Source organism: Salinimicrobium flavum (genome assembly GCF_042684505.1).
GTDB lineage: Bacteria > Bacteroidota > Bacteroidia > Flavobacteriales > Flavobacteriaceae > Salinimicrobium > Salinimicrobium flavum.
Genome location: NZ_JBHULT010000010.1, coordinates 1 through 57,671 on the forward strand (window position 1 = coordinate 1; position 57,671 = coordinate 57,671).

Here is a 57,671-nt window from a genome sequence, read left to right on the forward strand (position 1 = left end):
GAATGTCATTGGCGACAGCTTTAGAGGAGCTACCTGGGTGAGCATTCACAACGGCGGGGGTGTAGGCTGGGGAGAGGTGATCAACGGCGGATTCGGTATGGTTCTGGAAGGAGACCGGAAGTCGGAGAGACGGCTCACATCTATGCTGCATTGGGATGTAAACAACGGAATTGCCAGGAGATCCTGGGCACGAAACGAAGGTGCTGTGTATGCGATCAAACGTGCTATGGAAACAGAATCTAAATTAAAAGTCACGCTTCCTAATATGGTAGATGATAATCTTTTCCAATAGGGAAGGGTTAATTTAATTCAGAAATCCGAAAATTCAAAAATCCCGCTCTAACTAAAGTTTGGCGGGATTTCAATTTAATGGAGTAAAGATTTTTCCTAAAGATACTGCTGTTGCGTAACTAAAGCTGTCAATTCTCTACTGCGGTTTTAGATCGTATTTGACCCGGGAAGATCACTTTAATAGGCTTATTGGTTCAAACCCAGAGGTTGGGATCCAAGGATTTCTGTCACCAGTCTAAAGCGGTTTGCAGAGAGAGCATAGTGATAATAATTGTTGTCATGAAGGGTTCCCGACTATTCGCTGACAGTTGGGAGGTCATTAAACTACTAAACAGGAATTATAAAAATGTTATAATTCCCATTTATTAAATACACTTATCTTGCTGCTCCTAAACTAAAATCAATTATGGCCTCAGGAATTTTTGCACTACTCGATGATATTGCAGCTTTAATGGATGATGTGGCGGTGATGGGAAAAGTCGCCGGAAAGAAAACAGCAGGTTTATTAGGCGACGATTTGGCGGTAAATGCAGAGAAGGCTTCTGGCTTCATGTCTGCCAGGGAGCTACCGGTGCTTTGGGCAATTACAAAAGGATCATTTCTAAACAAATTGATCATTCTACCCCTTGCGTTTTTATTAAGTGCTTTTTTTCCCTCTGCCATTACCGTTATCCTGATCATTGGCGGACTTTATCTGGCCTATGAGGGTGCCGAAAAAATATATGAATATATTTTTCCACATGCCCATAAAACTGAGTCCCCTAAACTTGAAAAACTTTCTAAAGAAGAAGTGTTAAGCAGGGAAAAGGAAAAAATTAAATCGGCGATCCTGACCGACTTCATACTTTCTGTAGAGATCGTTATCATAGCCCTGGGGGCCGTGGGTAATGAACCCCTGCTAAATCAAATTCTGGTAGTTACTCTTATTGCTCTGGTTGCCACTGTTGGGGTGTATGGCCTCGTTGGGCTTATTGTAAGGATGGATGAATTTGGCGCTAAACTTATAGATCTCAACGATAGGGAAAACAGCTTTTCTGATAAAATAGGTGGGTTTCTTGTAAATGCGCTGCCAGTGGTCATTAAAAGCCTGTCCATCATTGGGACCATAGCCTTACTTCTGGTTTCGGGAGGCATTTTCAGACATAACATTCATTTTCTCCACGGACTTGCTGAGAGTCTACCCGGCATTCTTGTTGATTTCATATTAGGTCTTATTGTTGGATTCATCGTTTTGATGTTCATAAAAATGATCGTCAAAATCTGGAAGAAATTTAGCAGGTAGAGGAAGGACAGGAGAAAAGAATTTTTCTTTCTTAGTTTGGTTTTTGCCGGGTCACTTCTAAAGACCTTGTAAGTTTCTAACACCCTGAAAACTTTCCCTGAACGACAATCGTTATATCAAATCTTCTGTCGCTGCCCGAGGATTCAGACTTTCATGCATTCCTTATAAAATCAAATCTTCATTTCTTCTGTTCTTGAAAAATAAGGAAAAGGATTTTTAAAAATGCAAAGTACAGCAGCTATTTATTTTTACCTTAACAGGATTCATTCTATAAAACATTAACTTTAAAAAAACCTTTTTTCATGGAATTATTAATCCTGTATGCCTTTATTTCCATCTTTTTTTCTTTTTTATGCTCTATTCTTGAAGCGGCACTTTTGAGTTTCACCCCTTCATTTATCAAGGTAAAAAGACAGGAAGGAAAAAAATATGCAGATACTCTCGCTGAATTTAAAAAAGATATAGACAGGCCTTTAATAGCCATACTTACGGTGAATACCATTGCTCACACGGTAGGAGCCATATTAGTGGGGGTACAGGCAGAAAAGGCATTTGGCGACGGGACCAACGCTGTGGGGATCGTTTCAGCCATAATGACCTTAGCTATTCTTGTTCTTTCAGAAATCATTCCGAAGACAATTGGTGCGACCTACTGGCAAAGTTTAGGTGCTTTCACGGCAAAAACGTTAAACATATTGATTTTCCCCTTAAAATATACAGGCATCCTTTGGCTAATGATGCTAACCACTAAAGTAATTGGTAAATCTGCTCATGTGAGTACCATGAGCAGGGAGGAATTTCTTGCTATAACTGATGCAGCCGGCGAAGAAGGGGTATTCGAAAAAAGTGAAACCACCATTATCAAAAATCTACTTCTTTTTAAGTCTGTTGAAGCCAAAGATGTGATGACCCCTTTCTCTGTAGCAATGATAGAAGATGAAGAAGTCTCGATCGAAGATTTTTTTCACGCGAACAGGAATTTAAAATTTTCCCGGATCCCTATATATAATAAATCGCCAAATAATATTACCGGCTTTATTTTGAAGGATGATCTTTTAGAGGAAATGGTGGACGACAAAGGACCGGAACCATTAAGTTCCCTTAGAAGGGAACTTCCGGCTATTGCAGGTGATATTCCTATTCCGGTATTGTTTGATAATTTTATAAAAACAAGAATTCACATGGCGATGGTGGTTGACGAATTTGGAAATACAATAGGCCTGGTCACTATGGAAGATATTATTGAAACGCTGTTGGGATTGGAAATAATGGATGAAAGTGACAATGTGGAGGACATGCAGAAACTGGCACGTAAAAAATGGGAAGAACGAGCAAAGAAGATGGGGATTTTGTCCTTAGATCAGGATGAACCAAATAACACCTGATCTACCCCAGAATAAGGTAGGCAGCTACCCCTCCTATAATCAGACCAGCGAGAAGTCCCCATAAAAAGTCTCTCCAGGAAATGTTTATCCCAAATGTTCTAACGGACCATAATCGAAAATTTATTTTTCTGTTCTCTAAAAATTTTCGGATACCGGTTGACCGTGCTATCTCATAATTTTCTCCGGGATACCAATACTGAGAACCATCTCTTCTACTTTGGATAATTACCTGTTGTTCTTTTAACAGATTTAAAGCTCTGGGGTAAACCGCACTTCCAATTCTGTTCCTGAACCTGCCGAAGGTTTCCATTTCCTGCAGGATCTCTTTAATAGCCCGGTATATTTTAATCTGTTTTCGCATACCATATTATTTCAGTTCAGAAAAATCAAATCCGGAAATTTCCTTTTGGAGATTAGCTCTGGTCACAGTCTGGAAATTCTAAATCTGCAAGGATTCAATTTACGGCTTACTCCTTCTTAAGGTTCAGTTCTTTGAAAATCACCTTGTCTTCTAACTAAATTAAATTACGTTTAAAAATTAAATAATTCCAAGTGCTTCGAATAGTTTAGGTATATTTATATTCTGTGAAAGTTGTAAGACGCATCTTTTGCAATAAAAGATGTCTTAAAGTTAACAGGGCCAACATTTATAAAGGTTTAGATACCTCTTTATTTTATTTAGTCAAGTCATCGTGTTATGAAACATGTGCCAGTAATCCTGGTTGCTTTACTTGCAGCAACAACCGCCTTCTCTCAGCAAGTTCATTTAGATAATTTAGAAAAAAAAGTTGATTCTATTACAGGAATTTCCGGACAGGAAAATGAGCCCGGATTATCTGTTGGGGTAGTTTACCGTGGTCGGCCCGTTCTAAATTCCCATTCCGGCCTAATGAACCTGGAAAATCAAGTAAAGACTTCGGGCAGCACAATGTATAACCTGGCCTCGGTATCCAAGCATATCACAGCCTTTGGAATTCTATTACTGGAAGCCGAAGGGAAACTTGAGCTTCAGGATAGGGTTGGAGACTATTTACCCGACCTTCCAAAGGAATTTAAGGAGGTTACCATAGATCAGCTTTTACATCATACCTCAGGGATTCCTTCAACAGATAATTTAAGGCTTTTTGCCGGCATTCCCCTGGATGTTCCCTGGACGATGGCCGATGAAATGGACCTCTTAAAAAAATACTCACATTTAAATTTTGAACCGGGAACAGATTTTATGTACTCCAATGGAGGATACAGCTTGTTGGCTGCTATTATTGAGATGGCAGGCGATCAGGAGTTTGATGATTATTTTCGTCAAAAGGTTTTTGATCCAAATGATCTGCAGGCTGTAGCTTATAGTAATCCGGAGAAATCAATCAGTAATCGGGCAACCGGTTACAGACTGGCAGGAGATACTTTGGTGGATGCAAGGACAGAGACTGAAAGTGTACCGGGTGGATCTAATTTTTATTTTAATATGAATGATATGCTGGTATGGATGGACCTGCTTCTTAAGGAAAATCCACCCTATAGCCAACAGATCTCGAAAATGATGAAAGCCTCCTTCACCTTACCCACAGGAGATACTATCCCATATTCCCACGGTTTGAATGTGAAACCTTATAAAGGGGTGAAAGCGGTTTATCACAGCGGCGGCACCCCGGGATTTGCTTCCTATATGATGTTGTTCCCTGAACAGGAACTGGGAATCGCTGTTCTTACCAACAATGAAAAGATAAATGTTTCACGAATAATCAGAAAGCTTGCTGATGGGATACTTTCCGAATTTATAAAAGAGGAAAAACCATTAGAAAGGGTCGCGATTTCACTTACAGAGGATAAATTGAAGAAGTGGGAGGGAGGCTACCGAATGGAAGATGGTCTTATTCTTAAGATCCTGCCTGAAAACGAAGCCTTATTCCTGGTACTGCCTGAAGCACAACGATTTCAGTTACACGCCGAATCTGAAACAAATTATTTTATTTCAGAATTTGATGCCCGGGTAGTTTTTTCTACCACTCCTGAGGGAAAGCCTTTTCAATTTAAGCTCATTCAGGGAACAAATGTGCAGACCGGAACTTTCACTGAACCTGCGGAATTTTCTCAGGTGCCACCCGATCCTCAAGCCCTTATTGGTTCCTATTACCAACCTGAGTTAGATGTTACCTATAGGCTGGAAGCAATAGATGGAGTCCTCATGTTGCAACTTCCCGAAACCTTTGAAAAATATCTGAATTTCTACCAAGTGACCCTCAAACCTGTTTTAGGGAATGTATTTAATACAGATCGACTTGGAGTCGTAGAATTTCTGCAAAATGAACAGGATGAAATCACAGGTTTGAGGTTTAATGATGTGGGGAGATTGCGACATATAAGCTTCACCAAAATTAATTAACCCTCCTCTTTAATTCCCTTCTGCTCATGAACTCGGATAGAATAAACTTCTATAGGTTATACAGGTCTTTTCTTCAATGTGGTGGCGCTTTCTCATAGAATTTCCTTCCTTTGGCCTGGTATGTTAACATAACTCAATCATAAATTTTCTTAATTTAAAGTTAATTAAGTCGTTGAAAGACTTTATATTCGCCATGAAATACATCTTAATTTTACATTTTATAGGATTTTTCCTACAAAATAAACAAGTAGAAAAAGCTACGGATGGAGGAATATTTTAAGGACGAGAAACGCCGAAAGGAAATTCAGCGACTTTCAGAAGGGACAATGAGGATCACCAATATTCTGTTTCTTCTGCTTAGTTTTTTAATATTATTTTCTTTCCTAATGCTTTTATTTGACAAGGGTGCAGTCATGGTAGCAGAAGAAGTGGTTCAGGCCGGTACTTCGCCACCTCGTTAGAAGGATTTTATGAACTTCACAATTCTTTTTTTAGTTTCATTATTTTAGAAGCCTAATGCTATTGCAGCTTATTCCTGGCAGGAATCCTCTTCAGCAATTTCTCATGTCCTGTTTAAAAGTTTAACGCGGCATCATTTGCAGTTTCTCTCCCTCCAATGTTTCCAGTTCCCCCATCATAAAGGCAGTCGCACAGGCATGTACGGGAAGTATGCCCAATACGTCACCCACTTTTACTTGATCTGTCATTTCCTGCGGAAGGCTGATCACTCCGTGTTCCTGGGAGAGTTTTATTACCCGCCCTCCCGGAATGGGAGCCGACCAACTATCCTCTGTAAGGCTTACTACCAGTCCGAAATAGGTATTTCCTTCGGAATCTGTAAGGGAGTCTTTTCCCTGGTGAACCCAGCCACTGTGTACCACTACCTCCTGCCTTTCGGGATGTACCGAGACAACAGGAACAGCGAGACAGATGGCTATTTCTTCGAGGGTATTGGCTCCTATGCTATTCTGAACAAGATCGTAATACACGAAATTGCCGGGGTGAATGCTGTCGATTCCTTCAAAATCTTCTATGATGCTGCAGGAAGGGGTGTCGCCAAAAGCAAGTTTAAGATTGGGATAGGTTTGTCTAAAATGACTTTTTAAGGCACGAAGTTTTTTCAGAAATAACCCGGAAATTTCTTCGACTTCCCGTGGTGACGCCGCGCTGTAGGTATGTCCGGCATGCGTATAAAAGCCATCAAATTTCAAGTAAGATCCTTTGGTGAGCTCAAGGATTCCTGCAATTGCCGAAAGATTCGCAGGATCAATCCCCGAACGGTGATCCCCCACATCAATTTCTATGTAAAATTTTACAGGGGTACGTAACTGCTCCTTCAGAACCTTCGCCGCCTCCTTAGAATTTAGAAAGATCCTGAGATCAACCTTTTCTGCAAGTGCATTGATCTGCTCTGTTTCCAGAACATTGACCGGAAATGCAATCGTGATATCAACCCACCCGCGACCGGCAAAATATTCAGCCATCTTCACAGAGGTTACGGTAATTGCTTTCACCCCCTCTTCTCTGAACCATTTCCCTATGCTGGCAGATTGGTGAGTTTTAAAATGTGGGATTAGCTGCACGTGATGTCTTTCTGCCTTATTGAACATTTTCCTGATGTTGGCCTTACAGGTAGTTCGGTCCAATAGCAAAGTGGGTCGGGTTATTTGTAGCATGATCATAAATTCTCACGACCAATTTACTAAGAATAGCCTGCACTGGAAAATGAATTAAACAGGAGAATTTAATGAATTGAAATGATATTTTGACTGATTGCCCCTTGATCATACTTTCTTTCATTCCAAAAAAAAATCCCGAATTAAGTCAGTTGCAGATCAACTTTTGGCCTCAGGACATCGGGAATCCACGGGATCAATTTCCGCCTGAACATTTATATCCTGTGCGTGGGTATCAACTTTATTTTTTTCATCAGAGGTGCTGAAAACACAACAAAATATAAGCGCTATAATAGTAGTCAAAAGATTTTGCATTCGAACAGGTTTATTTTTTCGTTAGATGGAATTGAATCCAATTCGAGCCTTAAGACTCATTTAACCTGTAGGGAAGGTTGGTAAACGGGTGTAAATCTAAAAATTTTCTTAAAAACCTGAAAGTTTTTTCGTGTTAAGTATTCTTCCGCAGACAGACAGCGGCTCATAAAATCCCTCTTTAATTAAGGGGTGCTAAGATCAAGCCGGGAATATTTATCCATTAAACCTCCTTCAATGAAAGCTGTTTTTGTGACCAGTAAAGTTCTTTGATCTACATCAACCTCTACAAAGAACCGGTCAACAGCATAAAGCAGGTACTTATGTTCACCACTTTCGACGGCTTGTAATTTCACCCCGCATAAAAGAAGGATCTCATCCTGCTCCTGGGGGGGTAAACTCTGGAACTCTTTATAGGTGATTCTTTCCAATTTTATTTGGGATGCTGATTCTCAAAGCTAAATTATTGGTTTAGTGACAGCTTCTTCTTAAAAGAGATTAAAATAAACCTTCTGAAATATTAAATTTTTGCAACTTTTTCCATGGCTATAAAAATAAAGATCAATCCTTGATATTGATCCAAACCGGGGCATGATCACTGGTCTTTTCCCAGCCGCGTACAGATTTATCCACTCCGGCGTCAAGGAGTCGGTCGTTAAGATGCTCGTTTAACAGAAAATGATCTATACGCAGGCCTGCATTACGGCTATAGGCATTCCGGAAATAATCCCAGAAAGTATAAATGGTTTCTTCGGGATATAACTTCCTTATGGCGTCTGTCCAACCCTGGGCAAGCAATTTTTCATAAGCAGCACGAGTTTCTGGTCTAAAGAGGGCATCGTCTATCCATCTTTCCGGCTTATAAACATCTTTTTCTGTAGGTATGACATTATAATCTCCGGTAAGGATCACGGGCCTGTCTATTTCCAATAACTCTTTTGCTCTTCCTGTAAGGCGTTTGAACCAGTCGAGCTTATAGTCAAATTTAGGACCGGGAGCCGGATTGCCATTTGGGAGATAAAGACAGCCAATATGCAGGTCATTGATATCGGCTTCAATGTAGCGGCTTTGCACATCTTCAGGATCCCCCGGGAGGGTACGACCCAGTTCTTTGATCTCCATGTCCCTGGCAAGTATAGCCACCCCGTTCCACCTTTTTTGACCGTGCCAAATGGCATTATACCCGGCATCTGCGATTTCCTGCTTCGGAATTTTCTCATCGGGGGATTTTAATTCCTGAAGACAAACCACGTCAGGTTTTGTTTCCTTCAGCCAGCGTAACAAAACAGGAAGACGGGCATTGATCCCATTGACATTGTAAGTAGCTATTTTCATTTTTCACATGTTCAGCAGAGAGGTTATATTTTCCGGCAGCATCAGTTTTTTTGGATTTTAAAAATCAAACATACCGTTCAACTTTTTGTATCCCTGATGAAGGGGGTACTAATTAAATTACAAAAAGCACCTTCCGGAGAAAAGTATTTAACGCAACTTTAAAAACGGAAGTTTCTTCTTCTCTAATGTTTATTTTCTGCGGAAGACTAAATTAAAAGTAACCCGGTTACATAAACAAGAATTCCAACCAGCATCATTACCAGGGTATACGGAAGTATCTCCCGGGCCTTTAACCTTGTGATTGCAAGCAGGGGAAGTGCCCAGAAGGGTTGTAACATATTGGTGATCTGATCACCATAAGCGAAAGCCATGATGGCCTTATTTAAAGGAACTCCAAGTTGTAGTGCACTTTCAAGAACTATGGGGCCCTGGATAGCCCACTGGCCACCCCCGCTGGGTACGAAGATGTTAACCAGGCCTGCACTAATAAAGGTATATACAGGAAGGCTCACCTCTGTGGCGATGCCTGAAAAGAACATGGCTATATCATTTACCATTCCTGTTTCTCTCATGATGCCCATGATCCCAAAATAAAGCGGGAACTGTATTAAAATTGCAGCAGCACCCAATATTGCTTCATCCAGTGCTTTAAGGAATGAAACAAAAGAGCCGTGCAAAAGGATACAAAGACCGAGCATCAGGAAATTCAACATATTTGGGGTAAGCCTGCCGGCCAGGAGATCCTGCCGGTAGGAAGCGAAAAAAGCTGCCAGTAAAAGTATTCCGAAAATATGGTTCAGCCATTTGGAATGATCCAGCCTTTCAGCTCCCTTAATGATGCCTTCAGAGATAGAATTCCTTTCTTCAGGAAGCTCCACCGCGGCAGTAGGAGTAACTTTGGAAATGAGAAATAACAGGATTGGGATCGCAACCAGGATTATTCCGAAGAGCAGCAGGTTCCAGGAAGAAAAGATGGTCGTGTCCGTTGAAATAAAGGAGGGAATTTGTTCCAGTACCCCAACTGTATCCTGTCCCGGAAAAAGACTTGCCAGGTGCCCTTCTTCCGCAGCCTTTAAAGGGGCACTACCACTTATGCCGCCATGCCAAACCATGAGTCCGGCATAACCTGCAGCCCCCACCAATGGATAATTTATTTCGAAGCCACGCTCCCGGGCTGATTCTGCTACCTTCCTGGCCATAATGGCTCCAAAGATCAATCCCAGCCCCCAGTTAAAAAATGCCACGAGCATGGTGGAAACCGAGACTATCACTACAGCACTCGTGTTACTGCTCACCCCGGCGGTAAGTTTTCCCGTAAGCCTTGCCATAGGTTTACTCAGGACCAGTACGTGACCCAGTACCAGAATGAGCATCATTTGAACCATAAAGACCAGGAGAGTTGGCTCCCACATCCCTTCTTGCCAGTAATGCAGAATATTAAGGGCACCATCAAAGCTATTGTTCCCGGTAAAGACCAGGGCAAGCAGCATGGTGAACAGCGTTAAAAGAACGGCGAGGGTAAATGGAGCCGGAATGAGTTTTTTAAAACCTTTCTCAATTAACTGGGCAGCGTTCATGGCTCAAAGATGTAGAAATATTTTTATTCCTGAACGTTCCCCAAAAAAAATATGCTCCAAAAAAGCATTTTCAGGAGCAGATCTATAAAATTTAATTTTTCAAAATTCAGCTAAGCGGCATTTCAAAAGTGAAGTTTATTTCTTTTTTTGAAGAGCTAACCTTCAGGGTTCCATTATGGGCCTTTGCGATCTCAGAAGCAATATAAAGACCCAGTCCCAAACCTTGTTTTCCGGGTTTATGGTCCTGTCTGTAAAAAGGCTGGAACAGATTTTTCAAAGCGGTCTCGGGGATCTCATCTCCGGAGTTGGTTACCGAAAGTGAGAAGATTCCATCCCTGGTCCCTGCTTCTACAAAAATTGGTGTATCCTCATCTCCGTGCGAGAAAGCATTGCTTAAAAGATTAGAAAACAGTTGGCCTACCCTGTTCTTGTCACAATGAACGGGTTGTTCCAGGACGAGATTTACGGAGAGTTCCCTTTCCGGGGAGTTGGTTTGCAGTTCTTTTATTATTTGCTCCAGTGTTTTAAGCAAGGAAGGATTATCTGTTTTAGGGCTTATAAGAATGCCTTCACCCAGACGGCCTCGTGCAAAATCGAGCATATTCTCTATGAGCTTTTCCATCCTGAAGGAAGTGGACTTAATGATCCCTGCCTGTCTTTTGGTCATTTCGTCTTTTGCTACCTTCAGCAATATCTCTGCGCTCATCCTTGTAGTCGCAAGGGGATTACGAAGATCGTGTCCCAAAATCGCAATGAATTCCTCCCTCAGAACTGCGGTTTGCTTTTCTTCCTTCAATTCTTCAATTACCAAATTCTTTTCGTCAAGGGCTTGAAGATGAAAGGCAATAAGATCTGCGAAAAGTTTGAACATTCCCAGGATCTCAGGTGTTTTAATCCTTGCCGGTTTGGGGTCTATAGCACAGAGAGTACCAAAAAAACTTCCATCTTTACGGTAAATGGGCACTGAAATATAACTCTGGATCCCATAAATGACAGGGGTATGATGATCGAAGTATTGAGGATCTTTTTGAACGTCGTCAATGAGGATTGCCTCATTTTTTTGCCTAACTTCATGACATATGGTGGTCTCTACCTTTAGTTCATCACCCGGTTTGAGACCAAATGAAATACTGTCTTTTACAGAACAGGTAACCCACTGGTCTTCTGTGACCCTTGCAATGGCTGCAAAACCCATCCCGGTGGTTCGGCAAACCACATCCAGGAGTTGTGAGACAATAGGTATCCTGTTGATCGCCAGAACATCTACATGGATATCTGACGAAAGTTGAGTTGTAGGATTTTTAATAAGAGAAAGTATTTAGTGAATCGGTAAAAGTAATAAAAATAAGTAATACTGATTATCAGAAGGTTATGTTAAATAAATCCTGAGGTATTAATCCACTCATCCTTCTATAAAATCCTTTATTATTATTCAGTTTTTTTTAAATTTTTTAATGGGTAGTAGCCTAAGGATCTTTCCGTTATCCTCATCAGTAAGCACATGTAGAGAACCGTCCTTGGCCTGTATTCTGTATGACCGTTCTGCGTAGATTTTCGTCTGGAGCTATTAGTATTTGATCCTTCATCATAATTAGGTTTTGTTCATATCTCACTAATATACAAACATATGAGAGGTATTTTAAGGTGCTAGCCAAATGGTTGACATTTAAAACAAGGGATGAAAGTCTGCTCCAGTTGGAAGAGGATCTGTCGCTTTTATTACCTTAGATCAAAATTTTGAAAAAATGGAGAGGACTACCGCATTATTTTCACATTTAAATCTACGCTCGGTAGAACTGAAGAACCGCATTGTAGTATCGCCTATGTGCATGTACAGCAGCGAGGATGGATTTTCCAATGACTGGCACCTGGTGCATCTGGGAACCAGGGCAGTAGGCGGGGCGGGGCTTGTTATAACCGAAGCCACCGCTGTTTCTCCTGAAGGACGTATTTCACCTGACGACCTGGGACTCTGGAAGGACGAACAAATAGAAGGATTAAAGAGGATCACGAAATTTCTGAAAGAGCAGGGGAGTGTGCCGGGCATTCAGTTAGCCCATGCCGGAAGAAAAGCTTCTACAACAAGTCCCTGGAAAGGTTATGATGAACTCCGGGAAGAGGAAGGAGGCTGGAAACCTGTGGCCCCAAGCGCCGTGTCATTTAAAGAGGGAGGGTGTGTGCCTGAAGCTCTTAATGGTGCCGGTATACAAAAGGTGATCTCAGATTTTAAGATGAGTGCAGAAAGAGCCTTGAAAGCCGGTTTCCAGGTGGTGGAAATACATGCTGCACATGGATACCTGTTACACGAATTCCTGTCTCCCCTAAGCAATCTGAGAAATGATGAGTACGGAGAAACCCTGGAGAACCGTTGCCGGTTATTGCTGGAGGTGGTAAAGGCTGTGAGAGAGGTATGGCCAACAGAATTCCCCCTTTTTGTAAGGATCTCTGCAACAGATTGGGTGGAGGGAGGATGGAATGAAACCGAAGCTGTCTACCTTGCCGGACTCCTTAAAAAATATGAAGTAGATCTGGTAGATTGTTCCTCTGGGGGGCTGGTGCCTTACGCAGAAATCCCGGTAGAAAAAGGGTATCAGGTAGGTTTTGCAGAAAAGATAAAGAGGGAGGCCGGAATAAAAACCGGCGCGGTTGGTCTTATAACCGAATCACAGCAGGCAGAGGAAATTCTACAGCAGGGAAAGGCAGACCTTATTTTCATGGCAAGGGAATTGCTAAGGAACCCATACTTTCCTATGGAAGCTGCGGAAGCTCTGGGAGCAGACTTTTCCTGGCCACCTCAATACGAAAGGGCGAAAAAGATCAGGTAAGTATAATGGCATCTACTATCCCTCCCACGACGGCTAGAAGTATAGCCAGCCAAAGGGACGGGGCAAAGCCCCGGGTGTTGAAATCCTTACTCATTTTGTCGGCCAGTTCGATGATGATGGCATAGGCGATGATTCGGGTAACAAAACCCAAACCCAAAAAATAAAAGATTCCCAGGGTGGCCAGATTCAGGATCACGGTAAGTATCCAGCTGAGAAAGAAACTCAGGATCCCTATCATTAAGGCTACCACCAATGCTGTTTTATATCCTTTTAATTCAACTTTAGGGAAAAACCTTGCTGCTACCAGCAATACCAGGGAGTCAATGACAATGTGTATAAGCCAGTCTATCATGATTTGTGGGTTCGTTAGAGAATTAATTGATTAGTCATTAAATCAATCTTGTGTTTCACTGATCTTTTTTGCTTTCTCTTTGAGTTCCTTGATATTCACCGGATAAGGATTCTTCTTTAACACTCCGGCCAGGTGCACCAGGTTATGGACCATAAGGTATAACGTCCTGTTGGTAAAGAAATGTTTGTCTCCCCCTGCCTCGATATATGCAGGACCTGGACCGGCAGGCCCTACCCAGTAGCTAAAGGCATTCACCGGCACGGTAAAACCGTGTTCAGAAAGGTCGAAGCAAATGCTGGAGATCGCCTTTTTGGCCCCGTCTTCATTACCGTCTACCATTACCCCCGCCACTTTATTGAAAGTAGGATACTGGCCATTGTCCTCACGAGCCTCTGCCCATATTCCATCAAAACGTTCTGCCACTATTTTTGCTACAGAGCTACGGTCTCCTCTCCAAATTGGTGTGGCAATGATCATAATATCACTTTGCTTTACTTTGTCAAGGATCTCAGGCCAGTCATCACCTTCGCCTTCATCTGAGGAATTCCCTATGATGACATTGTGATCCACCACCCGAATACTCTCGGTTTCTACCTCAAGTTCGTGAAAGATGTTTTCAGCATTTTTAATAAAAGCTTCGGTGTTAGAAGTCTCTGGGGATTTTTTTAAGGTGCAATTCAGGAAAAGTGCTTTTAAAGCCATATTTTTTATTTGAATTAAAAATTTGATGAAGTTATACCGTCCATAATAAGATGAGATCTACCTTCCTTCTCTTCATCAAGTTACTTGCTTTTACAGCCCTATCAAAAAGGCTTAAGAAAGCATTAGGTGTTTTTTAAAAAAAATTAACTCTTCCAAGAAGGCTAATCTGAAGATAGTTAACAGTTTGCTAATCCGGGAGAATTAGAAGCTCATTTCTTTTATCTTGTAAGGTAGCAACTGCAAAAACCCTCATGTTATGAGATCGATTTGGAACGGGTCAATTAGTTTTGGATTAGTGACCATCCCTATAAAAATGTATTCAGGAAGCCAGGACAGACAGCTTGACCTGGATATGCTCGATAAACGTGACCATGCCAGGATCAGGTATAAAAGAGTGAATGAGGTAACCGGAAAGGAAGTGGAGTGGAAGGATATTGTAAAAGGCTATAAAGAAGATGATAGTTACATTATTTTGGAAAAGGAAGATTTCGACCAGGCCAATATGAAAAAATCTAAAACTATTGATATTGAAGAGTTTATCAAAGAGGAGGATGTAGCGGATGTTTTGTTCAAGAAACCTTATTTTCTGGAACCTCAAAAAAACGGGGAGAAATCTTATAACCTGCTGAAAAATGCTTTAAAGGATACCGGAAAGCTCGGAGTGGCAACTTTTGTTATGAGGGCTAAAGAGAATCTTAGCCTGGTGGGGGTTTATAAAGATGCACTTGTATTGCACGTAATTCGTTTTGCAGATGAAATCCGCGATCCTTCAGAATTAAAGATTCCAGATACGAAAGTTTCAAAAAAGGAGGTAGACATGGCGAAATCCCTGATTGAAGAGTATACCGAAAAATTCGATTTTGAAAAATATAAAGACGTCTATAACGATCAATTGTTGAAGATCATCAAATCCAAGACTGCCGGTAAAAAGGTTAAGGTTGAGAAATTCGAGAGCAAAGCTACTCCTGCAAAAGACCTTATGGCCCAGTTAAAAGCGAGTCTGGACAAAAAGAAGAAAAAAAGCAAAGCTTCATAAATGGGACTGGACGAGTACAAACGAAAAAGAAATTTTTCAAAAACTCCCGAACCCAAAGGTGCTTATGGCAAAAAACAACCACATTTAAGGTTTGTGATCCAGCGGCATCGTGCCACCCGGCTGCACTATGACCTGCGCCTGGAGATGGAGGGAGTGCTGAAAAGCTGGGCGGTACCAAAAGGACCTTCAATGAATCCCGCTGATAAACGCCTTGCCATCCAAACAGAAGACCACCCCATTAAATATCTGACCTTTCACGGTACAATTCCCAAAGGTAATTACGGGGCCGGGGAAATGAGTATCTGGGATGAAGGAACCTATAAGCTTACAGGCGGAGGAAGCGAGGAAGAGCTTTTAGAGCAGCTTGAAAAAGGAGACCTGAAACTTGAATTTTTTGGAGCCAGACTGCAGGGAACTTTCGCACTGGTGCATACCCGGCGTGGGGGTGAAAAAGATAACCAGTGGTTGCTAATCAAAAAGAAAGATGAATTTTCGACCGAGCTTGATTATGATGCTGAAGATCTTAGTGAACATGCAGCCGGAGAAAAGGTAAAAAAGCTACAGGTCACCCAACTGGTAAAGCCCATGCTGGCTACAAAAGCTTCAGGTATCTTCAATAAAGCAAACTGGATCTATGAACTAAAATGGGATGGCTACCGTGCCCTTGCAAATATTTACGAAGGGAAGGTGGACCTGTATTCCCGTAACGGCATTTCTTTTAAAAGTAAATTCACTTCGGTATACAATAACCTGAAGGCAATCCCACATGACGTCATTCTTGACGGGGAAATCGTTGCTCTGGATGAGAACGGATTGCCGCAATTTCAGAATCTCCAGAACTACCAGACGAACCCTTCGGGGGAACTGCGGTATTATGTGTTCGATATACTTTACCTGAACGGACACAACATTATGCACCTGCCGCTGTTGGAGCGAAAAAGCCTTATTTCTGATGTGATCGAAGATATTCCCCAGGTCTATTACTGTGATCATATCGAAAGCATGGGAAAAACTTTTTTTGAACAAGCGATAAAATCCGGGATGGAGGGTGTAATTGCGAAAAAAGCGGACTCTCAATATATTCCGGGAAGCAGGAGCGATAATTGGCTCAAGATAAAGGCTTTTGAGAGTCAGGAAGCCTTGATTTGCGGATATACCGAATCTGACAGTGCAGCTCCTTTCGGATCTCTTATTCTGGGAATGCACCGTGATGGGGAATTGGTGTATATTGGTAACTGCGGAACAGGATTCAGTGACCAGGATCGTAAAGAACTCTTTGAAAAATTCCAACCACTGGTAACCGGGGAACGGCCATTTGGGAAGAAGGTGAACCTGAAAGGGCGGAAGCCGGTATGGCTTCTCCCGGAACTTATATGCGAGGTTAGATTCACCGAATGGACTTCCTCAGGTCACATGAGGCATCCGTCTTTTAAAGGATTGCGGTTTGACAAACTCCCGTCTGAAATTGATAAGGAGAAAGTGGCCAAAGTGCCCAAACAGGGAAGAGCTTCTAAAAAAGCCGGTGATTTTCTGGAGATAGGAGGGATCCAGGTTCCCATTAGCAACCTTGATAAGATCTACTGGCCCGAATCAGGGCTTCGGAAGTTTGACCTCATTGAATATTACCTGCAGATAGCCGATTATATCCTACCTTTCTTAAAGGACCGTCCCCAGAACCTGCACCGGCATCCCAATGGAATTAATGAGCCCGGTTTCTATCAAAAAGATACTGCCGGGATTTTTCCACACTGGCTGGAAACCTTGAAAGTTCACTCCCGTTCCAGTCAAAAAGAAATAGAATATATTCTCTGCCAGAATGAGGCAAGCCTTATTTACCTTGCCAATCTTGGCTGTATAGAGCTAAATCCCTGGAGTTCCCGTAAAGACAGCCTGGAGTATCCTGATTTTACCGTAATCGATATTGATCCATCAGAAAAAACCACTTTTGAGGAGGTGGTAAAAGTTGCGCTTGTAGCCAAACAGGTTTTAGAAAAGGCGCAGATAAAAGGTTATATAAAAACTTCAGGTTCCAGCGGACTTCATATCTACATTCCCCTTGGAGGCAAATACGATTATGATGAAGCCCGTGACTTCACAAAGATCCTTTGTTATTTCGTACAGGAAGAATTACCCGACCTTACCAGTATGGAACGAAATGTGAAAAAACGTAAAGGGAAAATATATCTCGATTTCCTTCAGAACAGAAAAGGACAAACGCTCGCGGCTCCGTATTGTGCAAGACCTAAACCTGGAGCTACTGTTTCTGCCCCTCTTGAATGGGAAGAAGTGGGACCGGGGTTGGACATGAGGGATTTTACCATAAAAACAATGCCCGATAGAATTGCGGAAAAGCCTGATCTTTTCCTCCCGGTTCTGGATAAAGGGATCAGCATTGAGAAGGCTCTGGAAGCCCTTGCAGGCTAACGGGTGCCGGCTGTGATTCAGTATCTTACGAAAAAAATTAGGATTTATTTAAGGTTTATGTATCTTTAGGGAAATTTCTAAAATACCAGGGAAATGATGTATCCAGATACTGTGAATCCGGAGATGATGGAGGAGGAAAGATTAGCGGTTCTACAAAAATATGAGATCCTCGATACTCCTCCTGACGGAAGTTTTGATCGCATCACCAGGCTGGCTGCACAACTCTTTGATGTTCCCGTTTCTATCGTCTCACTGGTGGATAGTGACAGGATCTGGTTCAAAAGCAAACAGGGGCTGGAAATTTCTGAGATACCCAGGGATCCCGGGTTATGTTCTTCTGCCATTATCAGTAATGAGATTTACATCGTGGAAGATGCACGCAAAGATCCGCGCACACTTGCCAATCCTCTGGTTGCAGGAGAATTTGGTCTTCAATTTTATTCCGGCGTACCTTTACGAACCAGGGAAGGATTTAACCTTGGCACATTATGCATTATTGACAGGGAGCCTCGGGAAATATCTGCTTCAGAAAAAGATATCCTGAAGACCTTGGGAGAGTTGGTAATGAACCAGATCGAACTGCAGATCGAAGCACGAAAGGCGGTGCGACATCATCATAAGATCCTCAACACAACTGCCCATGATCTTAAAAATCCGGTGGCTATCATGCCTTTATTGGCAGATCTTATAATGGATAACAAGCATAACCCTGCAGCAATAGACGATATTTCCAAACAGATAAAGGATGCAGGCCGCAGAATGGCAAAAACCATTAATGATCTTTTGGAAACAGCAATGGAGGAGTCGGGCGAAATCCATCTTCGGCTTAAAGCCTTTGACCTTTCAAAACTCTTGAAGGGGGTAGTGGAATCCAACCGTGCCCTTGCCCGAAAAAAGGACCAGAAGATCAGGTTCGAAACTAAAACAACTTGTAAGGTATATGCAGATCACCGTCGGCTTACTGAGGTGTTTTATAACATAGTTAATAACGCGGTGAAGTTTTCCCTTCCCCAAACCGAAGTGAGGGTGAGTTTATTTGAAAAAGAAGGAATGGCCGTTGTGAGAATCGAAGATGAAGGACCCGGTTTGACAAAAGATGATCTAAATAACCTGTTTCGCAGGTTCACCTCCTTAAGTGCCCGGCCTACAGGTGGGGAAACCTCATCAGGCCTCGGCCTTTCTATTGCCAGGGAAATAGTAGAGGCACATGACGGGCAGATATATGCTGAAAGTGAAGGTTCTGAAAAAGGTACCTGTTTCACCATTCAACTACCACTGGCACGGGAGCAGGATTGATAGTGGGGTCTAATCCTTTTCTTCCTGTTCGAATTCCTTTTTGTTCTGAAGAAAATATTTGGGGCTTACCCCGTATTTTTCCTTGAAGATCTTCGAGAAATAACTCCGGTTATTCAAACCTATCATACTTACGATCTGAGAAATATTATGGTCTGATGAGGTAAGCATTTCTTTGGCTGCTTCCAGTTTCACCTGCTGCACATATTTATTTACCGTTAGGTCGAATAAGTATTTGAATCCTTCCTGCAGTTTATTTACATTGGTGCCCACTTCCTTGGCCAGATGATCTACAGAAAAATTCTGGTTAAGGTTCTCATTAATGATTTCCACCGCACGTTTTACTTTTTCAACATCGGTACGACGTAACAAGACAGGTCTTTTTTCTTCATTCTGGTCATCATGGTACTGGTTGATCTGTTTTGAGAGCATTTCAAAAGCTTTTCCTTCAAGGAAGACAGAGCGAAGAAAACCGTGAAATTCTTTGTGAGTGATCTCCTCCACGATATCTGCTGCCTGTATACTGTAATTCCCCTGGTAGAAAAAGAGGTTTTTCGCTTCGGTATCCATGAACAATTTTTTAAGTTCAGGATCCAGCCCGTCGAATTTATAGTTGTTCCTTTTATTGAATTCTTCCCTTATGATCTCGAGACTGGAAACATGAGAAGTTTCATTCGCCTTGAAGAAAAGGACATGTCCATTAAACCCACTACTGGAAACGATCACATTTTGAAAGGTTTCAATAGTATGTATTTCATTGTTCTCCTCAAAGGCATGGTCAACTTTTCCTTCTGAACAAAAAATGAATTTCAGGGGATGAGTTTTATTAACCGTGAAATGAATTTCCATATCCTTATAAAAAGTGCAATAATATTCTATAATACCTACCCCTGAAGGAAAACTGGCCCCCCTAATGAATCCCTTTCCTATGTCCTCGGGCAGGTCAATGGTAAATTCCCCGCCATCTCTGTCAATAGGGGCATTGAATTTATCTGCGATATCAATTATGATGTCCTGAACCGGAAGTGCTTTTACAAAAATTTTCATCGGGAGTATTTAGCTGTTTTTAGGATTGCCCAAAATTAAACTTTGAAAAATTGATTTATTTACTCGTGTTAGAGTTCATGGGATTACCGGCAACAATTGTTTTATTACTGTTAATAATTTTAAAATCTCAAAGCTTTGAGATTAAACTTAACAGAATTCCTTTTAAGTTTATTTTAAAGTTGTGTTATAAAACGTAATGATAATTTGATTTACGGTATTCTTTAACGTTTCATTAAGGTACTTTTGGCTTTCGCGGAATATTTCTGTTTCGTGAAATTTTGACGGTATGACGATTTTTTACCTATTGATGGGATTGGAGGTTTTGGTGGTGTTGTTTGTGAGCGGGTGGCTGTTCAGAAAGATCTATCATATGTATATCGAAAGAAGGAGACGTAAATAATAAACTTCACTTTTTCACCTATACTACTTTCCCTTTCCGGCTTTTCCTTTATTGTCTTCGGAAGAAAGCTGTACCTCAGAATTCTTATCTTTGCCCAAACTTATTTAAATGAAGAGCGTTAAAGCACTTAAGTGGCGCTATGCTACAAAGAAATTTGATCCTAATTCAATACTGCCTGCAGAAAAGGTAGAGATCCTGAAAAAAGCCTTTAACCTTACCGCGACCTCCTATGGTCTGCAGCCACTAAAGTTGGTGGTTATTCAGGATAAAGAATTGCAGGGAGAACTGGAACAAGCTTCCTTTGGTCAAAAACAAATAAGTACGGCCTCTCATGTCATGGTCATTTGTATTGAAAAGGAAGTGGGAGAAAACTTTATAGAGAACTATTTTAAGTACGTGAAGGAAATCCGAAATACCCCCGATTCTATTCTACATCCCTTTAAAGAATCACTAATAGGGGATTTTGGAAAAAAGACGTTAGATGAGGTGAGGATCTGGGCTACCCACCAGGCCTATCTGGTTCTGGGGACCTTGCTCACGGTTTGTGCGGTAGAAGAGATCGATTCCTGTCCCATGGAAGGTTTTGAACCTGAAAAGTATGATTCGATCCTGGAGCTGGACAAATACAATTTAAGGTCGGTATTGGTTTTACCAGTAGGATACCGGGCAAAGGATGATTTTTTTGCTGAACTTAAAAAGGTAAGAAGGCCCCTGGAAGAGACCGTTATTGAAATCTAGTAATTAACGTACTCGATTATTTCAAGGCCGTAACCTATCATTCCAACCCGCTTCTTCTGCCGGGAATTAGACAATAACCTTAGCTTGTGGATCTCCAGATCATGGAGGATCTGTGCGCCAATTCCAAAATCTTTGGTATCCATTACGATGGGAGGAGCTTTCATCTCTCCCGTCTTTTGAATTTCTTTCAGACCTTTCAGACGATTAAGTAAATTCAGGGATTGACTTTCCTGATTGATAAAGACGATAGCTCCCTTTCCTTCCTCATTGACCGCCTGGAACATGTTGTCCAGCTTTTTGTCTGCATCACTTGTAAGGGTACCCAGAATGTCATTATTTACTAAAGTAGAATTAACCCGAACAAGTACCGGTTCATCAGACTTCCATGCGCCTTTTGACAGGGCTATGTGAACCTGTTTATTGGTGGTTTGTTGATAAGCTCTCAAACGGAAATTCCCGAATTTTGTCTGTATATCAAAATCCTCTTTCTTAACGATAAGAGAATCGTGTTGCATTCGGTAAGCGACCAGGTCTTCTATAGAAACAAGTTTCAGGTCAAATTTGCGGGCTACTTCAACCAAATGGGGTAAACGTGCCATGCTGCCGTCTTCGTTCATGATCTCCACGATCACCCCGGCAGGGGAAAATCCTGCAAGGCGGGCGAAGTCTATAGCAGCTTCAGTGTGCCCGGTTCTTCTCAGAACCCCGCCTTCTTTCGCTTTAAGTGGAAAAATATGTCCAGGACGTCCAAGATCCTGCGGACGGGTGTTGGGATCGATCAAAGAACGTATGGTCTTTGCCCTGTCAGCTGCCGAAATCCCTGTGGTTACCCCATTTCCTTTAAGGTCGACAGAAATGGTGAACGCAGTTTCCATCGGGTCAGTATTGTTACCCACCATCATTTCCAGGCTCAGCTCTTTACATCGTTTTTCAGTGAGAGGTGCACAAATTAATCCGCGGCCATGGGTGGCCATAAAATTGATCATTTCGGGAGTGACTTTTTCGGCTGCTGCCAGAAAATCACCTTCATTTTCACGATCTTCATCGTCCACGACAATGATCACCTTCCCGGCTCTAATGTCATCAATAGCTTCTTTAATGCTGTGTAATTTAAAGGAAGTCTCGGTAGCCATGGCTCTTGTTTCTAATTGGGCGCAAAGATATTTAATCCTTTTCGTTTCGACCCATGATCTGTGCTTTTTTCAGTAACTTTTTGATGGGTTCGTATATTATGCTGAAACCAAACAAACCCTGATCTGTAGTAGCCCTGTAAGTTAAAAGAATACCCAGGGGCAGCATGATAAGGGTTGAGAGCCATGTGGCTAGGAAAGGACTTATTGTACCTTCTTCTGCACTATTTTTTGCAAAGATCCCAATGAAGTGATAAGTAAGGAATATAAGAATGGCTATTACCATAGGAAGCCCCATTCCACCTTTTCTAATGATGGCACCCAGTGGGGCACCAACAAAGAATAGTACAATACAGGCAAAGGCAAGTACATATTTTTCATGAAGGGCGATCTCAAATTTATTGAGGCGTTTGGATGCCTGTACCAGTTCTGCTCTTTTAGAATCTATGGTAGTAACAGCACCGTTGACATTGCCCAAAGCCAGATTAATGATCTGTGAGGCCCTGTAAGGTTCATATAGGGGTAAAATTCCTTTATTAACGTCATGAACGGTGTCTATTCGCGGCTTTACCTCTGTACTCATGGTACTTAACCCTGTGCGGTTGTACATGTTTCGGGTAAGACCATCAACCTCCTGGTTATAAGAGGTCGAAAAGGAATCAATGGTTTGTTTCAATTCAGAGATCTTAAGCATGTTATGGGAATTGCTGTAGCGCTCCTCGTTAAGATCAACATCGTTGAATCCTGAAAGATCCATATTGATCATGTATTCTTCAAAATGACTTTTTGCGAAGGGCTTTTTGAGCCTGCCTGCCGGGGAGCTGGACTGGATCTCGTCGTAGTAGTTCCCGTCTCTTAAAATAAGGCTTAGTATGTTGGACCCTTCACTACCTACGAGCTCTCCTGAAGTGGCTTTGATCACCGTAAAGTTTCCGGACCGCCTTTCGTTTTTTTTGTGAATGATCACGTTATCGAGATACTGATCCTTATTGCCGCTTTTTTTGTCAACCTTGATATTAATCTCTCCAAGTTCATTAAAAACCCCTTCAGAAATTACCATTGCCGGTTTAAGCTGGGCAATATTTTTACGGAGGTTGATAGATTTATATTCTGCAGCGGGAATCACATTATTGGCGAACAGAAAAGCTATAGCGCTCACCAGCAGAATAAAAAAGGTGAGGGAGCGCATGGCACGCTGCAGTGAAATTCCGGCAGATTTCATCGCGGCAAACTCATAATTCTCAGCAAAGTTACCAAAGGTCATGATAGAGGTGAGCAGAATTGTAAGGGGAATCACCAGGGGTACGAGCTTCGGACTAAAATAAAGAAGGAACTTTAGGATAATAAACACGTCGAGATCCTTCCCGGCCAATTCCCCAATGTAGAGCCAAATGGTCTGCAATACAAAAATGAACATGAGTATTATAAAGACCGTAAAAAAGGTTTTCAGGTAACTGGTAAGTATGTACCGGTCAAGGATCTTCAATTGGTCTAGTCTAACCTGTTTATATAATAATCTTTATATCTGTCTTCTTTGAATTGGAATAAAGATTCCGGAAGAGGCTGATTTGTCTTAAAACTGCTCACCGTAATAGTGATCGTGGAACCGTTTTCCTGCGTTTGAACCAGGTTGTAAATATGCTTTGTTTGCTTGTCAATTCCCAGTAAAATGTCCTTTATTTCAGCATTGGAATCAATTGGAGTGAGTTTTACGTACTGTATTTTTCTGCCTTTGATATCCTGGGTCTTTCCTAATTTAGATTTGTATCCCTCGTTGTAGAAAGTAAGCATTTTGGACGGAGTAATTTCCTGGTCATCTTCCGGGTTATAAGTAGAAATATTAATTTCTTCGTCTTCGGGAATAATAGTATACAGTTTCTTTCCGTCGAACATGCGGGTAGTCCCCATAATGTTCAATACATATTTTTCCCCTTTCAGACTCACATCTCCTCGGGTTTCATGCTTCACATTTTCTGCAGGGTTCTCCAGGGAATATTTGAAATCAATTATGATATTATCATAACTATCTACCTTGGCAGAAACCTCATCCAGCAATACATTTGCATCGTTGGGGGACTGCGCCATGGCTCCCGTCATCATTAAAATTCCAATAATGATCAATCCTAATTTTTTCATTCTATTTTTCTTTTTTCTCATTTACTCATCCAATAACTGGCTAAGACCTTCCATATCCTGTACCAGGACCTGTCTTGCCTTACTGCCTTCAAAAGGGCCAACTATCCCGGCAGCCTCCAGTTGATCGATGATCCTTCCGGCGCGATTGTAACCTAATTTAAGTTTCCGCTGAAGTAAAGAAGCTGATCCTTGCTGGGCCAACACTATTACTTCGGCCGCTTCCCTGAAGAGCTGATCCCGATCTCCTACGTCAATATCAAGACCTGTGCCACTTTCCTCCCCGCTGTATTCGGGAAGGTGGTATGCATCGGGATATGCTTTTTGCGAACCAATGAAATCGGTGATCTTTTCAACCTCCGGAGTGTCTACAAAAGCACACTGTAAGCGCAGTAAAGTGTTGCCCTGGGTGAATAACATATCTCCCTTCCCAATGAGCTGGTCTGCACCCTGACTATCAAGTATGGTGCGTGAGTCGATCTTGGAAGTAACCCTGAAGGCGATACGGGCGGGGAAATTGGCTTTTATGATCCCCGTGATCACGTTTACCGAAGGTCTTTGTGTGGCAATGATCAAATGTATCCCAATGGCCCGGGCAAGTTGAGCCAGCCTGGCAATAGGAGCTTCCACCTCTTTCCCGGCGGTCATGATAAGGTCTGCAAATTCATCTACCACCAGGACGATGTAGGGCAGAAACTTATGACCATTTTCGGGGTTGAGTTTTCGGGCTTTGAATTTAGTGTTGTATTCCTTGATATTACGAACCATTGCATCCTTTAATAGTTCGTAACGGTTATCCATTTCAATACATAAAGAATTGAGGGTATTGATCACCTTGGTATTGTCTGTAATGATCGCTTCTTCAGTATCGGGTAATTTGGCGAGGTAATGTCGTTCTATTTTGTTGAAAAGGGTAAGTTCCACCTTTTTTGGATCAACCAGGATGAATTTGACCTCAGCGGGATGTTTGCTGTAAAGCAGGGACGTTAGAATGGCATTGAGCCCCACAGATTTACCCTGTCCCGTGGCTCCCGCCATAAGCAGGTGAGGCATTTTAGCCAGGTCTACCACAAAGGTCTCGTTTGAAATGGTCTTCCCTAAAGCCATAGGCAGTTCCATTTCAGCATTTTGAAATTTCGGAGAGGCGATCACGCTGCGCATGGAAACAATGGTAGATTTTTTGTTGGGAACCTCGATCCCAATAGTCCCTTTTCCGGGAATAGGTGCAATGATCCTTATACCCAGTGCTGAAAGGGAAAGGGCAATGTCATCTTCAAGGCTTTTGATCTTCGAAATACGAATCCCGGCTTCGGGAATGATCTCGTAAAGGGTAACGGTTGGCCCTACAGTTGCCTTGATCTGGGCGATATCGATCTTATAGTTCTTAAGGGTATCAACAATCCGGTTTTTGTTCTCCTCGAGCTCTTCCTGGTTAATGGTGATCCCTCCGCCGTTGGCATTATAATCTTTAAGGAGTTCTATGGTTGGGAACTGGAATTTTTTGAGTTCCAGGGTTGGGTCAAATTCACCGTAGTCTTCTACCGCTTTTTTGCTCAGGTTGTCCAACTCTTCCTCAACAGCAGTTTCCACTTCCATTTCCACATCATCGGGATTTTCTTCAGAGCGTATCACTACTTTATCGGGTGCCGGTCTCCCCGGTTCTACTTTCTTTTCTTCTTCGGAAGGTTCTTCGGAAGCAGTATCAATTACAGAAGATTTTTGTTTATCAGGTGTAGTCTGGGTGGTTTTTTCGGAAGAAGGTGTAGCAGAACGAAAATCTTCAGAAATATCATTTTTGGTCCTACGGAAATAGGTCACAACTTTTTCCGGAGTAACCTTTAACCTCACCGTCAGGTAAACTACTAAAAGGAAGGTGAGGAGCAGAATCGTACCGGTAAAACCCAGGAAATCCTGAAGGTAATCATTGATCTCATATCCTACAGTACCTCCCAAAAGTGAATTTTTGTGAGCAAAAAATCCGAAGAAAACAGACAGCCATATCATAACCGGGATACCCCAGAACCAGAATTTCTTCAGCCCCTTTTTATTGAGATTGAAGAAAAAATAAATGCCCGTAATCAGCGTAAGAAAAGCAAGAGCGAATGCGGCTATCCCAAAGCCTTTGTAAATGATAAAATGACTAATCCCGGCACCAAATTTACTCAGCAGGTTTTGAGTCATTACCTCGCGTTCCCCTAATCTGGAAAGGGTGCTTTGATCTGCCTGCCAGTTGAATAAAAAGGATACAAAAGCTATCAACAAAGCCAGCCCGAACAAAAAAAGGAAACTTCCAAGAATTACCTTGTTCTTTGGGGAGAGGGTAAGGGAAGGTTTTTTGATCCGGGGTTTAGGGGACTTATTAGCAGCTTTCTTTTTAGCCATATTACAGCAAGGAGTTTGGGGCAAAAATACAAATTAGCATCAGCTAATATAAACAAAAGGAAAAATCTATTCATAAAGTTGTCCACCAAAGCCATCAAAGAAGAAATAGGCCTGAAGGAGATATTTAAATAAGACTGTGAAGAAAGCTTATAGGGTGTAGAAAATATAAGGAAAGTAAATGATCGCCCCAATGATGACTGCGATCACTGCGGCAAAGAAAACAGCGCCGGCAGCTACGTCTTTAATCACCCCTATCTTCACATGAAAATCTGGATGCACAAAATCTGCAATGTTCTCTACAGCTGTATTGAGTCCTTCAGAACACATCACAAGACCAATAGCCAGCAGCTGGAACATCCATTCTGTAGCGGTAATGTCAAAATAAAATCCGGCGATGGTGACCAGGATGGCCAGGACAAGCTGCACCTGGATACTGGGCTCATGTTTGATCAACAGCCACGCACCTTTTATAGCATAACCACCTCCACGAATACGGCCGGTGATAAAATCATACATTTATAACAGCGTTTTTAGGGCTTCGAGATAATCAGGCTCCTGATTGATCTCCTTTACCTGTTCGGTGTACAGGATCTTCCCGGTTTCATCAAGAACGATCACCACTCTGGATAACAGTCCCTCCCAGGGGCCATCAATCATTTCCAGACCATAATCCTTTCCGAAGTTTCGCTCTCTGAAATCTGAGAGGTTGATAATATTGGAAAGTTCGTTCTCTTTCTTGAAACGTTCCTGGGCGAAAGGCAGGTCCCGCGAAATATTAAGTAACACCACGTTATCCATCTCGGTTACCTTCTGGCTGAAATTACGAACAGAGGTCGCACAAAAATTGGTATCAATACTCGGGAAAATATTCATGACAACACGTTTGCCCTTATAATCCTGAAGGGTGGCAACGCTGAGATCAGATTTAAGCAGTTCAAAATGAGGTGCCCTTTCTCCTTTTTCTGGCAGATGTCCATAAGTGGTAACAGGTTTTCCTTTGAACGTAATTTGTGACATATTCTCTATAATTGGTGGTTGAGCTATTAAATTTATAATATTAGAGGCTGGCTTTTACTAAAATTATCATAAAACAACTAAGGCTGCTTTTTCTTTTTAAAAGCAGCCTTAGAACTGGGTTATGTATCAGGGTTTTATTTGTCTATAGACCCCAAAACCTTTTTCATGAAACCGTTTGCCGCGTCACGTTCGGGCACACCGTCTTCGATCATCTTTTGAACTTCAATTGCGCCACAAATGTTGCTGATCAATTCCCCTATAACATCCATTTCCTCATCAGTCACCGTGCGGTGTTCAGAAAAGGATTCTAAAACTTCAAGGGTATTTTCCAGTTTCTGCAGCTCGTTGTTCTTTTGAAGATGTCTAATTACTGGTAACTTCATTCACTAGATCTTTTAAAAGTTCAAACTTATTGGTCTGCACCTGGTTAACTAAAGCTCCGTTCTTGAAGCTGGCAAAAGTGGGTAAATTGTCCACTTTGGCCAGTTTTCTGGATTCAGGAAATTTTTCTGCATCAACCAGGAGAAAGGTCGCATTCTCATTTTCAGCGGCAAGTTTTTTGAACTTGGGTTTCATCACCCTGCAGTTTCCACACCAACCTGCCATGTATTGTACCACAACAGTGTCGTTCTCAGAGACTACTTCCGCTAAATTATCATTTGTCAATTCTCTCATCGTGCTGCTTTTTAATTAGAGCTTAAATATGAAGCAACTCCATTACGGTTGGCATTCATCGCTTCTTTACCTTCTTCCCAGTTTGCAGGACAAACTTCTCCTTTTTCCTGTACGTGAGAATAAGCATCTATTAATCTGATGAATTCCTTCACATTCCTTCCAAGAGGCATGTGGTTCACACTTTCGTGGAATACTGTGCCTTCCTCGTCAATAAGGTAAGTGGCTCGGTAAGTTACATTGTCTCCTTCAACAGTATAAACACCGGTTTCTTCATTATAATTTTCATTGGTAATATCAAGTATACCCAATTGGTTTGCAAGGTTCCTGTTTGAATCTGCAAGGATTGGATAAGTTACTCCTTCAATTCCACCATCATCTTTTGGGGTATTAAGCCATGCAAAGTGAACCTCTGCGGTATCACACGAGGCACCTATTACCATTACATTTCTTTTTTCAAATTCCCCAAGAGCATCCTGAAATGCATGCAACTCAGTTGGGCAAACGAAAGTAAAGTCTTTTGGGTACCAGAAAAGCAAAACTTTTTTACCATTGTTCTTTGCTTCTTCAAACACGTTGATCTTAAAAGTATCACCCATGTCATTCATTGCGTTCACTTCAAGATTCGGGAATTTCTTTCCTACTAATGCCATATTGTTTTTATTTTTAGATTATTGATTATTTTACTGGTGCAAAGATAAAAACTAAGCACAGAGAGACTCTTCTTACAGATTTTTAATTTTTATCTGACAATAGGTTTTGGTGATAGTGTTTTAAATTTTGAATAAAATAAAACTATGCAGTAGCGGTTTTGTTATTCAACTGGCGGATCTTGATATTGAATGCTGCAAAAATGAGGGTCATAAAAGGACTTAGGTAATTAAAGATCGCATACACAAAATAGGAAGCCACAGGCACTCCTAACACCCCGCTGTGATAGGCGCCACAGGTATTCCAGGGAACGAGTACCGATGTTACGGTACCGGAATCTTCAAGGGTACGGCTCAAATTCTCGGGCGCCAGATTTTTGTCCCGGTATGCTTTTGCGAACATTTTACCCGGAACTACGATAGCCAGGTATTGATCTGAAGCCGTGGCGTTAAGTGCAAGACAGCTGACCACTGTGCTCGTAAATAAGCCGAAGGTGGTATGGAAAAGGTTTAGCAAGGCACGGCTAATTGCTGCCAATGCCCCTATAGCATCCATGATCCCTCCAAATACCATCGCACAGATAATTAACCAGATAGTTCCTAACATTCCTGCCATCCCACCTGAAGAGAACAGGTCGTTAAGTTGTTCATTTTCTGTAGTGACAGAGGTATCAATGGTGATGGCATTCATAATGCCTTTATAGGCTGCTTCAAAGTTTAGGGTTTCAGATCCGGCAACTTCTGCAACCACTCCGGGTTGAAAGAAAAGTGCAGCAACGGCTCCAAGTAAAGTTCCCAGTAATAAAGCGATCAACGGAGGGGTCTTTTTAATGATTAGTACGATCACTAGAAGAGGTACTGCAAAAAGCCACCCACTAATATTAAAAGATTTTTCAATGGAATTCAATATGGAAGCGGTATCTGCAGTTCCCGATGGTTCAATAGTGAAACCAAGAATTATAAAAACGATAAGGGTGATTGAGATAGTAGGAACCGTGGTAAGGGTCATGTACCTAATGTGGGTAAAAAGATCTGTGCCGGCCATGGCAGGGGCAAGATTGGTGGTGTCACTAAGGGGGGAAAGTTTGTCCCCGAAATAAGCTCCGGATAGGATCGCACCTGCTGTCATTCCAACAGATATTCCAAGGGCTTCTGCAATACCAATCAGCGCGATCCCTACGGTAGCCGAAGTGGTCCAGCTGCTTCCCGTAGCCACTGAGATCACAGAACAAATGATCACGCAGGCAGCCAAAAATATGGTAGGATTCAGGATCTGGAGACCATAATAGATCATGGTAGGAATGATCCCACTAATTAACCAGGTTCCTGCCAGAGACCCCACCATTAAAAGTATCAGTATAGCACCGGTTGTAGATTTAATATTCAGGGCTACCTCCTCTATCATTTTATCAAATGATACTTTGTTGAAGATCCCAATGATGGCCGCCACTGCACCTCCCATTAGGAGGATAAACTGATTGGAGCCGCTAAGGGCATCGTCTCCATAAACAAAAACATTATAGGCAAGCATGCCGATCAGGGCAAAGACAGGGAACAAAGCTTCCCAAATATTCAGTTCCTTATTCTCAATAATTTCTTCGCTGTCTTTAATGAACTTTTCGTCTTCCATGTAACGGGGGGATGTGGTTTTGAGCCTGTAATGTTACGATTTTTCAGGAAGAGTTAAAAGAGCCGGCAGGAAGTTTGAGACCAAATCGCTATTAATCAGGACAATTCCTGTAAAAAGAAAAAGCGGATAGCTTAAAAACCCATCCGCCAGAATTTGTTATTAGAATTTAATCGCCCAATTCCAGTGCGATCTCTACCATTTCGCTAAAAGTGCTTTCCCTTTCCTTGGTAGTGGTTTTTTCACCTGTTACAAGGGAATCTGAAATGGTTAGCAGGGAGAGAGCATTTACCCCGTGTTTTGCTGCGATAGTATATAAACCCGAAGATTCCATCTCTACGCAAAGGACTCCAAATTTAGACCATTTTTGATAAGATTCGAATTCATCTGCGTAAAATTCATCACTTGTCAATACGTTTCCTGCTTTCACTTCAATTCCTTTTTCCCGGGCCAGTTCAATGGCCCTCTGAAAGAGTGTGAAACTGGCAGTAGGAGCAAAGTCAGCTCCCTGGAATCTTGCCTGGTTGATACCTGATGTAGAAGACGCAGCCATGGCGATCACGATATCACGGATTTTAACGCTCTTCTGATAAGAGCCTGCACTGCCCACCCTGATCAGGTTCTTTACATTATATTCATTGATCAATTCATGGGCGTAGATCGAAATGGAAGGTACTCCCATTCCAGTGCCCTGAACTGATATCCTTTTTCCTTTGTAGGTTCCGGTATACCCAAACATATTACGAACCTTGTTGTAACAGGTAATTTCTTTAAGATAGGTGTCTGCTATCCATTTTGCCCGTAAGGGGTCTCCCGGTAATAAAACTGTTTCTGCTATATCCCCTTTCCGGGCTTCAATGTGAATACTCATCCGTTTAATTCCTTTACTATTGATACTCCTGAAGAAGTTCCTATTCGTTCTACTCCGGCTTCTATATAAGATAAAGCCATATCTAAATTCTTTATTCCCCCCGAGGCTTTTAATTTTGCCTGCCCGTTGACAGCCGATTTCATCAAAGCGATATTTTCCAAACTTGCCCCGTCATTTCCAAATCCTGTGGAGGTCTTTACGTAATCTGCCTTTGCTTTAACTGCGATCTCGCTGGCTATAACAATTTCTTGCCGCGTGAGATAACAGGTTTCAATGATCACTTTTAATACAAGATCTCCTATCGCTTCTTTAATAGCAGTTATCTCCTGTTCAACCTTTTTAAGATTTTTTGATTTTAGTTCCCCAATATTGATCACCATGTCCACTTCTTCAGCACCTTCTTTTACCGCCTGTTTTGCTTCAAAGACCTTGGCCGGGGTTGACATTGCACCTAAAGGAAAACCTACTACGGTACATACTTTGACATTAGAGCCGGCGAGATTTTTTTTCGCCAGGCTAACATAACCACTGTTCACACAAACTGAAAAGAAATTATATTCTTTAGCCTCCTCACAAAGTTTGATAATGTCGGCTTCTGTAGCAGTGGCTTTCAGGATCGTGTGATCTATAAATTTGTTGATTTCTATCATAAAAAAATTATTGATTGCAAAAATGAGATATGATATTTGCCTGTGTTATGACCCTGGTCACTTCAGGCAGGTTTAGAAAAACTTCAATTTGGCAAAACCTCACAAATATAATTAAACCCGCTTTGTTTTCTTGGGAAAAAGCAAAAAAAGGCCGTTCAAAAAGAGGTTTTTTGGTGAAGTGATTATTCAGGAGTTCAGGTTCAATAGTTTAAACCTGAGCTACGAAAAATTAAAAACCTTATTTTTTTGAACAGCCTTGAAAATTCCTTTTTTGACCAGGCTTAAAGGATATTCAACTCCTTCATACAGCTATGCATCATTTCATAAGTGCGTTCAATATCGTTGTCCAACCCTATAGAGAACCTGATGATCCCATCTGTTAAGCCCATTTCTTTCTGTTCATCTTCAGGAATTTCTGAAGAAGTAGAAGTTCCCGGTGCACTGAACAAGGTTTTATAGAACCCAAGGCTTACTGCCAGATATCCAAGGTTCTTCTGCTGCATTAGTTCCATTAACTCATTGGCTTTGTCGAGAGAACCGGCATCTACTACCAGCATTCCTCCAAAGCCGTATTCCTCGTTCATCATGCTCTTATAAAGCTCGTGACTAGGATGGCTTTTTAATCCTGGATAGACCGTTCTAAGTCCGTCAGCTTCAAATTTTTCGGCCAGATAAAGCGCATTTTTGCTGTGTTGTTTGATCCTGATGTGAAGGGTGCGAAGGTTCTTCAGTATAGAAGCCGCGCGTAAACTGTCCATGGTAGGTCCCAGCAGCATATTTGCCCCGTCGTTCACACTTCTTAGAGCGTTGATGAAATCCTGGGTTCCGCAGGTAACACCACCCACTGTATCACTGCTACCGTTAATGAATTTTGTAAGACTGTGGATCACTACGTCTGCACCGAGTTCTTTAGGAGAGATCGCCAGCGGTGAAAAAGTATTATCTACAACCAGTTGTAAGTTATGTTTTTTAGCTATTTCTGAAAGCTTCGCAATATCTGCGACCTCCAGAAGAGGGTTGCTTACCGCTTCACAATACAGCACTTTGGTGCTGGGAGTGATGGCCGCTTCCACTTTGTCAAGATCTGTAATGTCCACAAAGGAAGTTTTAATGTCCAGACGCGGAGCAAAATTTTTAAGAAAGGCATAAGTTCCGCCATAGATGGTACGGCTTGAAACAATATGGTCACCGGCCTGGCATAACTGCAGCAGGGCAGGAGTGATAGCACCCATTCCGCTTGCTGCTACGTTCGCTGCCTCGGTGCCTTCCATTGCTGCGAGTGCTTCTCCTAAATAGAGGTTGGAAGGAGAAGAGTGGCGGGAATATAAGTAACAGCCTTCGGCGTTACCTTCGAAGGTGTCAAACATTGTTTTTGCTGAGAGAAAGGTATAGGTAGAGGAATCAGAAATACTGGGATTCACTCCTCCAAATTCTCCAAAATACTGTAAGTCCTGGATCTTATCTGCCGGTTTAAATTTCATGATGTTTTAATTTTATTCAATTCAAAGTAAAGAAGTATTAGAAAGAAAATCAATGATAATATTCATATACGGAAAAATAACCTGAAAAAAAGATTATTTATAGATATTGTATCCGGAGTTTAGGCGAAAAACTCTATTTTAACGAAAAATTTACAGATGCAACTCGACAGTATAGATAAAAAACTACTTGCACTGCTGCAGGAAGATTCAAAAAAGACAAACAAGGAATTGGCCGGAAAACTCGGTCTCTCGATCACTGCTGTTTATGAAAGAATAAGGAAACTGGAGAGGGCAGATGTTATCTCAAAATATGTAGCGCTCGTAAAACCCGATAAAGTCGAACGCTCCTTTACGGCTTTTTGCCAGATCAAACTTGTGCAGCATACCAAGAAAAACGTCACCGGCTTTGAAAGCCAGGTAACAAAATTAAATGAGGTGCTGGAAGTATTCCACGTTAGTGGGGAATATGATTATATCCTCAAAGTCATGGTGAAGGATATGGAGGCTTACCGGGAGTTCATGCTCAACAAACTCACCGCCCTCGAACACATTGGTAGTACGCAAAGTACTTTTGTGATTAGCCCTGTTAAGAACACGACGCTTCTAAGCGTTTAAATGGTTCCGGGTTTAATGTTTAAGGTTTATGGTGATTGAACCGCAACTCTTACCAGGTAACAGGCTTCCGGCACCTTCTCAAAACTTAATACTACCCTTCTATTTTCATAAAAATCGCCACATCCGATTCCAGATTCAAAAGTTATAACTGTCCTGTTAAAAAATTTTCTTTTAGGAATTTATGGCAGAGTAAAGAGTTGATTTTCAGAGAGATGAAATATTCATAAATGTCTTTGTATATAAGTGAAATATAATCAAAAAGCATAGGAATTAATTGATATTTTCCGAATCATGGATCAAAAAAATTGAATTAAATCGAAATTGTTGTATATTAACGAACCGCTTGACCCGGAGTTGATCATTCGATCCTCATAGGTTAAAGGCCTTTTATTATCTCGAATTATCCCAAAGAACAACTCAAACTTATGACCGAACAGCATACCCGATCTCAGGAACTCCTTAACAGGAGAAAAAACATAGTAGCCAATGGCGTAGGTGTATTTAATACAGCTACTGTAAAAGAGGCCAAAGGAGCCATAATAACCGATGTAGATGGCAATGAATTAATTGATTTTGCAGGAGGAATAGGTGTGGTTAATGCAGGTCATTGCCCCGAACCCGTGGTAGAGGCTATACGTGAGCAGGCAGGAAAATATCTTCATACCAGTTTCAATGTAGTGACTTATGAGCCGTACATTCAACTTTGTGAGGAACTGGCGGAGATACTCCCGCACGGCGATAAAACAAAGGTAATGCTAATTAGCACCGGGGCAGAAGCTGTTGAAAATGCTGTCAAAATAGCAAGACAAGCTACGAAAAGACCCGCTGTTTTATGTTTTACTGAAGCTTATCATGGTCGAACTTTATTGGGCATGAGTCTAACCAGTAAAGTCAACTACAAATTCTCATCGGGACCTTTCGCGCCTGAAGTATACCGGATCCCTTTTCCGAATTTCTATAAATATCATGGCTCCCAGGACATGGAGGAATTTGTGGATACAGAATTGAACCGCCTAAAAGAAAGCGCCCATAGCATGGTAGATGTTAACAGTGTGGCGGCGATTATCATTGAACCTATACAGGGAGAAGGAGGATTTAATCCTGTCCCTAAGCGTTACCTCGAAGGCTTGAGAGCATTTTGTGATGAACATGGAGTTCTCCTTATTATGGACGAGATCCAAAGTGGATTTTGCCGTACAGGGCATTGGGCGAGCTGGCAACATTACAATGTCCAGCCAGACATAAGCACCTATGCAAAATCATTGGGCTCTGGATTACCTATAGCTGCTGTAGTGGGTAGGGCCGAGATCATGGACGCCGCCGGTCCGGGAACTATAGGAGGAACCTATATAGGAAGTCCAATTTGCTGCGTGGCCGCATCTGCAACCATTCAATTCATGAAAGACAATGACCTTAATGAACGGGCCCTTCATATTGGAAAGATCATTACAGACCGAATGGAAAATCTGAAGGAAGAATTACCCGAAATTGGCGATGTAAGAGGAATAGGGGCTATGATAGGGATTGAGCTGGTAAAGGATAACGACCCTGGCCAACCTCACACTGAACTATGTGACAAGGTTGTAAAAGGATGTTCGGCAGAAGGCCTGATACTTTTAAGTGCCGGAACCTTTAAAAATGTCATCAGGATACTTTCACCTCTTGTGATAACCGATGAGCAATTAAATACAAGTTTGGATATTCTGGAAAAGCAGATAAGAGAAAATATCTGATCTCAAAAAAACGAATATCGTCGTCCTAATTTTTCTAACTGAAAAATTTCCGCTGTCGATTAATGGGCAATGTGTACCATGAGGTATTGACTTGTCATGAATTTAAAAAATTAAGAAGATGAAACCATTTGCAATTGCAGGAATACAAATGAAAGTATCAGCAGTCGCTTCCAATGTGGAAATGATGAAGCTGAAGATAGATATAACAATGAGTCTTTACCCCTGGGTAGAAATGATCGTGTTTAGTGAGCTTTGCGCTTATGGTCCTCTTACACATACAGCCAGGGAATTTCCCGGCGAATTTGAACAGGAGATGCAGGCCATGGCCAAAAAACATGGTGTATGGTTGCTTCCCGGTTCTGTATTTGAAAAAAGTGGAGACCAGATATATAACACCGCGAGCGTCATTAATCCCGAAGGAGAAGTGGTCACCCGTTACAGAAAAATGTTTCCGTTTTATCCTTATGAAGTAGGAGTAACACCGGGATCGGAATACTGTGTTTTTGATGTTCCGGGAGTGGCAAAATTTGGTGTCTCGATCTGTTACGACATGTGGTTTCCCGAAACAGTCCGGACTCTTACAGTAATGGGGGCAGAAGTTATTCTGCATCCCACAATGACCGGAACCATTGACAGGGAAATTGAGCTTTCTATTGTACGAGCCATGGCCGCGGTAAACCAATGTTACTTTTTTGATGTTAACGGACTTGAGTCAGGAGGGAACGGACGATCCCTGGTTTGCGGTCCAGACGGCAGGGTGATTTATCAGGCAGAAGGTACTGAGGAGATAATTCCGTTGGAACTCAACATTGACCGTGTAAAAAGAAGCCGAGAACTTGGTGTGCTTAGGTTGGGACAACCCCTGAAAAGTTTTCGGGATCATTTGGGGGATTTTACAATCTATCAGAAAGGAGCTCACCTCCCGTATCTCAATTCCCTTGGTCCATTGATAAAACCGACAAGACTGGATACCCTTGCAAAATTGAAAATGCAGGAAAATGAATATGAACCCCCTACAGATCCTACCGGATATAAAGGGTTTGGAAAGTAATTAAAACAAAAACTATGGGTGGAGGAACTACAAGAAACAAAAAAGGCAAAGGAATCTTCAAAGATTATGTAAGCTGGTTTGAAATTCCCGCTGTAAACTTTCAACAATCTGTCGATTTCTATAACTACATATATGGAATTGAAATGGAGACAAATTTTGATGGGAACTATGCTATGGCATTTTTTCCCGCAAATGAAGGAATTGGAGGGGCTATTGTTTCAGGACCCGGTTCCACTCCCAGTGATACAGGTCCATTGCTTTACCTTAATGGAGGTAAGGACCTGAATATTATTCTTAAAAAAGTGGAGAAAGCCGGCGGCAGAATTATAATGCCCAAGACGCTCATCAATGAGGAAGCCGGATATTTTGCCATTTTTATTGATTCCGAAGGAAACAAACTTGCTTTACACTCAAAAAAATAACCTATGCCAGAAAAGAAAACTGCCAGTTCACATCATTATAATATTGCCCAGCTCCGGGTCGAATCCTGGAATAAGCTTAAGGCGGAATCTACGAAGCTGCAATCGAGCAACAGAGGCTCTGTTGATGAAAAGGACCATAAGCAGAACCTTGAAAAACTCCTTCGGGAAATTGAAGGAGTGGAAAGTTATTTTGCTTTTCCCGGCCTTAATCGTCTTGCAGCACTAAAGGAGATGTTGGGCAGGCAGGAGCATACGGCTATGGCCCATAGAATTGCAGACATAACCAAACACCTGGTTAGTGAAAGTTATAGAGGTAGTGTAGATTTTTCTGATGAAGATGAATCAGGTGGAGAACTATCTGATATGTCTGACTCCAAAAATGGGACGGGAAAAAGCTATTTTGAAGTCCTTGTTCTGGACGATATTTCTGCACAGGAGGAAAGCAAGTTAAGACATGACCTGAAAGATCTTCGGGTTCCCAATGATCAATTCAACTATGAAATAGTTGTGCAGCGTTCTGTACAGGATGCAATGATTGCTTTGTTATTCAATTACAATATCCAGGCAGTGGTAATTCGTTATGCACCACCTTATCAATCAAAAAAGATCACCCCTCTTATAAAGCCTTTTATCCAAAACGTACTCAAGCTTGACCTAAGCTCCATGCCAAGAACCGATCTGGGGCCAATCCTGGGTGGTCTTATCCGAAAATTCCGGCCAGAGCTGGATACCTATTACGTTACCGATACTTCCCTGAGCAACTTAAAGGATAGCACCCTAAAGAGCTTTAGACGGATATTCTACAGAGCTGAGGATCTTCAGGAGTTACACCTTACCATGTTAAGAGGGATTAGTGAAAGATATGAAACCCCTTTCTTTTCTGCTGTAAAAGAGTATAGCAAAAAACCGACAGGAATATTTCATGCCATGCCCATATCCCGGGGAAATTCGGTCTTTAAGTCCAGATGGATCAATGACTTCGGAAATTTTTATGGAAGAAACATGTTCCTGGCAGAGACATCTTCCACTACAGGCGGCATGGATTCTCTTCTTCAACCCACGGGTTCTTTAAAAAAGGCCCAAAAGATGGCCAGCGATGCCTACGGCTCACAAAAAACATTTTTTGTCACCAATGGTACCTCAACAGCTAACAAGATAGTAGTACAGGCATTGGTAAAACCCGGTGATGTAATCCTTATCGACCGCGACTGTCATAAATCTCATCATTACGGACTGGTATTGGCGGGAGCCTATCCTGTGTATCTTGATTCGTACCCAATAGAAGAATATTCGATGTACGGGGCGGTGCCATTGCAGCAGATTAAAGAGAAATTACTCAAGCTAAAAGAGGCAGGAAGACTGGACCTGGTAAAAATGCTATTATTGACCAATTGCACCTTTGATGGTCTGGTTTATAATGTAGAAAAGGTAATGGAGGAGATCCTTGCGATCAAACCCGATATGATCTTCCTGTGGGATGAAGCCTGGTTCGCTTTTGCAGGTTTCACTTATAACTATAAACAACGAACCGGCATGTTTGTAGCTCAAAAACTATATAGTAAATATAGAAGCAGGAGCTATAGAGAAGAATATGAGGTGCACATAAAAGGGCTCAAAAAAGATGAAGTTCCCAAACTTCCTGATCCCGATAAGGTAAAGATCAGGGTGTATTCCACCCAGAGTACGCATAAAACCCTCAGTAGCTTTAGACAGGGCTCAATGATCCATATATGGGATGAAGACTTCCGCAGAAAAAGTGAAAACACCTTCATGGAAGCATATATGACTCACACCTCGACTTCCCCTAATTATCAAATGCTTGCTTCCCTGGATGCCGGCAGGAGACAGGTGCAGTTCGAAGGCTATGAACTTGTGGAGAAAAGTATAGAAATGGCCATGGTTTTACGGGCAAAGATCAATGATCATCCGCGTTTAAATAAATACTTTGATGTACTCACGGTGAGTGATTTCATTCCGAAGAAACACCGGGAATCAGGCTTATCAGAATACTATAGTCAAAAGGATGGCTGGAACAGAATGGAGACTGCCTGGGAGAAGGATGAATTCGTGCTTGACCCTACAAAAATAACCTTGCACATAGGACGTACCGGGGTGGATGGGGATACCTTCAAAAATAAATACCTGATGGATAAATTCAACATCCAGATCAATAAAACTTCGAGGAATACTGTCCTGTTTATGACCAATATCGGAACCACGAGAGGTAGCGTCACTTATCTTACAAATGCACTTTTAAAAATAGCAGATGAATTGGATCATGAATTCCGTTCTCTGAGTGTAAAGGAAAGCAAGATTCGTCAGGATAAAATTTACTCTCTCACTAAAGACTTTCCACCCTTACCGGACTTTAGCTATTTCCACCACTCATTCCAGGCTGTACCAGGTGTGCCAGGTGGGAATATAAGGGAAGCTTTCTTCCTTGCTTACAACGAAGAAAATTATGAATATATCCCCATGAAAGAATGTTTGCCTTCGATGGAAAAAGGCAGGACCCTGGTAGCATCCTCATTCATAATTCCATATCCTCCCGGATTTCCTGTACTGGTGCCCGGGCAGGTGGTGAGTGAAGAGATTATTCGCTTTCTCCTGGCATTAGATGTTAGTGAGATTCATGGTTACCGGGAAGACCTTGGGCTACGAATCTTTAAGGATAAGGTGCTCAACCGGCAAAAGACCGCAACTTCAATAGGCGGAATGGCAAACAGAATGAACAAAAAAGTAATTAACGAATCCTAAAACCACAATTATGTCTAAAAAAACAAATACCACCGATACGAAAAAAGCCTCTGAAAATAAATCACGTCCATCAGAATCCAATAAGGAACAGAGAAAAATAAGTCCTGGTCGAAATGAGGCAGAAAAGACAAAAAATGGGAAAAAGGGAACAGTTAAGAAAAAAGATACTAAACCCCAGGCCAAAAAATCCCAGAAATCAGTTTCTTCTAAAGGAAAAAAAGAGGAGAAAAAATCTGCTCCTATTCGAAGTAATGCAGGAAAAGGACAAAAAGCCCTTTCAGCCGAACTAAAAACAGACCGGAAAAAAACATCTTCTTTGCAAGTTCCGAATAAGAATACTGAGGATTCTAAAGATAAATTGGTGGGAGTTTCAGATATAAGGAGATGGTTTCATACCAATGAAGAGCCTTTATATTTTATCAGCGCCACTAATTTTAACCTCCTTGGGGCCGACGAATGGATTAAAGGCTTCAGGTTTATTTGTCATATTGAATGCTTCGATGGATTGCATCCTAACGTATTTTCACCAAAGAAAGAGATTCCACATGATGATTTTGAAGGAATCGAGGATATCAACAATTATCTGTTGCAGCATCCCGAGGTTCAGGATTATATTAAAACACGATCTGTAAACGGAAAGGCCGGAAAAGCGATGTTCCTCATGTTTGATGAAAAAACAGAAGAACTTGCCGAAAAACTGGGACTGGAGATCATGTTCCCGACGGCAGAAATGCGCACCTTCCTGGATAACAAGGTAAATACTAACCGTATTGCCGAAAAAGCCGGTGTGGCGTGCGTTCCTTATGTGCTTTCCCAGGTAAAGGACTACGAACACCTAACTGAGATCTCAAAAGATCTGGGGAGTGAGCTTGTAATACAAACCCCTTTTGGCGATTCTGGTCATACGACTTTCTTTATCTCAAATGAAGAAGAATTCAACAAGCACGGACGGGAGATAATGGAAGAAGATGAGGTTAAGGTCATGAAACGAATCCGTTGCAGAGGTTCTGCTATTGAAGCTTGTGTCACGAGACATGGAACCATAGTCGCACCGCTTATGACAGAGCTGGTAGGTTTTAAAGAACTTACTCCTTATGAAGGTGGTTGGTGTGGGAATGAGATCTATCCAAATGCCTTCACACCCGAATTAAGAGAGAAAGCGATAGAATACACGCAGCTCTTCGGGAATCAGTTGCGCAAGGAAGGCTATAAAGGCTATTTTGAACTGGATTTTCTAATAGACCAGGACAATGGTGAAATTTACCTTGGCGAACTGAATCCGAGGGTTACCGGTGCAAGTTCTATTACAAACCATGCAGTATTTGCTCTTGCAGATGCTCCTTTATTCGTTTTTCATATTCTTGAATGGATGGGTATCGACTATGAACTGGATGTAGATTCTCTTAACAAACGCTGGTCGAATCAGAACAATATCGACGGCTGGAGCCAGCTTATCGTAAAACATACTGAAGACACAGTCGAGTATGTCACTGATTCTCCAAAATCAGGGATCTGGAGAATGTATGATACAGGCCATATCCAGTTTGACAGAATGGATACACATAGAAGGGCTGTTGAAAATGAAAATGAGGCTTTCTTCTTAAGGATCACCAAAAAAGGAGATTATCTCTATGAAGGGGCCGATATGGGAATCCTGGTTACGCGAGGTCGTATGATGACAGATGATTTCCAATTAAACAATAGGGCGAAACACTGGCTAAAAGCTATTCGTTCTCAGTTTAAATCAGAAATGGTGGAGGATAAAAAGAAGCCGATTCTGAGTGGTTCTTTGACTAAATAAAAAGTTTAACAGTAGAGACTGGATAATTCAGACTACTTTACTCACTCAAAAAAATGCTATAAAAAATAATCTATGAAGTTACATTTTCAGGCGATTTCTGAACCCGGGAAGCCGGGACAGAAATGGCAGAAGTTATTCAATACTCACTGGCCGGCTTATAAAGCCTGGTACAATTCTAAAGAAAAAGCTCATTCTCCAGACCTGAAATCATCTCAGGCCGCACTAAAAAAATATATGCCGGAAATGTGGCCGACATACAAACGGCTTTGCAAACTGGCAGGAGCAGATGCAGTTGCCGCAAGATTTTTAACCGGATTCCAACCACCGGCCTATATCAGTGGTTGTTCTCAGGCTGTTATCACCGGAGACGAAGTTCAACTGGTACGTAATTATGATTATCATCCTGATCTTTCGGAAGGGACACAATTAATGACATCCTGGAACGGGAAGAAAGTGATCGCTACCAGTGATTGCCTTATAGGGGTTTTGGACGGAATGAATGAAGACGGGTTGGCCATTTCCCTCACTTTTGGAGGTCGAAAAGAGGTAGGAGCCGGGTTTGGTATTCCAATGATCCTTAGATACGTGTTGGAATTCTGCAGGAATGTGGAAGAGGCTGTTGAAGCATTAACACGTATTCCGTCTCATATGTCTTACAATGTTACCGTGGTTGATAAAACCGGAGCTTTTAAAACAGTAATGCTCGCACCAGATCGCGAACCCGTAGTTACAGATGCTGTCTTTGTCACCAATCACCAGGGAAAGGTTGATTGGCCTGAAAATGCTGCTTTTAACAAAACGGTGGAACGTTCTGCTTTTTTAAAGAACAAATTAGCAGAGAAAGACATAGATGCAGAGAAACTGGCAAATAGTTTTCTTGAGTCGCCTCTGTATAACACAAAATTTTCGGATAGTTTCGGAACATTGTATACCGCTGTTTACCGACCCATGGAGGGAGTGGTGCAGCTTCGATGGCCGGAGAATTACCTTCTTCAAACCTTTGAAGATTTTGAGGAGACGTCCGTGGTCATAGATTTTGAGCCTGACACTGCGAAGAAAACAATATCACGCATTAAATCAAATAAAGTGGAAATGGATGCTTTTCAGGCACCAATTCGGCATTATAAAGAGCGGAAAAGTCCCACGGATTGGCAGGAAGAACTATGTGGCATTATGTTAGAAGCTATGGCTGCAGCAAACCCTTCGGCAGATAAGAAACAGCTGAATAAGCTGCGGGAAAACCTAATGGATAATGGACAATTATCCTGGCAGGCAATGGCAAATTTCTGGTCAAATTCAGGAATAGATTACCGGGGATCGCAAGATAACTGGTCATAGAACTACAGATTAAGGAAGGGATTAATGACAACAGCAGTTGCTTATTAATCCCTTTTTTAATTCTCAATACTTAATACTCACATCTCAATACTCACATCTCAATACTCACACATGGAATTCCAGAGCATTAATCCGTATAACGGAGAGCAGGTAGGTCGTTACACTGCACATACACCCGAACAAACTGATTCTATCCTGAACAAAGCCGGGGAGGCTTTCAAGTCCTGGAGCCGGGAACCCCTGACCCATCGTACCACGCTTATTCAAAAAGCAGGACAAATTTTGAGGGATAATGTGGAAGAATATGCCCAGATGATCACTCTGGAAATGGGAAAGCCAATCAGCGAATCAAGAGCTGAAATTAACAAATGTGCTTGGGTATGTGATTATTATGCAGAGAATGCCGAATCTTTCCTACGGCAGGAAGAGATCGCAACAGATGCCAGGCAAAGTTTTGTGAGAAATGACCCAATGGGTGCCGTATTTGCCATCATGCCCTGGAATTTCCCTTTTTGGCAGGTCTTCAGATTTGCTGCTCCTACATTAACATCGGGGAACACAGGCTTATTGAAACATGCCCCCAATGTTTTTGGCTGTGCTAAAATGATCGAAGAAGTTTTTACCAAAGCCGGATTTCCTGAAGGAGTTTTTCAGAATCTGATCGTTCACCATGATGAAACCGAAAAGATCATAGCACATGATTCAGTTAAAGCAGTAACGCTTACAGGAAGTGAGATGGCAGGATCTGCTGTAGCAACCCTTGCAGGAAAATACATTAAAAAAAGCTTACTCGAACTGGGCGGAAATAATTCCTTTATAGTTTGGGAGGACGCAGACATAGACCAGGCCGTTAAGACAGCTGTTTCAGCCAGAATGCTAAACTGTGGCCAAAGTTGTATAGCGGCTAAGCGCTTTATTCTTCTGGAAGGGATCTATGATGAATTTGTATCCAAATTTACAGATGCTGTGGAAAAATTGAAGTCAGGGGACACCCTGGATTCTGCTACACAGGTAGGGCCTCTTGCTCGTAAAGACCTTGCAGATCTGCTTAACCGGCAAGTGAAGGAGTCCGTCGCCCAGGGCGCCTCAATTCTCCTTGGAGGAAATCAGGACAAATGCTATCACGAACCTACAATTTTAGGTAATGTCAAACCGGGAATGGCGGCGTTTGACGAAGAGACCTTTGGCCCTCTGGCTGCGGTGATAAAGGCAAAGAGTATCGAAGAAGCTTTTGAGCTCTCAGAGAATTCAAAATACGGTCTGGGAACCTCTGTATTCACAAAGAATACGGCAAAGGCAGTCGAGCTGGCTTATCTGGTCAGCGATGGCGCATATTTTGTGAACGAACTTGTAAAATCCGATCCCCGTTTGCCCTTCGGAGGAACTAAACGTTCAGGCTACGGGCGAGAACTGGCAAAAGAAGGAATGATGGAATTCGTCAACAAAAAGACGGTTTACGTCAAAGGATAAATCGGCAACCTGAACAGTAACCAAAGGCGCAACGCCCAACCGTAAATGTCAAACACAAAATTCCAGGCACAAAAAAAGTCATGGGACCTTTTCACTACTCAATACTAACTTTTCATTTGTCATTAATAGTCGTACTTTTGTTACTCTTATAAAAAATCAACAAAAAAACATATTTATGAGCACATATGATGTTGCTGTTATAGGTTCCGGGCCGGGAGGTTACGTGGCGGCAATTCGCTGCGCCCAGCTGGGGATGAAGACCGCACTTATAGAAAAATATTCAAGCCTTGGAGGTACTTGTTTAAACGTGGGATGTATTCCCAGTAAAGCCTTACTTGATTCATCGCACCACTACGATGATGCCGTAAAGCATTTTGAGGAACATGGTATTGAAGTGCCGGGAGAGGTAAAGGTGAATCTGCAAAAAATGGTAGATCGCAAACAATCTGTGGTAGATCAAACCGTTGACGGGATAAAATTCCTTATGGATAAAAACAAGATCGATGTGTTTGAAGGTGTAGGATCTTTTAAAGATGCGACTCATATTGATATTAAAAAGTCTGATGGCAAATCTGAAACTATTGAAGCAAAGAATATCATTATTGCTACCGGTTCCAAGCCATCAAACTTGCCATTTATTAAATTGGATAAAGAACGTGTTATCACTTCTACTGAGGCGCTTAAAATGAAAGAAGTCCCCAAACACCTCGTAGTGATTGGCGGCGGAGTTATTGGTCTGGAGCTGGGGCAGGTATATATGCGCCTTGGGGCCGAAGTTTCTGTTGTTGAATATATGGACAGGATCATTCCTACCATGGATGCTGCACTTTCCAAAGAGTTAACCAAGACATTAAAGAAACAGGGAATGAAATTCTATGTTTCTCATCAGGTCAATTCGGTGGAACGAAATGGCGACGAAGTTGTGATCAAAGCCAAAGACAAGAAAGATAAGGAAGTGGAATTCAAGGGAGATTACTGCCTTGTTTCAGTAGGGAGAAAACCTTATACTGACGGCTTGAACGCAGATGCCGCAGGAGTAAAGATCGGTGACCGCGGAATGATCGAAGTAAACGATCAACTACAAACCAACGTAAAGAATATTTACGCGATTGGAGATGTTATCAAAGGCCCAATGCTGGCACATAAAGCTTCCGAAGAGGGAACTTTTGTAGCTGAAGTTATCGCCGGACAAAAACCGCACATCAATTACAATCTTATTCCCGGAGTGGTTTACACATGGCCTGAAGTTGCTGCAGTAGGAAAAACTGAAGAGCAGTTGAAGGAAGAGGGGATTAAATACAAGGAGGGAAAATTCCCTATGCGCGCCCTGGGAAGATCAAGAGCCAGCGGTGATATTGAGGGAATGGTAAAGATCCTTGCCGACGAAACAACAGATGAAGTGCTGGGTGTACACATGATAGGAGCCCGGGTGGCCGATGTTATTGCTGAAGCAGTTACCGCCATGGAATTCAGGGCTTCTGCCGAAGATATCTCGCGGATGAGCCACGCACACCCCACTTACGCCGAAGCTGTGAAGGAAGCTGCACTGGCAGCGACAGATAATCGTCCTTTACACATATAAATTACCGGAATAACATGAAAAAATAACCTGGTCAAAAATGTCATTTTCGACCAGGTTATTTTTTAGTATTCATGTCAATTCTTTTATTAATTTTAATGTATAATTTAAATAATTGCATATCATGCCAAAAGAAAAATCCCCTTCGAAGAATTCAGCAAAGAAGGAACCTGTGCTGAGCCTTAAAGAAAAGCGTGCTGCAAAAGCCGCAAAGAAAAAGAACAGAACATAATTCTTATACGTATTAACACAGAAAAGGCTGCCGGCAGGCAGCCTTTGTTTTTCTAATGCTTAATAATTCTATTCGTCACTAATAAACTTAAAGAACCTGCTTTCACTGCCGTCTTTCGTTTCTTCCTGATAAAGGAACTGTAAATTATTCTCATCAAAGATCTGGAAAAATTCTTCCCAGGAAATATTTTTAAGGTTATCCTCTGCATATCCCGGAAAATTTATGCGCAGTAAGCCTCCGCCGCCTTTCCCTTTAGACGTACTTTCAACAACCGCAGGTTTTCCATTTCTTTCTTCTGCCCATTTCTTGATGGTATTGTGGTCACTGGTCGTTTTAGAATCTGATGCTTCCATTTGTCGTTCTTATTTAAGTTAGACTTCTTCTAAATTCTATTTTTTACTTCATAAGAAGAAGATCTTTAACAACATAAATTTTCTTTTGTTAAGTGAATGTGAATCAACCTTCTTAAGAGCAGGTTAGAACGCTTTTCAATGCCTTCCCCTGAAAAGCCTGAGTTTCCAGTACCCCTTTTTGAAGTAAATGAAGGCTACAATCGCCGCTACCGCATTAGAAACAGGGAAGGCCCACCAGATGCCTTCATAACCCAAAAGTGTGTTGTAGGACAGCAGAAAGGCCAACGGAAATCTTATGATCCACAGGTTTAGGATCGAAATTAGCATGGAGGCCTTGGTAAATCCAGCTCCGTTGAAGACTCCGTTGAGAACCTGCTGTACCCCCAGAAGTCCGAAACTGGGTGCCATGACTTTGATAAAGTAAGCGGCATCCTGAATAACATCGGGATCATTGGGAATGAAGAAAGCAGTAAGTGGTTCGGCAAAGTAGAACATGATCATGCCCATTCCGGTTAGTCCGAAAAAAGCGATCTGGCTACTTAGGTTCGCCACCTTTTCAGCCCTTTTTATTTTGATGGCACCAATATTCTGGCCCACCAGGGAGGTGGTCGCAATGGCCAGTCCAAGTGCAGGGATGACAATAAAGCTCAGGATCCTGGCTCCAATTCCGTAAGCAGCAACTACTTCGCTGCCAAAGCTAGTAACCAACACAACCATCATTGTCATTCCCAGGGCTCGTGTAGATTGTTCTATGCTGGCAGGAATACCGAGGTTTACAATTTTGGTAAGGGTAGAAAGATGTGGCCGCATTTCGCTGAAATGGATCTTTATTCCGCTTTTGCCTCTGAAAAGTATCCAGAGCCCAATAGCTGCAGATAATGCCTGGGTGATAATACTGGCAATAGCAGCACCGGCCACCCCATACTCCGGAATTGGTCCATACCCGTAAATAAAAAGCGGATCAAGAACAAGGTTCAGGAATACAGTGAACAACACAATATAAACAGGCAACATTACATTCCCTATTCCTCTCATTAAGGACTGGAAAGCAAAGAACATAAACAGGAATACAAAACCAATCGAAGAAACCTTAAAATAACTTACTGCAGAGTCCAGTATTTCAGGACCGGCACCTATGATTTTCATAAGGGGGTCTGCAACGTGGTAGCTGAGAAGGGACAGCAGGAGGGAAATAAAAAAGATAAGGGAAATGGTCTGCGACGAATTAAAATCTACCATCTTTTGGTTCCCGCCACCCTTATACTGGGAAACCAGTACAGTTCCCGCCAGGGTAAGGCCCGATCCAATTGAAAGAACAAGAAAAAGTAATGGAAAACTTATGCTCACTGCCGCAACGGCATTGGCGCCTAATCGCCCCAGCCAGAACGTATCGATGAGCTGGTAAGCGGTTTGCAAAATGTTAGCCAGAATGATGGGTACTGCAAGGCTGAAAAGGGAATTAAAGATCCTCCCCTCAGTATATTTGTTCTTTTCCTTCATTTCTGCAAAAGTAAGTAGTGGGAGAGGAAAGTGTGCTAAAAAATTAATAATTCCTTCAGCCTTTACCTTATGTTATATCATCCTTTACTGTAGTAAAATTCCTGTTACGATTTTCCTAAAACAGCACTTAATCGAAAAGAATTTAGATATTTTAGTAACTGATTGTCAAATACTTAAATATTTTGTAAATTAACTTTCTTCTGTAAGGTAATTCTTAAAATATTTTTCAGGATCTACAGCAGATGAACAAAAAAATGAAATTACCTCTAAATTTCAATTGTTATGAACGCATTAACTAGCATATGGAAAAACTATACTCTTGAGTTCTCTACTGCACAAAAAGTTATTATTGCTATCGTTTTAGGAATCATATTCCTTATTGCTTTAATGGCTATTGTGTTGGTAATTTTGGAATTCACTAAGTAAGATCAATCCCGCTGAACCTCATTTTTGAAATCTTTTTCAAACCTGAGTTCATCTTTGTCCCTCATTTTTTCAACTCGTATTCTACGGGTCTGATGTCCTCTTGCCTGTATCTGGTGCAGCTTGTTCCAAAAATTTTTAGTATCTTGAATGGGAACCGCCTAATTGCTAAACTTTTATAACTTGAGTTATGGATGCGAGAACAATTTACAGCCTCATGAAACCTCACCTTGATAATCTGGACCTTTCAGAGAAAGAAGTTCTTTCCAGATTGATCATTGGTCGTCCCCCTCAGAAAATTTCCTGCCAACACAAAAAAATCATTTCTCTCGATAAGGCAAAAGAAAAGCTACGATTAGTCTGTCGTCGTGAGATGGAACGGGAACGCAGGCAACAACAAGCCTGATGTTTTTAAAGTTGTGTTAATCGTACACCCTCTCAAGCCTTTGTTCCTGATATTATAGTATTTTAAAGGAAAAGAAAACTATGAGCGGGAAAATTTTAGTAGCAGGTGCTTCTGGTGCCCTGGGACTTGAAGTAGTCAAAATACTCCACGAAAATGGCCATGATCTCAGGGGCCTGGTTTTTACGGGAGATGGGGCGGAAAAAGTCGCACCCTACACTCAGGACATTTGGCAGGCAGATGCCAGTAAGGGAAATCTAGAGATCAAGGATATAACAAAGGGAATAACCACTGTGATCTCTGCACTGGGTAAAAGTGTAAGTCTCTTCACAGATCGCGGCAATTCATTTTTGGAGACCGACTTTTACGCCAACAGTAATTTACTTGATGATGCTCTTAAAAATGGGGTTGAGAGGTTTGTATACGTTTCCATAAAAGGAGCAGAAGAAGCTACAGAATTTGAGATCCCTAAAGTCCATAGAATGTTTGAAGATGCTCTGGAAGCTTCGGGTATCGACTATACTATAATTAGACCGGTTGGCTTCTTTTCGGGACTCAATGACCTGGCAATTATGGCTAAACGTAAACTTATTCCCATAATAGGAGATGGGAGTGCAAAGACCAATAGTATACATCAAAAAGATCTTGCTGAAGTAGTGGTAAAATATCTTGAGACCGGTCCTCAGGTCATAGAAGTAGGAGGCCCCATGATCCATACCCGAAAGGAGATGGCAGAAATGATCAAAAATAAAATTGGTGGTAAGATTATCGAAGTGCCCGAAAAAGTTGCAGAGTGGGGAATGTTCCTGCCGGAAATGGTCGATGAGGACATGTCAGACAAACTTAAATACTTTAAGCACATCACTACTCAAGATATGATAGGAGAAAAAAACGGAAGTATCACCTTCGAGGAGTACTTGAGAGATCTCGATCTAAAAGAGCTGCCATAATGCCTTCAAAATACGATGCGATTATTATAGGGAGCGGAAGTAACGGAATTGCTGCGGCCATAAGGCTTCAGGAAAAAGGGTTGCAGACTGCCATCTTTGAACAAGCGGCAACACCCGGTGGTGCCACCAGGACCAGCGAATTAACCCTTCCGGGATTCAAACATGATGTGGGTTCTGCCATTTTACCATTAGGACTGGCCTCACCTTTTTTCAGGAAACTTCCCCTGGCCCAATATGGTCTGGAATGGGTCCATCCAGAGGTGGCCTACGCGCATCCTTTTGAGGATGGCACTGCATATGCCTGTTATAAGGATCTTGCCAGAACAGCAGCTCAATTGGGGGAAGATGAACAGGCCTATTTGAAACTGTTTGGTTCCCTTTTGAGCGACTGGTCCAAAATCGACAATGACCTGCTGGGACCCATCGGGATTCCAGACCATCCCCTGGCTTTTATGAAATTTGGATTAAAAGCAATGCCTTCGGCTCAAATGTTGGCAAACCATTACTTTAAAAATGAGAGGACCAAGGTTTTCTTTTATGGTTCTGCGGCACATTCAACCCTGCCTTTGACCAACATTGCCTCGGCTTCTTTTGGTCTTGTACTTACCACCGGCGCACATAAATATAACTGGCCATTTCCAAAAGGAGGAGCCGGAAATTTCACCGCAGCCCTTCTGGAGCATTACCGGTCCCTGGGAGGGGAATTGTTCCTGAATAATCCGGTAATTGACGTCAGAGACCTCCCGAACGCTTACGCATATCTATTTGATCTTACGCCACGCCAGCTGTTAAGAATAAAAGGTCTTAATTTTAATTCCCTATACAGAAACAGGATGGAGAATTACAAGTATGGGGCAGGAGTGTTTAAAATGGACTGGGCCCTGAGCGAACCTATTCCCTTTAGCAGTGAAAAATGCCGGAAAGCAGGAACAATTCATATTGGGTTTTCTAAAGAAGAAATTGAGGAGTCGGAAAAGGAAATACACAAAAACAATATTTCAGGTACGCCTTACGTACTGGTGGCCCAGCATTCTCCTTTTGATATTACCCGTGCACCCGAAGGAAAACATACCGCCTGGGCGTATATTCACGTCCCTAATGGCAGTACCATAGATTACTCTGGGGTTATTGAAAACCAAATAGAACGCGCAGCGCCCGGTTTTAAGGATACTATTCTCGCGAGATCTAAAATGAACACTTTTGATCTTCAGGAATTTGATCCTAATTTAATTGGTGGAGATATAAATGGTGGTAAACAGGATATTACTCAATTGTTCACCCGACCTATTGTGAAGTTATCACCCTATTCAACACCTGATCCTCGTGCTTATATCTGCTCATCTTCTACTCCTCCGGGTGGAGGAGTTCATGGGATGTGTGGTTTCCACGCGGCAGAAAAAGCCTTACACGATCATTTTAAAGAACTCATGTGATTCTAAAATTTCAGCAAGCTTAAAACAAAAAAAAGCCAGATCCTGTAAAAGATCTGGCTTTTAAAATTCAGATTTACTCTTAGTTCTTTTTATCTTCAGTAGGTACGGGGAAACCACGATCCCTCATAAGAGCATCAATTTTAGCATCCCGGCCTCTGAATTCCCGGTAAGCATCAGCGGGGTCCATCGCATTGCGGGGAGCAAAAAGATACTGCACCAGTTTTGCAGCCACATTCTTGTCATAGAAACCTCCCGGAGCTTCTCTGAAGGCTTCAGCTGCATCAGATGTCAAAACATCTGCCCATAAATAACCGTAGTAGCCGGTCGCATATCCTTCTCCTGAAAAAACATGTCCAAAATGCGGGGTCCTGTGTCTCATGACGATCTGCTTTGGCATGTTTAGTTCGGCAAGAGTTTCTTCCTCAAAAGTATCCATGTTTATTTCCTCAGGATCTGTAGTATGCAATTTCATATCCATTAAAGCCGAAGCCAGGAATTCAGTAGTGGCAAATCCCTGATTGAAAGTGGAAGCTTTTTTGATCTTGGCCACAAGTTCCTGCGGAATGGGTTCTCCGGTTTCATGATGTACCAGGAATCTGTTGATCACTTCATCCGTTGACAACCATCTCTCAAGCAATTGTGATTGGAACTCGGTGTAATCCCTTACGCCGCTGTTCAATACAGGATACCTCACTTCAGAAGTAAAGAAATGAAGGGCGTGGCCAAATTCATGGAAGAAGGTGGTCGCGTCATCCCAGGAGATCAGGGTAGGTTCTCCCGGCGCCGGCTTGATAAAATTGGAATTATTGGAAGCCAGTACAGTCTCCTCTTCATCCATGTTCGTATGGCTGCGGTACATGGAAGCCCATGCACCCGATCTTTTTCCTTTTCGGGCATAAGGATCCAGATACCATAGTCCTATATGTTTCCCGCTGTCTTTATCTGTAACTTCCCAAACCTTTACATCTTCATGAAAAACAGGCACTGTACCCTCAGGTACCGGTGAGAATTTGTAGTTGAATACCTCTTCGGCAGTAAAGAACAATGCCTGGGTTAATTTATCAAGCTGCAGATATTGCTTTACTTCGTCAGAATTAAGATCATACTTCTGCTGTCTTACTTTTTCGGCATAGTAACGGTAATCCCAGGGTGCGATGGTTATATCGGCTCCTTCAGCATTAGCCAGTGCCTGCATATCGGCCACTTCTTCTTCCACCCGTGCAAGGGCTGCCGGCCATACGGCTTCCATTAATTCCATTGCACGTTCAGGGGTTTTAGCCATTCGGTTTTGAAGTCTCCACTGGGCAAAGTTGTCATAGCCCAACAGCTCCACTCTTTCATCCCTTAATTTCAGGATCTCCTTAATGAGAGCTTTATTGTCGAATTCATCGTTATTATCTCCACGGGAATAATAGTTGGTCCAGACCTTTTTCCGAAGTTCTCTTTCATCTGAATAGGTAAGGAATGGGTCCATAAAGGAACGTGTGTTGATTACGGCATAACGGCCTTCCTCTCCACGGTCTGCTGCTGCATTGGCCGCTGAGTTGATATATGACTCCGGTAAACCACTTGTTTGATCTTCGGTAAAGTAAACCACATAATTTTCCTCTTCTGCCAATACGTTGTTGGAGAACTGAGTGTATAGCCTGGATAATTCTTTATTGATCTCTGCATATCGTTTTTTATCTTCTTCATTAAGATCTGCCCCTTCCATGGCGAAATCTTCATAAATCAGCTGTACAGCCCGTTGCTGGTCTGCGGCTAAAGGATTTTGCAGGGAATTTTCGTATACAGTTTTGATTCTTTGAAATAGCTGCTTGTTCTGTGAGATCTTAGAAGAGTATTCTGAAATCTTCGGAGCCATTTCTTCCTGGATCTCGCGAAATTCCGGAGAGGAGAGATTACTACTCCAGATACTGTAAAAGGTAAAAGCACGGTCAAGAGGTTTGCCTGCTTTTTCCAGAGCAAGTATAGTATTCTCAAAAGTGGGGGGTTCAGGATTGTTGGCGATCGCCTCAATTTCCTCAAGATGCAGGGACATTCCTTGTTCCATGGCAGGTTTTAGATGGGCCAGGTCCATTTCATCGAAGTCAGGAACCCCTCCATAAGGCCCTTCCCATTCGTTTAAAAGATCGTTTTCCATAACTGCTGTTTGTACTTGTTGTTGATTTTCAACTGCCGGTTCAGCTGTTGGAGCAGTAGATTGGTTTCCCGATCCACAACCCGCGATCACCAAAGCGGTCATCAAACCCATTCCGGTTTTTTTCGTGATGTTTATATGCTTTTGTTTCATTGTAAAAAATTTGCCCTGAAGATACTAAATTCCGTAAAAACGGGCCGGTTGAATATCGTCTCATCTTACCTTTCCCGTACCAGGCGGTTTTAATATGTTATCTTTGGATTTTAAATATTCTGTAGATGAAGTTTTTAAAGAAAAATTGGTCCAATATCCTATTTATCCTTTTCATAGCCCTGCTTATCATTCCGCAGACGCGAAAACCCATTCAGGTTACTTTAAATAGATTGATCGCCTTCAGTCCTTCGGAAGTGGCACCGGAAAAAAGGGAAACCATAGATTCCTATAACTGGTTGCTGGCAGACATGGAAGGGCAACGGCATAATTTCAGGGAAACGGAAGGAAAAGTGGCCATAGTAAATCTTTGGGCTACCTGGTGCCCTCCATGTATTGCAGAAATGCCATCCTTTCAAAAGTTGTATGATGAATATGGAGAAAAGGTTAACTTCTATTTTGTTTCTTCAGAAGAGAATGAAAAGCTGCAGGGTTTTCTTGAAAAAAAGGGATATTCTCTTCCTGTTTTTCGGCCCCTTTCGCAGGCTCCCGGTAATTTACAATCCAATACCCTGCCCACTACTTATGTGATCTCTAAAAAGGGGGAGCTTGTGGTAGATAAGACCGGTGCTGCCAACTGGCACGATTCCAAGTTTCGAAAGTTACTTGATGAATTACTAGAGGAGTAAAGCTTAGGCTTCAGTTTTCAGACCCTTTTGAAAATCTATAAGTTCTTCAATAAGCTCCCTGCTGTTTGACAGACGGGGAATCTTGTGCTGGCCTCCCAGTTTATTCTTCCGTTTTAGCCACTGGTAAAAGGTTCCCGAAGGCATTTCCCTGATCACAGGTGCCTGTATAGCGATATCCTGTTTTCTTTTAGCGGCATAGTCATCATTCAGGTTTCCAAGTTCTTTATCGAGGATACCGGTAAATTCCCTGAGATTATTCGGGGGGGTTACGAATTCAATTAGCCATTCATGATATCCCTTCTTTTGTTGCTCATAAAAAAAAGGGGCCGCCGTGAAATCCCTTAAAACTGCTCCTGTTGATCTACAAGCGATAGAAAGAGCTTTTTCTGCGTGTTCAACAAACAGGTCCTCTCCAAAAACGTTAATGCAATGTTTGGTTCTGCCTGTAATAAGAAACCGGTATGGACTGGTACTGGTAAATTTTACGGTATCCCCAATTTTATACCGCCATAAACCGCTGTTGGTGGTAATGACCATCGAATAATTTATGCCCTTTTCCACTTCACTAAGTGGTACCACTGTAGGGTTTTCTAACAGGAATTCTTTTTCTGGTATGAATTCATAGAAGATCCCGTAATTAAGCATTAGCAAGAGGGAAGGATCATTTATTTGATCCTGAAGCCCGAAGAATCCTTCTGTTGCATTGAAAATCTCCTGGTACCGCAGGCTGTTATCTTTGTCTAGTGCTTCAAACAATGGTCGGTAGGGAGCAAAGGATACAGAGCCGTGGAAAAATACTTCCAGTTGAGGCCAGATTTCCTGGATATAACTGATCTTTTGCTCCTGCACGATATGCTGCAACAAAAGGAGCATCCACATAGGAGAACCAGCCAGACTGGTCACATTTTGCTGAGTGGTGATCTCGGCGATCTTCCTTATCTTTTCCTCCCAGTCATTCATCATAGTAACCTCCAGCCCCGGCGTACGACCAAATTGGGCCCAAAAAGGAAGGTTCTTCATCACAATGGCAGATATGTTGGCGATATAGAAACCATTATTGCTGTTGGAAAAATTATTTTCCTGGCTGCCTCCAATAGAGAGGTTCTTTCCTGAAAAAAGTTTAGCGTCGGGATAATTATTTATGTACAGAGCGATCATATCCCTGCCTCCCTGGTAATGACATTGCTCCAGCCCTTCTGTAGACACAGGGATTACTTTGCTGTTTGATCCCGTTGTTCCTGAGGATTTTGCAAACCATTTTATAGGGGTAGGCCAGAGCACATTCTGCTGTCCCTTTAAAATACTTTCGATATAGGGAAAAAGATCTTCATAGGTGTTCAGGGGAATTTCCCTTTTGAACTGTTCGTAGTTTTTTAAGCTCCCAAAACCAAATTTCTTTCCGTATCTCGTATCCTTTGCTGTATCCAGGAGTTTCCTTAATACATCTTCCTGGGTTCTGTGCGGATTATTAATAGTATTTTCTAAGTCTTCTATCCGGCTTTTCATCACCAGATTGCCTATGGAATCAATTATTCCCATACAACACTGCTTGAATTTTTGGTGGTTTGTTCAAGGCTGCAGATTCCCTTCCGGAAATCTGACCTTCAATTTAGTGCCGAAGATACGCAATAATCATTCTTGTGGACAAGATATTTAATTTTTAGCCTGCTCACTTTCAAAGGCTGGAAAAGTGAGTATAAAGGTAGTTCCTTTATTTGGCTCGCTTTTTACCTCTATCAAAGCTCTATGTTCATCCAGGATATTTTTGACTGAACTTAATCCCACTCCCATACCTCCAACCTTGTTGGTATAGAAGGATTCAAATAACCTGTCAATTTCTTCCGGTTTCATCCCGCAACCATTATCACTTATGGATAGCCTGAATGCTTTATCCAGGTTTTCAATGTCGATGGTCAGGATACCTTCATTAGGGGTCATAGCCTCACTGGCATTCACTATAATATTCAACAGTGCGATCTTCAGCTTTTCCTTATCAGCATTAATATAATAAGGACCTTTAAAATTCCTGATCACCTTTATACCTGTAAGGTAGATCCTGTCCTTTGCCTGGGCCAGGGCTAAATTCGTGGTTCTGGCCAGGCAGCATTTTTTTAGGACAGAAGGGGAATAATTAGATGAGGTAAGTAAATTGGTTACCAGGTTATTAAGGGTATTGGTACTCCGCTTGATTATTTTGACATAATTGGACACCTTTTTTCTGGCAGGACCTTCAATTTTCTTATTGAGTATGTCTGCAGATATATCTATGCTGGCCAACGGGTTTCGAAGTTCATGAGCCAGGGTTCTTGCGATCTCTCCCTTGATAGATAATTTTTCAGCGTTAATAAGGGCCTGCTGGGTTTTCTTTTGTTCCTGTACATTGCGCAGCAAAATAATGTATTCATATACATTCCCCTTTTTGTTACGCATAAAGACCTTTCCGCGGGCATTAAAATAATTCCATGAATGGTCAGGTCCTTTCAACCTGAATTCAATGTCCATAATCTCCTTATCTGAGGCTTTAAGTAGTTGGCTATGGAATTGCATTGCCTTTTCCCGGTCTTGAGGATGGATCAATGGAAGAATATCCATTAAAGGCATACCCTCTACTTTATCCTGTGACAGTTTGGGATTGAACATAAACCCGCGGTTCATGAATCTCACTTTTTCCTCATACAGGTTGAAGATAAGAATGATATCTGGTGAGGTTTTGATGAGTTGCTTTTTAAAGCGCATCGAATCCTTCAGGGTTTGCGTTCTCTGTTTTTTCCGGGTAATATTTTCTAAGGAATTAATTAAAAAACCTTTTTGTCTCCTGGTCGTAATCCTAAACCAGTTGCTTTTACCTTTCCTTTTGAAACAAACCTCGAAGTCTTTGGATTCCCCGGTCAGCATGGTCTGTTTAAAAATTTCAAAAGCCCCTGTTCTGGTCGCCTGCGGATTTAATTCGAGAAATCTGCG

At 42.0% G+C, this 57,671-nt stretch carries 50 protein-coding genes and 1 pseudogene (1 of these 51 running past the window's edge); 23 read left to right on the top strand and 28 right to left on the bottom strand.

The features are described from left to right. The 3 genes and pseudogenes from ACFSTG_RS10860 to ACFSTG_RS10870 form a co-directional block, all read left to right on the top strand. A pseudogene (locus ACFSTG_RS10860) lies at positions 1-292 on the top strand (urocanate hydratase); the annotation flags it as partial. Between the two features lie 405 nt (positions 293-697). Continuing rightward, a complete protein-coding gene (locus ACFSTG_RS10865) occupies positions 698-1,573 on the top strand; it encodes a DUF808 domain-containing protein (protein WP_380752444.1) in 876 nt (291 codons plus the stop codon). Between the two features lie 302 nt (positions 1,574-1,875). Beyond that, positions 1,876-2,958 carry a CNNM domain-containing protein gene (locus tag ACFSTG_RS10870; RefSeq protein ID WP_380752447.1) on the top strand — a complete coding sequence of 361 codons (1,083 nt, stop codon included), beginning with the start codon at positions 1,876-1,878 and terminating at the stop codon, positions 2,956-2,958. Position 2,959: 1 nt separating this feature from the next. On the opposite strand, the gene ACFSTG_RS10875 is transcribed toward ACFSTG_RS10870, so the two are convergent. Beyond that, complete coding sequence (locus ACFSTG_RS10875; protein ID WP_380752450.1) at positions 2,960-3,319, bottom strand: hypothetical protein; 360 nt, start codon at positions 3,317-3,319, stop codon at positions 2,960-2,962. Positions 3,320-3,655: 336 nt separating this feature from the next. Here ACFSTG_RS10875 and ACFSTG_RS10880 point away from each other — a divergent pair, with 336 nt between their 5' ends. After that, the gene (locus ACFSTG_RS10880; RefSeq protein ID WP_380752453.1) at positions 3,656-5,341 is read left to right on the top strand and encodes a serine hydrolase; all 1,686 of its coding nucleotides are present in this window, start codon (positions 3,656-3,658) and stop codon (positions 5,339-5,341) included. 263 nt (positions 5,342-5,604) lie between these two features. Continuing rightward, complete coding sequence (locus ACFSTG_RS10885; RefSeq protein ID WP_380752455.1) at positions 5,605-5,802, top strand: hypothetical protein; 198 nt, start codon at positions 5,605-5,607, stop codon at positions 5,800-5,802. 120 nt (positions 5,803-5,922) lie between these two features. On the opposite strand, the gene ACFSTG_RS10890 is transcribed toward ACFSTG_RS10885, so the two are convergent. From ACFSTG_RS10890 to ACFSTG_RS10915, 6 genes are all read right to left on the bottom strand, one after another. Next, the gene (locus ACFSTG_RS10890) at positions 5,923-7,017 is read right to left on the bottom strand and encodes an alanine racemase (RefSeq protein ID WP_380752458.1); all 1,095 of its coding nucleotides are present in this window, start codon (positions 7,015-7,017) and stop codon (positions 5,923-5,925) included. A 159-nt stretch (positions 7,018-7,176) separates the two neighbouring features. Further along, on the bottom strand, positions 7,177-7,332 hold the full coding sequence (locus tag ACFSTG_RS10895) for a hypothetical protein (protein ID WP_380752461.1): 156 nt from the start codon (positions 7,330-7,332) through the stop codon (positions 7,177-7,179). Between the two features lie 182 nt (positions 7,333-7,514). Beyond that, a complete protein-coding gene (locus ACFSTG_RS10900) occupies positions 7,515-7,760 on the bottom strand; it encodes a hypothetical protein (RefSeq protein WP_380752464.1) in 246 nt (81 codons plus the stop codon). Between the two features lie 130 nt (positions 7,761-7,890). Continuing rightward, a complete protein-coding gene (gene xth, locus ACFSTG_RS10905; protein ID WP_380752467.1) occupies positions 7,891-8,664 on the bottom strand; it encodes an exodeoxyribonuclease III in 774 nt (257 codons plus the stop codon). Between the two features lie 206 nt (positions 8,665-8,870). Further along, positions 8,871-10,241 (bottom strand): short-chain fatty acid transporter, encoded by a 1,371-nt coding sequence (locus ACFSTG_RS10910; RefSeq protein ID WP_380752470.1) that lies wholly within the window; start codon positions 10,239-10,241, stop codon positions 8,871-8,873. Positions 10,242-10,347: 106 nt separating this feature from the next. Next, positions 10,348-11,559, bottom strand: coding sequence for a GAF domain-containing sensor histidine kinase (locus tag ACFSTG_RS10915; RefSeq protein ID WP_380753748.1), 1,212 nt, complete (start codon positions 11,557-11,559; stop codon positions 10,348-10,350). Positions 11,560-11,986: 427 nt separating this feature from the next. Between ACFSTG_RS10915 and namA the strand changes: the two genes are divergently transcribed. After that, complete coding sequence (gene namA / locus ACFSTG_RS10920; protein ID WP_380752473.1) at positions 11,987-13,066, top strand: NADPH dehydrogenase NamA; 1,080 nt, start codon at positions 11,987-11,989, stop codon at positions 13,064-13,066. On the opposite strand, the gene ACFSTG_RS10925 is transcribed toward namA, so the two are convergent. Both ACFSTG_RS10925 and ACFSTG_RS10930 read right to left on the bottom strand, forming a co-directional pair. Continuing rightward, positions 13,059-13,418 (bottom strand): phage holin family protein, encoded by a 360-nt coding sequence (locus tag ACFSTG_RS10925; RefSeq protein ID WP_380752476.1) that lies wholly within the window; start codon positions 13,416-13,418, stop codon positions 13,059-13,061. The genes namA and ACFSTG_RS10925 overlap by 8 nt on opposite strands. Positions 13,419-13,460: 42 nt before the next feature. After that, positions 13,461-14,120 carry a flavodoxin family protein gene (locus ACFSTG_RS10930; RefSeq protein ID WP_380752479.1) on the bottom strand — a complete coding sequence of 220 codons (660 nt, stop codon included), beginning with the start codon at positions 14,118-14,120 and terminating at the stop codon, positions 13,461-13,463. A gap of 256 nt (positions 14,121-14,376) precedes the next feature. Here ACFSTG_RS10930 and ku point away from each other — a divergent pair, with 256 nt between their 5' ends. The 3 genes from ku (at position 14,377) to ACFSTG_RS10945 (ending at position 18,876) form a co-directional block, all read left to right on the top strand. Continuing rightward, positions 14,377-15,156, top strand: a complete 780-nt coding sequence (ku, locus tag ACFSTG_RS10935; RefSeq protein ID WP_380752482.1) for a non-homologous end joining protein Ku — start codon at positions 14,377-14,379, stop codon at positions 15,154-15,156. Then, positions 15,157-17,580, top strand: coding sequence for a DNA ligase D (ligD, locus tag ACFSTG_RS10940; protein WP_380752485.1), 2,424 nt, complete (start codon positions 15,157-15,159; stop codon positions 17,578-17,580). It begins immediately after the preceding gene. A gap of 93 nt (positions 17,581-17,673) precedes the next feature. Beyond that, positions 17,674-18,876: a GAF domain-containing sensor histidine kinase gene (locus ACFSTG_RS10945; RefSeq protein WP_380752488.1), complete on the top strand. Its 1,203-nt coding sequence runs from the start codon at positions 17,674-17,676 to the stop codon at positions 18,874-18,876. Between the two features lie 9 nt (positions 18,877-18,885). Here the strand turns inward: ACFSTG_RS10945 and ACFSTG_RS10950 are convergent, their stop codons facing one another. Continuing rightward, the gene (locus ACFSTG_RS10950; protein ID WP_380752491.1) at positions 18,886-19,920 is read right to left on the bottom strand and encodes a helix-turn-helix domain-containing protein; all 1,035 of its coding nucleotides are present in this window, start codon (positions 19,918-19,920) and stop codon (positions 18,886-18,888) included. A gap of 508 nt (positions 19,921-20,428) precedes the next feature. Here ACFSTG_RS10950 and ACFSTG_RS10955 point away from each other — a divergent pair. Further along, entirely contained in the window at positions 20,429-21,058 is a 630-nt protein-coding gene (locus tag ACFSTG_RS10955; RefSeq protein ID WP_380752494.1) for an NAD(P)H-dependent oxidoreductase, read from the top strand. On the opposite strand, the gene ribB is transcribed toward ACFSTG_RS10955, so the two are convergent. From ribB to ACFSTG_RS11020, 13 genes are all read right to left on the bottom strand, one after another. Beyond that, positions 21,055-22,191: a 3,4-dihydroxy-2-butanone-4-phosphate synthase gene (ribB, locus tag ACFSTG_RS10960; RefSeq protein WP_380752497.1), complete on the bottom strand. Its 1,137-nt coding sequence runs from the start codon at positions 22,189-22,191 to the stop codon at positions 21,055-21,057. The two genes, ACFSTG_RS10955 and ribB, sit on opposite strands and share 4 nt — an antisense overlap. Before the next feature lie 31 nt (positions 22,192-22,222). Continuing rightward, on the bottom strand, positions 22,223-23,674 hold the full coding sequence (locus tag ACFSTG_RS10965) for an LptF/LptG family permease (protein WP_380752500.1): 1,452 nt from the start codon (positions 23,672-23,674) through the stop codon (positions 22,223-22,225). Positions 23,675-23,679: 5 nt separating this feature from the next. Next, positions 23,680-24,324 (bottom strand): LolA family protein, encoded by a 645-nt coding sequence (locus ACFSTG_RS10970; protein WP_380752503.1) that lies wholly within the window; start codon positions 24,322-24,324, stop codon positions 23,680-23,682. 21 nt (positions 24,325-24,345) lie between these two features. Continuing rightward, positions 24,346-26,703, bottom strand: coding sequence for an FtsK/SpoIIIE family DNA translocase (locus ACFSTG_RS10975; protein WP_380752506.1), 2,358 nt, complete (start codon positions 26,701-26,703; stop codon positions 24,346-24,348). 147 nt (positions 26,704-26,850) lie between these two features. Further along, entirely contained in the window at positions 26,851-27,219 is a 369-nt protein-coding gene (locus ACFSTG_RS10980; RefSeq protein WP_380752509.1) for a diacylglycerol kinase family protein, read from the bottom strand. Next, the gene (gene tpx, locus ACFSTG_RS10985) at positions 27,220-27,720 is read right to left on the bottom strand and encodes a thiol peroxidase (protein WP_380752512.1); all 501 of its coding nucleotides are present in this window, start codon (positions 27,718-27,720) and stop codon (positions 27,220-27,222) included. It abuts the gene before it with no gap. Between the two features lie 134 nt (positions 27,721-27,854). Beyond that, entirely contained in the window at positions 27,855-28,103 is a 249-nt protein-coding gene (locus tag ACFSTG_RS10990; protein WP_380752515.1) for a DUF6952 family protein, read from the bottom strand. Continuing rightward, on the bottom strand, positions 28,084-28,395 hold the full coding sequence (locus ACFSTG_RS10995; RefSeq protein ID WP_380752518.1) for a thioredoxin family protein: 312 nt from the start codon (positions 28,393-28,395) through the stop codon (positions 28,084-28,086). The genes ACFSTG_RS10990 and ACFSTG_RS10995 overlap by 20 nt, the downstream gene beginning before the upstream one ends. An 11-nt stretch (positions 28,396-28,406) precedes the next feature. Beyond that, positions 28,407-29,045 carry a peroxiredoxin gene (locus tag ACFSTG_RS11000; protein ID WP_380752521.1) on the bottom strand — a complete coding sequence of 213 codons (639 nt, stop codon included), beginning with the start codon at positions 29,043-29,045 and terminating at the stop codon, positions 28,407-28,409. A gap of 142 nt (positions 29,046-29,187) precedes the next feature. Beyond that, positions 29,188-30,672 carry a Na+/H+ antiporter NhaC gene (gene nhaC, locus ACFSTG_RS11005; protein WP_380752524.1) on the bottom strand — a complete coding sequence of 495 codons (1,485 nt, stop codon included), beginning with the start codon at positions 30,670-30,672 and terminating at the stop codon, positions 29,188-29,190. Positions 30,673-30,838: 166 nt separating this feature from the next. Beyond that, a complete protein-coding gene (gene deoD, locus ACFSTG_RS11010) occupies positions 30,839-31,540 on the bottom strand; it encodes a purine-nucleoside phosphorylase (RefSeq protein WP_380752527.1) in 702 nt (233 codons plus the stop codon). Further along, positions 31,537-32,187: a deoxyribose-phosphate aldolase gene (gene deoC, locus ACFSTG_RS11015; protein ID WP_380753751.1), complete on the bottom strand. Its 651-nt coding sequence runs from the start codon at positions 32,185-32,187 to the stop codon at positions 31,537-31,539. Before deoC ends, deoD begins: the two co-directional genes overlap by 4 nt. Before the next feature lie 284 nt (positions 32,188-32,471). Further along, positions 32,472-33,671, bottom strand: coding sequence for an aminotransferase class I/II-fold pyridoxal phosphate-dependent enzyme (locus tag ACFSTG_RS11020; protein WP_380752530.1), 1,200 nt, complete (start codon positions 33,669-33,671; stop codon positions 32,472-32,474). A gap of 156 nt (positions 33,672-33,827) precedes the next feature. On the opposite strand from ACFSTG_RS11020, the gene ACFSTG_RS11025 reads away from it, so the two are divergent. The 9 genes from ACFSTG_RS11025 to lpdA all read left to right on the top strand — a co-directional run bounded on the left by ACFSTG_RS11025 (position 33,828) and on the right by lpdA (position 46,440). Continuing rightward, a complete protein-coding gene (locus tag ACFSTG_RS11025) occupies positions 33,828-34,286 on the top strand; it encodes an Lrp/AsnC family transcriptional regulator (protein WP_380752533.1) in 459 nt (152 codons plus the stop codon). A 425-nt stretch (positions 34,287-34,711) separates the two neighbouring features. Continuing rightward, a complete protein-coding gene (gabT, locus tag ACFSTG_RS11030; RefSeq protein WP_380752536.1) occupies positions 34,712-36,019 on the top strand; it encodes a 4-aminobutyrate--2-oxoglutarate transaminase in 1,308 nt (435 codons plus the stop codon). 118 nt (positions 36,020-36,137) lie between these two features. Then, on the top strand, positions 36,138-37,070 hold the full coding sequence (locus tag ACFSTG_RS11035) for a carbon-nitrogen hydrolase family protein (RefSeq protein WP_380752539.1): 933 nt from the start codon (positions 36,138-36,140) through the stop codon (positions 37,068-37,070). A gap of 14 nt (positions 37,071-37,084) precedes the next feature. After that, on the top strand, positions 37,085-37,492 hold the full coding sequence (locus tag ACFSTG_RS11040) for a VOC family protein (protein ID WP_380752541.1): 408 nt from the start codon (positions 37,085-37,087) through the stop codon (positions 37,490-37,492). Positions 37,493-37,495: 3 nt separating this feature from the next. Then, entirely contained in the window at positions 37,496-40,249 is a 2,754-nt protein-coding gene (locus tag ACFSTG_RS11045; protein ID WP_380752544.1) for an aminotransferase class I/II-fold pyridoxal phosphate-dependent enzyme, read from the top strand. Positions 40,250-40,259: 10 nt separating this feature from the next. Then, complete coding sequence (locus tag ACFSTG_RS11050; protein WP_380752547.1) at positions 40,260-42,050, top strand: biotin carboxylase; 1,791 nt, start codon at positions 40,260-40,262, stop codon at positions 42,048-42,050. A 72-nt stretch (positions 42,051-42,122) separates the two neighbouring features. Further along, positions 42,123-43,388, top strand: coding sequence for a C45 family autoproteolytic acyltransferase/hydolase (locus ACFSTG_RS11055; RefSeq protein WP_380752550.1), 1,266 nt, complete (start codon positions 42,123-42,125; stop codon positions 43,386-43,388). A 111-nt stretch (positions 43,389-43,499) separates the two neighbouring features. Next, entirely contained in the window at positions 43,500-44,858 is a 1,359-nt protein-coding gene (locus tag ACFSTG_RS11060) for an NAD-dependent succinate-semialdehyde dehydrogenase (protein WP_380752553.1), read from the top strand. A gap of 175 nt (positions 44,859-45,033) precedes the next feature. Continuing rightward, a complete protein-coding gene (lpdA, locus tag ACFSTG_RS11065) occupies positions 45,034-46,440 on the top strand; it encodes a dihydrolipoyl dehydrogenase (protein WP_380752556.1) in 1,407 nt (468 codons plus the stop codon). 297 nt (positions 46,441-46,737) lie between these two features. Here lpdA and ACFSTG_RS11070 read toward each other — a convergent pair whose 3' ends face one another. Together ACFSTG_RS11070 and ACFSTG_RS11075 are read right to left on the bottom strand one after the other, a co-directional pair. After that, on the bottom strand, positions 46,738-47,022 hold the full coding sequence (locus tag ACFSTG_RS11070) for a hypothetical protein (protein ID WP_380752559.1): 285 nt from the start codon (positions 47,020-47,022) through the stop codon (positions 46,738-46,740). A 135-nt stretch (positions 47,023-47,157) separates the two neighbouring features. After that, complete coding sequence (locus ACFSTG_RS11075) at positions 47,158-48,522, bottom strand: MATE family efflux transporter (protein WP_380752562.1); 1,365 nt, start codon at positions 48,520-48,522, stop codon at positions 47,158-47,160. A gap of 613 nt (positions 48,523-49,135) precedes the next feature. On the opposite strand from ACFSTG_RS11075, the gene ACFSTG_RS11080 reads away from it, so the two are divergent. From ACFSTG_RS11080 to ACFSTG_RS11090, 3 genes are all read left to right on the top strand, one after another. Further along, positions 49,136-49,351 (top strand): hypothetical protein, encoded by a 216-nt coding sequence (locus ACFSTG_RS11080; RefSeq protein WP_380752565.1) that lies wholly within the window; start codon positions 49,136-49,138, stop codon positions 49,349-49,351. An 80-nt stretch (positions 49,352-49,431) separates the two neighbouring features. Continuing rightward, on the top strand, positions 49,432-50,298 hold the full coding sequence (locus tag ACFSTG_RS11085) for an SDR family oxidoreductase (protein ID WP_380752568.1): 867 nt from the start codon (positions 49,432-49,434) through the stop codon (positions 50,296-50,298). Beyond that, the gene (locus ACFSTG_RS11090) at positions 50,298-51,731 is read left to right on the top strand and encodes a phytoene desaturase family protein (RefSeq protein ID WP_380752571.1); all 1,434 of its coding nucleotides are present in this window, start codon (positions 50,298-50,300) and stop codon (positions 51,729-51,731) included. The genes ACFSTG_RS11085 and ACFSTG_RS11090 overlap by 1 nt, the downstream gene beginning before the upstream one ends. Before the next feature lie 79 nt (positions 51,732-51,810). On the opposite strand, the gene ACFSTG_RS11095 is transcribed toward ACFSTG_RS11090, so the two are convergent. Further along, on the bottom strand, positions 51,811-54,024 hold the full coding sequence (locus ACFSTG_RS11095; protein ID WP_380752574.1) for a M3 family metallopeptidase: 2,214 nt from the start codon (positions 54,022-54,024) through the stop codon (positions 51,811-51,813). A gap of 125 nt (positions 54,025-54,149) precedes the next feature. On the opposite strand from ACFSTG_RS11095, the gene ACFSTG_RS11100 reads away from it, so the two are divergent. Continuing rightward, positions 54,150-54,710, top strand: coding sequence for a TlpA family protein disulfide reductase (locus tag ACFSTG_RS11100; RefSeq protein ID WP_380752577.1), 561 nt, complete (start codon positions 54,150-54,152; stop codon positions 54,708-54,710). 3 nt (positions 54,711-54,713) lie between these two features. Here the strand turns inward: ACFSTG_RS11100 and ACFSTG_RS11105 are convergent, their stop codons facing one another. Both ACFSTG_RS11105 and ACFSTG_RS11110 read right to left on the bottom strand, forming a co-directional pair. Continuing rightward, on the bottom strand, positions 54,714-56,249 hold the full coding sequence (locus tag ACFSTG_RS11105) for a GH3 auxin-responsive promoter family protein (RefSeq protein ID WP_380752580.1): 1,536 nt from the start codon (positions 56,247-56,249) through the stop codon (positions 54,714-54,716). A gap of 114 nt (positions 56,250-56,363) precedes the next feature. Then, on the bottom strand, positions 56,364-57,671 hold the 3' portion of the coding sequence (locus ACFSTG_RS11110) for a PAS domain-containing sensor histidine kinase (protein WP_380752583.1). Its footprint extends 1,071 nt past the window's final position; the window shows 1,308 of its 2,379 coding nt (coding positions 1,072-2,379); its start codon lies off the right edge, out of view — the gene reads right to left on this strand; the stop codon is at positions 56,364-56,366.

Excerpts from the sequence above, each read along its gene's own strand:
- ACFSTG_RS10890 (WP_380752458.1), bottom strand. The coding sequence starts at position 7,017 with ATGCTACAAATAACCCGACCCACTTTGCTATTGGACCGAACTACCTGT.
- ACFSTG_RS11050 (WP_380752547.1), top strand. The coding sequence starts at position 40,260 with ATGTCTAAAAAAACAAATACCACCGATACGAAAAAAGCCTCTGAAAAT.
- namA (WP_380752473.1), top strand. The coding sequence starts at position 11,987 with ATGGAGAGGACTACCGCATTATTTTCACATTTAAATCTACGCTCGGTA.
- ACFSTG_RS11105 (WP_380752580.1), bottom strand. The coding sequence starts at position 56,249 with ATGGGAATAATTGATTCCATAGGCAATCTGGTGATGAAAAGCCGGATA.
- ACFSTG_RS11070 (WP_380752559.1), bottom strand. The coding sequence starts at position 47,022 with ATGGAAGCATCAGATTCTAAAACGACCAGTGACCACAATACCATCAAG.
- ACFSTG_RS10950 (WP_380752491.1), bottom strand. The coding sequence starts at position 19,920 with ATGAAAATTTTTGTAAAAGCACTTCCGGTTCAGGACATCATAATTGAT.
- lpdA (WP_380752556.1), top strand. The coding sequence starts at position 45,034 with ATGAGCACATATGATGTTGCTGTTATAGGTTCCGGGCCGGGAGGTTAC.
- gabT (WP_380752536.1), top strand. The coding sequence starts at position 34,712 with ATGACCGAACAGCATACCCGATCTCAGGAACTCCTTAACAGGAGAAAA.
- tpx (WP_380752512.1), bottom strand. The coding sequence starts at position 27,720 with ATGTCACAAATTACGTTCAAAGGAAAACCTGTTACCACTTATGGACAT.
- nhaC (WP_380752524.1), bottom strand. The coding sequence starts at position 30,672 with ATGGAAGACGAAAAGTTCATTAAAGACAGCGAAGAAATTATTGAGAAT.
- deoD (WP_380752527.1), bottom strand. The coding sequence starts at position 31,540 with ATGAGTATTCACATTGAAGCCCGGAAAGGGGATATAGCAGAAACAGTT.
- ACFSTG_RS11055 (WP_380752550.1), top strand. The coding sequence starts at position 42,123 with ATGAAGTTACATTTTCAGGCGATTTCTGAACCCGGGAAGCCGGGACAG.
- ACFSTG_RS11045 (WP_380752544.1), top strand. The coding sequence starts at position 37,496 with ATGCCAGAAAAGAAAACTGCCAGTTCACATCATTATAATATTGCCCAG.
- ACFSTG_RS10995 (WP_380752518.1), bottom strand. The coding sequence starts at position 28,395 with ATGAGAGAATTGACAAATGATAATTTAGCGGAAGTAGTCTCTGAGAAC.
- ACFSTG_RS10930 (WP_380752479.1), bottom strand. The coding sequence starts at position 14,120 with ATGGCTTTAAAAGCACTTTTCCTGAATTGCACCTTAAAAAAATCCCCA.
- ACFSTG_RS10970 (WP_380752503.1), bottom strand. The coding sequence starts at position 24,324 with ATGAAAAAATTAGGATTGATCATTATTGGAATTTTAATGATGACGGGA.
- ACFSTG_RS11040 (WP_380752541.1), top strand. The coding sequence starts at position 37,085 with ATGGGTGGAGGAACTACAAGAAACAAAAAAGGCAAAGGAATCTTCAAA.
- ACFSTG_RS10895 (WP_380752461.1), bottom strand. The coding sequence starts at position 7,332 with ATGCAAAATCTTTTGACTACTATTATAGCGCTTATATTTTGTTGTGTT.
- ACFSTG_RS10870 (WP_380752447.1), top strand. The coding sequence starts at position 1,876 with ATGGAATTATTAATCCTGTATGCCTTTATTTCCATCTTTTTTTCTTTT.
- ACFSTG_RS10990 (WP_380752515.1), bottom strand. The coding sequence starts at position 28,103 with ATGAAGTTACCAGTAATTAGACATCTTCAAAAGAACAACGAGCTGCAG.
- ACFSTG_RS11080 (WP_380752565.1), top strand. The coding sequence starts at position 49,136 with ATGGATGCGAGAACAATTTACAGCCTCATGAAACCTCACCTTGATAAT.
- ku (WP_380752482.1), top strand. The coding sequence starts at position 14,377 with ATGAGATCGATTTGGAACGGGTCAATTAGTTTTGGATTAGTGACCATC.
- ACFSTG_RS11020 (WP_380752530.1), bottom strand. The coding sequence starts at position 33,671 with ATGAAATTTAAACCGGCAGATAAGATCCAGGACTTACAGTATTTTGGA.
- ACFSTG_RS11095 (WP_380752574.1), bottom strand. The coding sequence starts at position 54,024 with ATGAAACAAAAGCATATAAACATCACGAAAAAAACCGGAATGGGTTTG.
- ACFSTG_RS10875 (WP_380752450.1), bottom strand. The coding sequence starts at position 3,319 with ATGCGAAAACAGATTAAAATATACCGGGCTATTAAAGAGATCCTGCAG.
- ACFSTG_RS10945 (WP_380752488.1), top strand. The coding sequence starts at position 17,674 with ATGATGTATCCAGATACTGTGAATCCGGAGATGATGGAGGAGGAAAGA.
- ACFSTG_RS10865 (WP_380752444.1), top strand. The coding sequence starts at position 698 with ATGGCCTCAGGAATTTTTGCACTACTCGATGATATTGCAGCTTTAATG.
- ACFSTG_RS11100 (WP_380752577.1), top strand. The coding sequence starts at position 54,150 with ATGAAGTTTTTAAAGAAAAATTGGTCCAATATCCTATTTATCCTTTTC.
- ACFSTG_RS10880 (WP_380752453.1), top strand. The coding sequence starts at position 3,656 with ATGAAACATGTGCCAGTAATCCTGGTTGCTTTACTTGCAGCAACAACC.
- ACFSTG_RS10980 (WP_380752509.1), bottom strand. The coding sequence starts at position 27,219 with ATGTATGATTTTATCACCGGCCGTATTCGTGGAGGTGGTTATGCTATA.
- ligD (WP_380752485.1), top strand. The coding sequence starts at position 15,157 with ATGGGACTGGACGAGTACAAACGAAAAAGAAATTTTTCAAAAACTCCC.
- ACFSTG_RS10910 (WP_380752470.1), bottom strand. The coding sequence starts at position 10,241 with ATGAACGCTGCCCAGTTAATTGAGAAAGGTTTTAAAAAACTCATTCCG.
- ACFSTG_RS10975 (WP_380752506.1), bottom strand. The coding sequence starts at position 26,703 with ATGGCTAAAAAGAAAGCTGCTAATAAGTCCCCTAAACCCCGGATCAAA.
- ACFSTG_RS11000 (WP_380752521.1), bottom strand. The coding sequence starts at position 29,045 with ATGGCATTAGTAGGAAAGAAATTCCCGAATCTTGAAGTGAACGCAATG.
- ACFSTG_RS10885 (WP_380752455.1), top strand. The coding sequence starts at position 5,605 with ATGGAGGAATATTTTAAGGACGAGAAACGCCGAAAGGAAATTCAGCGA.
- ACFSTG_RS11085 (WP_380752568.1), top strand. The coding sequence starts at position 49,432 with ATGAGCGGGAAAATTTTAGTAGCAGGTGCTTCTGGTGCCCTGGGACTT.
- ACFSTG_RS11060 (WP_380752553.1), top strand. The coding sequence starts at position 43,500 with ATGGAATTCCAGAGCATTAATCCGTATAACGGAGAGCAGGTAGGTCGT.
- ribB (WP_380752497.1), bottom strand. The coding sequence starts at position 22,191 with ATGGCTACCGAGACTTCCTTTAAATTACACAGCATTAAAGAAGCTATT.
- ACFSTG_RS11075 (WP_380752562.1), bottom strand. The coding sequence starts at position 48,522 with ATGAAGGAAAAGAACAAATATACTGAGGGGAGGATCTTTAATTCCCTT.
- ACFSTG_RS11035 (WP_380752539.1), top strand. The coding sequence starts at position 36,138 with ATGAAACCATTTGCAATTGCAGGAATACAAATGAAAGTATCAGCAGTC.
- ACFSTG_RS10955 (WP_380752494.1), top strand. The coding sequence starts at position 20,429 with ATGAAGAGCGTTAAAGCACTTAAGTGGCGCTATGCTACAAAGAAATTT.
- xth (WP_380752467.1), bottom strand. The coding sequence starts at position 8,664 with ATGAAAATAGCTACTTACAATGTCAATGGGATCAATGCCCGTCTTCCT.
- ACFSTG_RS11090 (WP_380752571.1), top strand. The coding sequence starts at position 50,298 with ATGCCTTCAAAATACGATGCGATTATTATAGGGAGCGGAAGTAACGGA.
- ACFSTG_RS10925 (WP_380752476.1), bottom strand. The coding sequence starts at position 13,418 with ATGATAGACTGGCTTATACACATTGTCATTGACTCCCTGGTATTGCTG.
- ACFSTG_RS11025 (WP_380752533.1), top strand. The coding sequence starts at position 33,828 with ATGCAACTCGACAGTATAGATAAAAAACTACTTGCACTGCTGCAGGAA.